Source organism: Allobosea sp. 01N443 (genome assembly GCF_056399325.1).
In genome coordinates this window covers 1-45,086 of sequence record NZ_JBFTRC010000046.1, presented here as the reverse complement: position 1 = coordinate 45,086, position 45,086 = coordinate 1, and the positions used below count along the sequence as shown (strand labels likewise).

Annotated in this window: 31 protein-coding genes and 1 pseudogene; 13 read left to right on the top strand and 19 right to left on the bottom strand. The window is 64.1% G+C overall.

What is annotated here, in order from left to right:
• The 10 genes from AC1DRP_RS14155 to AC1DRP_RS14110 form a co-directional block, all read right to left on the bottom strand.
• Positions 1-1,550 (bottom strand): TniQ family protein (locus AC1DRP_RS14155; RefSeq protein WP_476768776.1); only part of this gene is annotated, 1,550 nt, incomplete at its 3' end.
• Positions 1,550-2,551: an ATP-binding protein gene (locus AC1DRP_RS14150; protein ID WP_476768775.1), complete on the bottom strand. Its 1,002-nt coding sequence runs from the start codon at positions 2,549-2,551 to the stop codon at positions 1,550-1,552. The genes AC1DRP_RS14155 and AC1DRP_RS14150, both read right to left, overlap by 1 nt.
• A gap of 85 nt (positions 2,552-2,636) precedes the next feature.
• Positions 2,637-4,766 carry a Mu transposase C-terminal domain-containing protein gene (locus AC1DRP_RS14145; protein ID WP_476768779.1) on the bottom strand — a complete coding sequence of 710 codons (2,130 nt, stop codon included), beginning with the start codon at positions 4,764-4,766 and terminating at the stop codon, positions 2,637-2,639.
• On the bottom strand, positions 4,766-5,323 hold the full coding sequence (locus AC1DRP_RS14140; protein WP_476768774.1) for a TnsA endonuclease N-terminal domain-containing protein: 558 nt from the start codon (positions 5,321-5,323) through the stop codon (positions 4,766-4,768). Before AC1DRP_RS14140 ends, AC1DRP_RS14145 begins: the two co-directional genes overlap by 1 nt.
• Before the next feature lie 981 nt (positions 5,324-6,304).
• Positions 6,305-6,664, bottom strand: a complete 360-nt coding sequence (locus AC1DRP_RS14135) for an antitoxin Xre/MbcA/ParS toxin-binding domain-containing protein (RefSeq protein WP_476768773.1) — start codon at positions 6,662-6,664, stop codon at positions 6,305-6,307.
• 415 nt (positions 6,665-7,079) lie between these two features.
• Positions 7,080-7,412, bottom strand: coding sequence for a DUF6634 family protein (locus AC1DRP_RS14130; protein ID WP_476768772.1), 333 nt, complete (start codon positions 7,410-7,412; stop codon positions 7,080-7,082).
• 83 nt (positions 7,413-7,495) lie between these two features.
• Positions 7,496-7,711 carry a hypothetical protein gene (locus tag AC1DRP_RS14125; RefSeq protein ID WP_476768771.1) on the bottom strand — a complete coding sequence of 72 codons (216 nt, stop codon included), beginning with the start codon at positions 7,709-7,711 and terminating at the stop codon, positions 7,496-7,498.
• On the bottom strand, positions 7,708-9,816 hold the full coding sequence (locus AC1DRP_RS14120) for an AAA family ATPase (RefSeq protein ID WP_476768770.1): 2,109 nt from the start codon (positions 9,814-9,816) through the stop codon (positions 7,708-7,710). Before AC1DRP_RS14120 ends, AC1DRP_RS14125 begins: the two co-directional genes overlap by 4 nt.
• A gap of 594 nt (positions 9,817-10,410) precedes the next feature.
• Positions 10,411-10,899: a hypothetical protein gene (locus AC1DRP_RS14115; protein WP_476768769.1), complete on the bottom strand. Its 489-nt coding sequence runs from the start codon at positions 10,897-10,899 to the stop codon at positions 10,411-10,413.
• Between the two features lie 157 nt (positions 10,900-11,056).
• Positions 11,057-12,367 (bottom strand): hypothetical protein, encoded by a 1,311-nt coding sequence (locus AC1DRP_RS14110; protein ID WP_476768768.1) that lies wholly within the window; start codon positions 12,365-12,367, stop codon positions 11,057-11,059.
• Positions 12,368-12,869: 502 nt separating this feature from the next.
• Between AC1DRP_RS14110 and AC1DRP_RS14105 the strand changes: the two genes are divergently transcribed.
• The 8 genes from AC1DRP_RS14105 to AC1DRP_RS14070 all read left to right on the top strand — a co-directional run bounded on the left by AC1DRP_RS14105 (position 12,870) and on the right by AC1DRP_RS14070 (position 28,647).
• Positions 12,870-13,973, top strand: a complete 1,104-nt coding sequence (locus AC1DRP_RS14105; protein ID WP_476768767.1) for a DNA cytosine methyltransferase — start codon at positions 12,870-12,872, stop codon at positions 13,971-13,973.
• A 1-nt stretch (position 13,974) separates the two neighbouring features.
• Positions 13,975-16,614 (top strand): hypothetical protein, encoded by a 2,640-nt coding sequence (locus AC1DRP_RS14100; RefSeq protein ID WP_476768766.1) that lies wholly within the window; start codon positions 13,975-13,977, stop codon positions 16,612-16,614.
• Positions 16,615-16,991: 377 nt separating this feature from the next.
• The gene (locus tag AC1DRP_RS14095; RefSeq protein WP_476768765.1) at positions 16,992-18,665 is read left to right on the top strand and encodes a hypothetical protein; all 1,674 of its coding nucleotides are present in this window, start codon (positions 16,992-16,994) and stop codon (positions 18,663-18,665) included.
• Positions 18,662-24,535 carry a DEAD/DEAH box helicase gene (locus tag AC1DRP_RS14090; protein WP_476768764.1) on the top strand — a complete coding sequence of 1,958 codons (5,874 nt, stop codon included), beginning with the start codon at positions 18,662-18,664 and terminating at the stop codon, positions 24,533-24,535. The genes AC1DRP_RS14095 and AC1DRP_RS14090 overlap by 4 nt, the downstream gene beginning before the upstream one ends.
• 17 nt (positions 24,536-24,552) lie before the next feature.
• Positions 24,553-24,660 (top strand): hypothetical protein, encoded by a 108-nt coding sequence (locus AC1DRP_RS14085; RefSeq protein ID WP_476768763.1) that lies wholly within the window; start codon positions 24,553-24,555, stop codon positions 24,658-24,660.
• Between the two features lie 95 nt (positions 24,661-24,755).
• A complete protein-coding gene (gene istA / locus AC1DRP_RS14080; RefSeq protein ID WP_476768762.1) occupies positions 24,756-26,255 on the top strand; it encodes an IS21 family transposase in 1,500 nt (499 codons plus the stop codon).
• A gap of 20 nt (positions 26,256-26,275) precedes the next feature.
• Complete coding sequence (gene istB, locus AC1DRP_RS14075; protein ID WP_476768778.1) at positions 26,276-27,118, top strand: IS21-like element helper ATPase IstB; 843 nt, start codon at positions 26,276-26,278, stop codon at positions 27,116-27,118.
• 134 nt (positions 27,119-27,252) lie between these two features.
• Entirely contained in the window at positions 27,253-28,647 is a 1,395-nt protein-coding gene (locus tag AC1DRP_RS14070) for a caspase family protein (RefSeq protein ID WP_476768777.1), read from the top strand.
• A 1-nt stretch (position 28,648) separates the two neighbouring features.
• Here the strand turns inward: AC1DRP_RS14070 and AC1DRP_RS14065 are convergent, their stop codons facing one another.
• Complete coding sequence (locus AC1DRP_RS14065; RefSeq protein ID WP_476768761.1) at positions 28,649-29,056, bottom strand: hypothetical protein; 408 nt, start codon at positions 29,054-29,056, stop codon at positions 28,649-28,651.
• Positions 29,057-29,230: 174 nt separating this feature from the next.
• Positions 29,231-32,689 carry an adenosylcobalamin-dependent ribonucleoside-diphosphate reductase gene (locus AC1DRP_RS14060; RefSeq protein ID WP_476768760.1) on the bottom strand — a complete coding sequence of 1,153 codons (3,459 nt, stop codon included), beginning with the start codon at positions 32,687-32,689 and terminating at the stop codon, positions 29,231-29,233.
• A 732-nt stretch (positions 32,690-33,421) separates the two neighbouring features.
• Between AC1DRP_RS14060 and AC1DRP_RS14055 the strand changes: the two genes are divergently transcribed.
• Positions 33,422-33,832, top strand: coding sequence for an NADH:ubiquinone oxidoreductase subunit NDUFA12 (locus AC1DRP_RS14055; protein ID WP_476768759.1), 411 nt, complete (start codon positions 33,422-33,424; stop codon positions 33,830-33,832).
• Between the two features lie 187 nt (positions 33,833-34,019).
• On the opposite strand, the pseudogene AC1DRP_RS14050 reads toward AC1DRP_RS14055, so the two are convergent.
• A pseudogene (locus tag AC1DRP_RS14050) lies at positions 34,020-34,670 on the bottom strand (alpha/beta fold hydrolase); the annotation flags it as partial.
• Positions 34,671-35,003: 333 nt separating this feature from the next.
• On the opposite strand from AC1DRP_RS14050, the gene AC1DRP_RS14045 reads away from it, so the two are divergent.
• Both AC1DRP_RS14045 and AC1DRP_RS14040 read left to right on the top strand, forming a co-directional pair.
• Positions 35,004-35,579: a CGNR zinc finger domain-containing protein gene (locus AC1DRP_RS14045; RefSeq protein ID WP_476768758.1), complete on the top strand. Its 576-nt coding sequence runs from the start codon at positions 35,004-35,006 to the stop codon at positions 35,577-35,579.
• 174 nt (positions 35,580-35,753) lie between these two features.
• Positions 35,754-36,338, top strand: a complete 585-nt coding sequence (locus AC1DRP_RS14040) for a DUF2155 domain-containing protein (protein WP_441505596.1) — start codon at positions 35,754-35,756, stop codon at positions 36,336-36,338.
• A 129-nt stretch (positions 36,339-36,467) separates the two neighbouring features.
• Here AC1DRP_RS14040 and aat read toward each other — a convergent pair whose 3' ends face one another.
• The 5 genes from aat to AC1DRP_RS14015 form a co-directional block, all read right to left on the bottom strand.
• The gene (gene aat / locus AC1DRP_RS14035; protein WP_441489986.1) at positions 36,468-37,142 is read right to left on the bottom strand and encodes a leucyl/phenylalanyl-tRNA--protein transferase; all 675 of its coding nucleotides are present in this window, start codon (positions 37,140-37,142) and stop codon (positions 36,468-36,470) included.
• Positions 37,143-37,311: 169 nt separating this feature from the next.
• Positions 37,312-38,673, bottom strand: a complete 1,362-nt coding sequence (accC, locus tag AC1DRP_RS14030; protein WP_441489987.1) for an acetyl-CoA carboxylase biotin carboxylase subunit — start codon at positions 38,671-38,673, stop codon at positions 37,312-37,314.
• Positions 38,674-38,702: 29 nt separating this feature from the next.
• Positions 38,703-39,161 (bottom strand): acetyl-CoA carboxylase biotin carboxyl carrier protein, encoded by a 459-nt coding sequence (gene accB / locus AC1DRP_RS14025; RefSeq protein WP_441489988.1) that lies wholly within the window; start codon positions 39,159-39,161, stop codon positions 38,703-38,705.
• 82 nt (positions 39,162-39,243) lie between these two features.
• Positions 39,244-39,702: a type II 3-dehydroquinate dehydratase gene (gene aroQ / locus AC1DRP_RS14020; RefSeq protein WP_113512750.1), complete on the bottom strand. Its 459-nt coding sequence runs from the start codon at positions 39,700-39,702 to the stop codon at positions 39,244-39,246.
• Between the two features lie 124 nt (positions 39,703-39,826).
• Entirely contained in the window at positions 39,827-40,699 is an 873-nt protein-coding gene (locus tag AC1DRP_RS14015) for a DsbA family protein (protein ID WP_441505386.1), read from the bottom strand.
• A 294-nt stretch (positions 40,700-40,993) separates the two neighbouring features.
• Between AC1DRP_RS14015 and AC1DRP_RS14010 the strand changes: the two genes are divergently transcribed.
• Together AC1DRP_RS14010 and AC1DRP_RS14005 are read left to right on the top strand one after the other, a co-directional pair.
• The gene (locus AC1DRP_RS14010) at positions 40,994-42,184 is read left to right on the top strand and encodes a pyridoxal phosphate-dependent aminotransferase (RefSeq protein ID WP_441489990.1); all 1,191 of its coding nucleotides are present in this window, start codon (positions 40,994-40,996) and stop codon (positions 42,182-42,184) included.
• A gap of 90 nt (positions 42,185-42,274) precedes the next feature.
• Positions 42,275-44,542, top strand: a complete 2,268-nt coding sequence (locus AC1DRP_RS14005; protein WP_476768757.1) for a mechanosensitive ion channel family protein — start codon at positions 42,275-42,277, stop codon at positions 44,540-44,542.
• Positions 44,543-44,546: 4 nt separating this feature from the next.
• Here AC1DRP_RS14005 and AC1DRP_RS14000 read toward each other — a convergent pair whose 3' ends face one another.
• Positions 44,547-44,912 carry a hypothetical protein gene (locus AC1DRP_RS14000; protein ID WP_476768756.1) on the bottom strand — a complete coding sequence of 122 codons (366 nt, stop codon included), beginning with the start codon at positions 44,910-44,912 and terminating at the stop codon, positions 44,547-44,549.
• Between the last annotated feature and the right edge of the window lie 174 nt (positions 44,913-45,086).

Here is a 45,086-nt window from a genome sequence, read left to right as displayed (position 1 = left end):
GTCCGTAAGGATCCTTGGACGATCATCAGTGTCAGCATGTCGCCGTGGTCACCGCGAACAAGTCGCCGGATCTCCACCACGTTGACCAGCATGGCCATGTAGCCGGTCTCGCCGCTGATCTGGCCAACCCAATCCAGCTTGCCGTCCAAGATCGCGCGCACGATCTCCATCGCGCTGCAGTTGGCGCGCTTTGCTGCCTCGGGGATCCGATAGATCGGATCGTCGTGCCCTGCCATGACCTGCGCCTTTGCAGATAGCGCTGCAAGGAACCCGTCGAGTTCCCGTGAATCGTAAGCGTAAACTTTGAGCACCTCTTGCCCGGATGAAACGAAAGGCGTGATGAGTTCAGCCTGCGCCAAGAGCCTGGTATGGACCCGCCCGGCATTCAGGTAGTCTTGGGCGTCGCGTTCGCTGATTGAGTGCTTGGCTTTTAGCAGGAATTCCTCGGCCTGCGCTGCGGAGAAGAGTACGCGGTCATCCGTCAACTCGCGATGGTCGGGCGGAATCGTGCCGAAGGCGGCGAGAAGGCGGCGCAGCCGCTTCGGATGGAGGCCGGTTTCCAGCGCCGCAGTCCTGATGGAATGCTGCCGCCGATACTCCACGATCTGGCGACCRTACATTCGATCGTCCGGTCCGACCGGCGCCGTCTCGCGAACGAAGTCAATCAGGACTTCCCGAACAGGATCGTAGTCCTCCTCGTCCATACCGGCCAGCCAAGTGTGAAGTCTCCCGAACCATGCCTGCGGGCCGCTGCCATCGCTGTTGGATTCGGGATATGTGGACCGCATACGCTCCAGAAACGCACGGATGCCGAGGTGGCCGCCGCTCGCGATCTCGTAGCCTGCAGCTCCTGCCTCTCGCCATTGATCGTCAGTCAGGGCCTTTATCGCGGCCTTGCGCCCGAAGACCTCGACAGCTCCGATCATCTCGCAGGTCCGTGCCGCCGCATACCAGGGCAACGCGCCCAACCAGGTATGGTCCTGCTGCCCTTCAAGGCGATCGATGAGGTGTCGCTCAAGAGGAGACGGCCGCACCTCCTGAGCCTCGGCCGCCAAACGCGGGATCTTCACCAGAGAGGGGGCGACGCAGCGCGCGAAGTCGTGCAGCGGGGCCGGGGGATCCTCGTGACCGATTTCCACGAGCATCACCCCATGATGCCGGCAAGCCCGAATAGGATCGAGGAGCCAGTGGACGCGACCGCTGGCCATCCAGGGTCTGGCCTCGTATGCAAGGTCCTCAGCGATGCACCGCGGGCAAACCAGCACCCTGGCGCGCCTCAAGCTCGCCTTCTGCATCTTCTGGCTGCGGTGGTTGAAGCCGGAGCCGATCCTGGTGATTGTCGCATTCTGGAGCGGCTCGATCGGGCAACCAACCAACTCAGCGACAAGCTGAACCGCTTCCGGCTTGCCATCGACGATGGCCTGGAATGGTGCGCCCATGTCGAGGGCGAAGCTGCGGACGGACAGGGCGTTGTGGCGAACCGCCAGTCTGGAGATCAGGCTGGCGGGGGTCTCGTCCGGGCGCGGCGGTACGGTGGGAAAGATGCRCATCAGCGCTTCCCCTTCTTCGACTTGCGGCCAGCCGACTTCGGCTTCGGATCGTCGGCGAAGACGGGGTCGGGCGGCATCCGATCGAGCAAGACCAAGCTGGCATCGATGTCGGGCCAATCCGGCGCGACGAACGGGTTCATCCGATCCCCGCACCCGGTCCGGTCTGCGAATGCATTCGCGAAGTGGTGCATCGCGAGCTCGTCCTTGGCCGACATGAGACAATCCTCGATCGCCTCGTGGATCAGTTCCACCGCGATGCCGTAGCGATTGAGCGCGGCGTGGGCGAGCCGAGGCCCAATCGTTTTCGCGAGGCCCACGGGCGTCGCGATCGCTGCGGCGGAGCAGCAGCGGGACAGCGCTTCGGCGATGAGCATGTTGTCGCTCGGCATCGACAAAGTCGGCAGCTGGATGAAACGCCCCCGGCGCCGTACCTCATCGATTTCGCGCATGGCCGGGACGAGGCTGGGCAGGCCGCTAAGGACGAGGCCGATCGGCCAGTCGTCCGAGACCATGATCGACTTCATCGCCTTACGGATCGTATCGATCTCCAGGACGTTCGCGTTGTCCGTGAGATTATGCAGTTCATCGAGGTGCAGGAGCAGGATACCTGCCGTCTTCAGCGCCTCATGGACGCGCGCCCAAAGCAAATGCTCGCGGAGATCCCGCGCCAGCGGGTACCCAAGGCCGTGGAGTATCGTCATGCCGAGCGACTTGAGCGTGCACGGCGCCGGAACCGTGACGCTGACCAAAGGGCAACCAGAATCAGGCTGCCCGTAGCCCTTCAAGGCCGGGTGGGTTCGGAACAGCCGATCGATGGAAGCGGTCTTGCCCGTCCCGGCTTCGCCAACCACGACAATGGCACGAGCTTCCCTACGTGGCGAGTTGACGTCGGTCTGAGTAAGCGCGCGCTTGCTGACCATCGTGCGGATCAGGGCGTCCAAGCTCTTGCGAAGGCGGTCGTCCAAGTCGGTCTCGACGTACTCGGCACGAACCTGCGCCATCGTGTTGACGACGCGCAGCTCGGACGGGGGAAGGCATTCGCGAAGCTTTTCGACCGCGGAGGTGAAGGGGGTGTCGCTCACGAGGTCAGTTCCTCGACTTGATGATGCGGGAGGGAGCGGACCGCGGCTGCGGCGGCTCCGAGCTCGACTTGCCGCGGGGGATGGCCTTTTCCATCACATCTGCGGATGCCGAGGCTGCTGCAGCCGCCGTATCCTCCTGAGAGGGGAAGCCGAGACCGATCTGCAATTCGAGGGCGTCGAGTTCGCTCTGGCTCGGGCGCGTTGCGAGGATGCCGGCGCGGAGCTGAGCCTTGCGGGCCATTTCCCAAGCATCGCGAACGGCTGCAGCCACGACGGCATCGGTCAGCTTTGCCTCGGCGGCGTAGCGGCGCCTGAGGTCCCTGGACGCGGCCAGCCAGATGGAGGCGGGCACATCATCGAGGCCCGGGCGCATGCACGGAACCGCGACCCAACCCGCTCCGAGGCGCACGGACACGTGGCCCATGTCCGATGGATCGAGCTTCACCTCGATGGCGGCATCGCCGTGCCGCCGCCGGTGGGCCTGAAGCTCAAGGCAATTGTAGAACAAGCCTAGGCACCGGATGCCTCTGGGGGACGCGGTGCGCTTCAGATCCGTGCCGAAGATGGCGCGACGGACATGACGATCGGGGGGCGGGATGATCCCGAACTTGGCGACGAGGCGTGACCAGGCGTTAGCCGGCGTCTCGCCGCCGAGACCTGCGTGGGGCGAGTTGTGGTAGACGTCCACGACCCACCGTACCAAGACGTCGCAAAGCTCCTCGACGGTCAGGCTTGCCCTTTCCTCGGGCTGGTAGTCACCCTTGGCGTCAACGGAGCCGAACGTCCGCCCGGTGAAGGGGGCCAACGCCTGATCCTGCATCGTGCGGAATGTCCGTTCTATGGTTCCGCGCAGCCAGGGCACCCCGGCCGGAGGAGCGTCCGGATCGCAACCAAGGTCAATGACCACTCGTCGGAAGGATCCCGCCATGAAGGCGGCGCCCTGATCGTGGACGATGGACTCTGGGCTGCCGTGGTGTTCCCAAGCGGACCCCGCGCCGACGGCGTCCGCATACCGCCGCTTCGGCGTGACAACCATCTCCAGAGTCTCAATCGCCAGTTCGGCGCTGACGCCTGCGGCGACCTTCATTCCGAGGATGACGCGGGTGGCGGCGTCGATCGCCACGCAAGCCCAATACCGCTTCTTCTTGAGTTCGTCCTGCTGCTCCGCCGACAGCACCTCCAAAATCCCCGCATCTTGAATGATCGTCATCAGGTCGATGCGCCACTCGTCCATCTCGACGCGCTGCAAGGGGCGCTCAATATCGGAGCCATTTGCCACCATCTGGAAGCGCTTCATCGCGGCCGGCAGGCCGTATCGCCCAGCGTAGACGTCGAGCGCCGGCAAGGCCCTGATCTCGATGCCCAGCCGCTCATAGGACGGTGCCTTCAGAGCCGGGAGGCCATGCGCGACACGCTCGCGATTGATCGCATCCAGAGCGGCCAGAAGTCGGCGGTAGACAGCGCGGATCGTCGGTCGGTTCTCCGAAGCATACTGGAGCGCGAATTCAGCAAGCAGTCGCCGGATTGCCGGATCGAGCCGGACGGTGATCCGGTCACCGCTGCGCCGGCACCGAGAGCGCAGCGCCGTGGCGCGCAGTCCTGCGTTCTCGAAAGCCTTCACCCAGTTCCTCAGGGTACGAGGGCTGATCGAGAGCGCCGCCCTTTTCTTTCCCGGGCGGACAGGGATGAAATCGCCATCGTCGTTTCGCTTGCCCTCTGCCTTGTGGAGATGGTCGACGTAGGCCTTGTCGATTTCTTGGATGGCCAGCTTCATCGAGGCGTCGGACCTCGTGGCCTTCTTCTCGGCCTCCATCTTGAGGAACGCCACCGCATAGAAGCGGCGCCCCAGAACCATTTCGCGCTCGTCGATTGGAATATCCGCGACGATATCCGCATCGCTTTCCGAGCGAGCAGCGATTGCGGCGAGATCGAACGCGTCGCGATCGAACCGGAACCTCGCGGTCTGAGACAGCAGGTGCAGTCGCTCATGGCTGAAGTCCTCGATCACGCCGGGATCGTCGACGCGGGCGAGCACGTACCCCTGGGGCAAGCGCTGGCGCATGCGGTACTCAATGCCGTCGATGCCGAGACGGTCGTTGGGGCCGATGCGGAACATGGGGACATGCACGTTCATCACGCGACCTCCCCATCGTTTGCGGCCGTGACCTGCGTCGCGTAGCCGATGCGCGACTGGCCAACGACCAAGATCACCCCGTTGGCGATCAATCGAGTGACAGAACGAAAGGCATCCCCTCCGCGGCCGCTCTCGCGGACGAGCGTGCCGATCGTGGTGACCGGGGTCGCCTTGGCCAGTTTCAACACCGCAGCGTCGAGGCCCTGATCAGGCGCTCTACGGGCGTGATGCAGGAGCGCCGAGTTATGGACCAAGTCGCGCGGCAGGTCGGCATCCGTGATCAGCAGGACGCCGTCTGCGAAACCGCGCGGGAGTTGGTTCGCGATCGAAGCGAGGACATCGGCGAGACGGTGGCGCTCGGCACGGGCCTTCGGCTTGACCGCCACGGCCAGCTTGCGGCCATCCTTCAGGGTGACGAGGAAATCGAAGGTATGGCGGTGCCTCTGGCCGGCGGCGTCAAACCATACGACCGACGGCGGCTGCTCGCTCAGGTCGGCGACCTTGGGATGCGTCAGGAGGAAATGCGCGGCTTTCTTTTCGAGGCCGCTCTCGCACATGATTTCCCGCGGCTCTGCACCGCCTACGACGGACGGTCGGCAAGCGCCGCGGCTTTTCCCGTGCACATTGCGGGACGTGACTGAGGGACCTGGAGGGCACCAGATCGGAGCGGGGGAAGCGGGGAGGTTCTGCACTTGTTGGGTTCCAGTCGGTAGACGTGCGACCGCAATCCCGATCCGTGCAGTAAAAGACTACTTGCGTAACATTACGCAAAATGCTTCCACTTACGAGCGCCGGGCTTGGTCTTGCACTGAGTTGGGTTGCGATCCGCTTCCAAGGTTTCCTAGGCCTCGGATGGAAGCGGAAGATGGATGGGCATTCCGGTCGTTGATCGGAGTGCCCTTTATTTTCCACTTAATGGCCATGAAGCATCGGCTACGCGATGTATTCATGCGTATTCTCTATCCGTCGGAAATGGCCTTGAAGCGCCTTTGCRCTACAGTGAAATTGTATTCGTTGTTACGATCTCCGCTGCTGATTTCCATCTCTGCGCGTCGCGGCAAATCTTCGCCGTTTCCGCCCGAACAGCTATGATCGAATCTGCTTGGATCGTCGATTCAGCGACCTTGTTGGGCGTGCTGCGACCGGGCCAATCATCCGTGGATTGGAAGCTGTTGAAAACTTGCTGGCGCTTGACATGTGGGGTTGACGAACGACTGGCCCAGCCACGGAATGGGATGATCAGAACTGCTTCATCTTCCGCAAGGGCCTCGAGGATCAGAAGAATTTCGATCTGAACGGCCGCTTAGCCGTTCAATGCATGCACGAGGGGCGCGGGTTAGAAAAAAGAGCCAGGGGCGAAAATTTTTCTTCCCCGCTATCCACCATTTCGGTGTTGCAGGCAGTCTTTTGGTCGATTCTCGTCGCAGCGCGCTCGTTCAACGCCTTTCGCGTGATTGGTCGTGGCATCGTTAGGTATCCCGCCCGCACACATCAGCGGCCGCGCAGCACGTCGTGCAACGATGTTTCGAATCGGAACGTCAGAGATCCGACGAGCCTAGAAACGTGCGTTCGAGGTAGGCGCGAATTTCGGCTAACGACGCGACATCGCCTCTGGTCATTATGTCCACTGGCTGAAGACCGCCGAGAGCCGAATTCGGTCGCTTTACCCACGCGTAGCCGCGAGCCGGTTCCGTGAACAGCAGGCGAAGGTTCTTGTGAATTCCGATCAGCAGTGAGAGCCGGACCTCCAATTCGTGATCGAAGGGGCCGTATTTAGTAGCACTCTTCCAGCGCGCGAACGTTTCTGGATCGAGATTTCCGAGGATCTGACGCKATTTTTCGTCTGAGAGCTTCCACTTCTGGAAAAGTCTGACAACGGCAGCGGCTGCCGCTTCCAATTCCGTGATCGTGAAATCTGTCTCGGCGGAAGCTGCTGAGGTCGCGCTAGCCCCGCGAGATGCCGCTGAACGCTTCCTAACTGACCTGTCCCGCCGACCGCTGCCCTTCAGCCTCTGTCGCGCCCGCTTCATCAACCGGGGGCCCGCGTTCGGGACGAGAAGGACGTGAAATCAGCGTGCCGCGGCACGCGCCTGATTTGCGTGGTTAGATCGTCGACGACTGTCGCGATCGGATAGGGACCGTGCGTTTGGACTGGCTCCGTCTCGACAAAACCGATCGGAGGACTATTGCCGGCCAACTCATCAGAGAGCGGCCTGAGAAGAACGATTACGATACTGAGCGAGAGGGGGCGGCGCAGCTTTTGCGCTGCGCGGACCAAGTGAAACGTCTCGCAGTCGGGAACGCCAATACAGCTCATGGGCCGCCGGCTTCCAGTTCTGGCGACGGCGCGTCAGTGGGCGGCGATGCGCACTTCCCAAGGCGATACCAGCGCGAAAGTGTGCGAGCGATGGTGCGATCCTGACTAATCCAGATTAGCGGGCTCGTTGTAATGAACCGATCTCCAAGGATCGGATGCCCGATCGATCGGCCCCAGAACACCGTTTGACCGGTTAGAGGTTCTCCAGCGATCATCCAATCCTCGAGGATCACGGCGTCACGGAGATCCGACTGCGAAGGCCTCCACCCCTCTTCGAGCCGCCGCAGATCGTCAGCGGCCGCCCTAATCTTCTGCACCAGTTCCTGCATGGACCGCTCTCCCATATGGCGTGAGCAAGCAGCCGGTCTCGTTCGCCGGCTGCGAAGGCATTGCAGTAATGTCGGGAGTTCTGTCAGCGCTGGAGCGTGGCGGTCGCCCCGGCGGGACTCCTCAGTCGCTCGAAGTCGGCGCGCCGTTGGATAACGGATGCGAGAGCGCAGATTGCGTCCACGGGATCTACGCTCAGGGCGGCAGCAAGATCGTGCGTCGCCATGAGGAGCCGGGTTTCGACCTCGGGCAAAGTTTCGGCCGTCCGATCCTTCTGGAGCACGTCGTCGAGATAGATCATGCGCACCTCCCAAACTCGTCTTGAGCCTCGCTGAGTTCGACCGTCCCGACCTCGACAATCGATTTGATGTCGTCGCCGGATAGGTAGCCCTGGGCATTCAGCGCATTGGCAAGCGCGATCAATCTGCCCCGCTTTCGATCCAGGAGGAGCCGAGCTTTGTCCTCGGCCTCGTTCAAGTGCTCGTTGACCGCCTTATGCAGCTCAGGGTGCTGGGCAAGATTCCTGATCTCGGCGAGGTAAGCGCTGCCCGAGATGCCCAACCCGCACTGGGTCTCGACGAGCATCGCGAAACCGGTGGCTCGCGCCAGATCGGAGGAGATGCTCATTCCGGCACCTGCACTCGCATCCCCGAGAATGAGGCGCTCGGCAGCTCGGCCGGCCATGAGCACGATCATCTCACTTTGAAAGCGATCAAACGTGGCCGAACCTGTCAGATTGCTTTCGAACTCAAAGAACCCACCCCGGGAATGGAGGGAAATCCCGCAGACCGCCCCTGCCTCCAGCTCGTGGGCGGCCAAAGCATGGCCACTCTCATGCACCGAGATGCGCCAACGTGCCTCCGACGAGAGGGGCGGCGCGGTTGCGGCGATGGCCGACAACAGCTCTTCGAGCGTGAGATCACGCCTGGCTCGCCGAGCGGTGCCTTTGGCGCGACGAACGAGCGCCTCGACATCGGCGCCGGTGGCGCCACGCGAAGCCAACGCTAGCGGTGTGAGATCGGTGGATGGTGGAAGTGCAGCGCCGATGTAGTATCGGAAGATTTCTACCAGCGCCGTGGTATCCGGTCGATTGATCTGTATCTCTCGATCAAGCCGTCCAGCCCGCTTTATCGCGGCATCAATCCTATCGGGATGGTTCGTAGCGGCGATAACGACGACGCCAGGGCGTTCCTCGATGCCCGCGAGCTGTTCGAGCAGCAGGTTGACGATTTGCGTCCAGTACTCGACGTAATCGCCCTGGAGCTTCGATCGGTCAGAAATGCCGTCCAGCTCGTCGATGAACAAGATGCTCGGCGCCTGCCTGCGCGCTTGCGAGAACGCATCGCGGATAGCCTGCAATGTGCCCGAAAGAAAAGGCGCAGCATTCCACTGAGCCACCGATGTCGAGACGAGCGGAACCCGCGCGGATTTGGCCAAAGCGCGCGCAAATTGGGTTTTGCCCACCCCGGGAGGTCCCGACAGGAGAAGGCCCTTGTGATCAAGGTCAGCCCAGCTGAGTTTCCCTGCGCGATACTCGCTCAGATCGTCGGCCAGCTGCAGGCCCCACTCTTGGGCCGCTCCGTATCCCGCTAGCTCACTGAGAGAAGGTCCCTGGATCAGGTACTCACCTTTCTTCCTAACGACATCTTCGATCGCAGCGAGGCATGCGTCGCCGGCTCGTCCGAAGCGGAATGCCAAAGGGAGATCATCGACATCGAGCAGCCGGATGAGGTCCGGGTCCATGGCGCGTGACGTTGCACGTCCCGTCACCACCTCGATGACCAAGGCGAGGGCGGTTTGATCCAGCGTGGGAAGCACAAGACGAAACTCTGCCGTCCGCATAAGCGCCTGTGGCAGCTGCCGAGTCGGGTCGGGTGCGATACCCATCACCGGAATCCGGCGCTGGAGCGCCGCTGCGACCTCCTTATTGCCCTTCTCGGGGCGATCCTCTCTCGCCGAACCATCACGGGCCACGAGGACAGCGCGGGTCTGCGAGCCGATAATTGAGCCGGCCTCCATCACACGCGAGTGCGACGGCAGCACGCAGCTCTGCACGACTTCCTTGGCCATTTCGACGAGGTTCGGGCTATGAGTAGTCAGCACGACGATGGGAGCGTCCCGGCGGATGCGACGCGCCAGGCCAGAGACGCCCTCAATTGCCCGGGCGATCAGAACCGCGACAGCCGCCAGATCGGGCCTGAGGATCGAGACACCACCACCGTCGAAGCTATCCTCGAGGTCGTCGATCAGGCGCTCTAAAGCCTCATCAGTGTAGTCGGCGCGGAGCATAGGCTGGATTTTTGCTCCCGCCTCGCGGGCAAGGATTTCGATGTAAGCCCGCGCTAGCAGGTCCTTTCGGGCTGGAATGGAGTGGCGGTCAGCTACAGACGATTTTCCACGCGGCATGAATCCTCCCGTGCGATGTTGGCCAGAGAAGTCGATTGGAACGTGAGTGCCGACGGGGCAGCCGCTGAGCAGCCGTACGCCCGCTCAGTCGATCAGGGTTGGTTCGCCAGCCTCAACAGTCGCTCAGGCTCGCAAGAGAGCTCATCGAACTCTTCGTCTAGCAGCGCCGAGCTATCGTCGCCGCCGAAGAGGCCGGCGGCGCAATATAAGCTCTTCGCCCAGGGGCGGGCCCTAGAATGCGCCCCTCCGAGCGCGAAGCCGTCCGCCGCGGCAAAACTGCGAGATCCTCGGTAGGCCGAACCCAAGCGCTTCTGGTCAACCATGAATGGCTCCGCGATGTGGTCGAAGACAACAGTCCTGGCACCTGGGAGGTGGAAGGGGCTGCTTGGTCGATTGGATGAGCGATGGCGGTAACCGGCCAGCAGTCGCGAGGCCGCATATGGACATCGGCAATCGCTGCCGCTGGTCGCCATCAGCGCGGATGATGCCATCAATTCGCGCTGAACAGAAAGTAATATACCCTAGGTATAAAAAATTCGATACAATTTGAGTGAAATATGGTTAACGCGATGCCGCCTCGTGGCGGTCGAACAATCAGCGACGTCCGTCACTCCGGGACGTGTAGACCACGACGCCAACGAGGTCCTCGCCGTGCACAAACTGCGCACCGGCCTGTTCGAGGGCTCGCCTGATTCTCAAATTTAATGCAGTTTTTGGCGCGGCGTAGCCATTTTCGAAGTCGTTGATCGTCTTTTTAGACACCTGCGCCTGCTCTCGCAGCCAAGACTGCGTCACATTCAGCAAATCCCGGGCGGCTTGAGAGAGAAAACCTGGGAGCACGCGATCCGGTGGCATCGGCATGAAACCTGTGGCGCTTACAGGAGAAGGAGGGCCGTCTCCAAAGTGGAAGATCTTCATACCGCTGGTAGAATTCCATTTTCTGATTGCGTCAGATTTCCTGGCGTTGGGGCTGACGTGCTCGTCAGCGCGGGCGCCGGGCTTCTCGCTCCGCACTTCCTTCAGATCCGCACGGTGCGAAGTCGGATGCTGCGACTCATTAGTGACGGCTGGCTTGACCGGCATAGGGGCGCCTACACGACCATTGGTGGCCGGTTAAATGGACTGACGCCTCGGATTGTAGGATTGCACAATCAGTTCTTGCAAACGGCAAAAATGCCGACATTCAAGGTGCCTTTGCCCAGCGGTTATCACGCTGAGCCCCAACGCTTGGCAATAGCGCTCATGCTCGGGGGTACTTGGATTGATATCTTTCTTGAGGAGCTAGCCATTCCGAGAGAAATCGAAGGGGATCTTGCTCCCCAAGCATTGATCTGGCCAACGCTAGGCGGGCTTCAATATCGGGCCGCCGCTCGTCATCGATCTTTGCTAGGCGCGTTTCGGCTTCCTGAAAGAAACGTTCGACTGCGGTAGCGGCCGCCCACTTCTCCATGATCTCAGCGAGTTGCCCTTTGCTGTCCGCCAGCGCTCTCTCGACCGCCTTGCGATCCTCTTCGCGGAGGTATCGTTCATGCGCCTCTGCCCACTCCCTGCGCCGTCGGGCGGCCGCCTTCTCCTCAGCCACGATCAACGCGCTGAGCTCCGCTTCGGAGCCTTGAAGCCGTGCGACTATCGAGGGTACGAGCGACTTGAGGTCTGCGGCTTGCGTGTCCTGCCAGTTCGCTGACCAGTCGATGTTCGCGAGAGGGCAGTAAGCGACGAACCGAAAGCGGCCGCAGGGTAGGTCTTGCTCCGTGGTCCAGGAGTGCGTGAGTTGCCAGGGCCGGGCGGAGCGGACCAACTTGCTGTCTTCGCGCACATAGGAGCCGTCGAGGTACCGCATTGTCACGCGCTCGGTCATCTCGGTTAGCACGAGACCGACGGGGATCGAGCCGATGTAGGTGACCGTGGGACGGCGCGGCGACCAGATGCTGCCCGTCTGATAGCGCCCATACTTGCGGTCTTTGCGCGGAACCTCCTGCTCGTCGACGTGTATGCGCCGCATCTCCTGGTCTGCGGGCGCAAACATGACGCGATGCCCTCTCTGGTCGAGGGCGTTGTAAATCTCGTTGGCGATGTCGAGTGCGACAGGCAAGTGGTCGGCCGAAGCTACGATATCGGGCAGGAGATACTTGTAGGGCCGCAGGAACTCGTTCTTCTCGTCGGTGCGCGACTTCCGGAAGGACTCGTCGACGCCGATCAGCATGGGATGGCGCGTCGGCCTTCGAGCGCGATCGGCCGCTTTCCGGTCCAAACGGCGGTACACGCGCTTCGGTGGAGGTGCTGAGAGCGGTGTGCCTCTATCCCAACGGACTTGGTCTCCGGGCAATGCTGCGGGCAGGTCGGGACGGGGGGCTTCCTTACCCACCGCCTTCTTCTGCCAGTATCCAGCGGGTGGTCTTGGCACGTTGAGCGCCTCGCAGATGCGTGCGAGTTGGTAGCTTTTCATGCCGAGCTCGTCGGCCAAATGGTTGAGCGGGGTGGTCCAGACGCGCTCGTACAGTTCTTCGCGTGTCATGCCAGAGGGGGCAGATGGCGTGGTTTCCGTGTCCATTTTCTTTCTAGTCGCCGCATTCAACTGAGCCTCGCAATTTCGGCGAAGCGGAGGCTCAAGTGAAGTCCGGATCTCCAAGAGGGGGCTAAGTGTTCGAGATATAGATGCTCAATGTCATGGACGACGCCGGCCGAGAGGACGAACAGCTTCTCCTGACGTCCGCTCAAAGCCTGAGCGGACAGTCTCGGATTGACCGGACATCCATTTTCTGAATCGTTCTCTGTACCGTCGTGGAGTTAGTGGAGACGAGGAGAGAGGGGACAAGCGTCTCGATGGACACGCGGCATTATCGTGAGGTCTAGAAGCGGCCGACATTCTCACTTTGCCTCACCCGACCAGTCAGCGGATCCTTTGAACGAGCGGAAATTGCCTACCAGTTCGCAGAACCGCTTCGAACCGTTGCGGAAGCGAGCTGCCCCCTACGAAAATACAGTTCCTAATCCAGAACTTTCGTAGGCTCTCAGTCTTTCGTTTGCGTGTCCCCATGGCATCATGCGCGCAATTGGAAGATCAGGATTCGCGCGTGCCACGTCTAACTAAGAAGCCAGCCAAGCCAGAGCCCGCCGCTTCGACGAGCGTCGTGGCTGTCGATCTGTTCTGCGGCGCAGGCGGACTTACCCACGGAATGGAGCGCGCGGGCATCGACGTACGACTCGGCGTCGATCTCGATCCCACTTGCGAGTATCCCTACACGGCCAACAATGGGGCAGCATTCCTGTCCAAGTCGGTATCGGCGGTGACCGGGGACGAGATCCGCGTGGCCTTCGGCGACGCGCGTTTCCGGCTGCTAGCCGGTTGCGCGCCCTGCCAGCCCTTCTCGACCTACAGCCAGGCCCGCAAGCCGTCCGAGGACAGCCGCTGGAACTTGCTGGCCGAGTTTGGTCGCCTGGTCGTCGAGGCTGACGCCAACATCGTAACGATGGAAAACGTCCCTCAGGTCGAGCGCGAGACCATCTTCCAGGATTTCGTCCGGTCGCTTGAGGAAAGCGGCTTCACGGTCTCCTATCAAGTGGTGGAATGCGTCCGCTATGGCGTTCCGCAGGCTCGCCGCCGCATGGTGCTGCTGGCGTCCAAGCTCGGCCCTATCGAGCTGCTCGAAGCCGAGGAGAAGGCGAGCGCGACCGTTCGGGACGTCATCGGTCACCTGCCGCGCATCGAGGCCGGCGAGAGYTGGCCCGACGATCCCCTTCACTGCGCCGCCGATCTGGCACCGATCAACCTCAAGCGCATTCGCGCATCGAAGCCCGGTGGAACCTGGCGCGACTGGCCGACCGACCTGGTGGCGAAGTGCCACGACAAGGATACCGGCAAGACCTATCCCGGCGTCTATGGGCGTATGCCCTGGGACGAGCCTGCTCCGACGATCACGACCCAGTATTACGGCTTCGGCAGCGGACGCTTTGGCCACCCGGTCCAAGATCGGGCGATCTCCCTGCGCGAAGGAGCGATCCTTCAGTCCTTCCCGCCGGAATACCGGTTTGTGAAACCCGGCGAGCCGATCGCGCGGAAAACGATCGGGAGGCTGATCGGGAACGCGGTTCCGGTCAAGCTCGGCGAGGCGATCGGAAGAAGCGTCCTGCGACACGTGCAGGGTCATCCAGCCTGACATGACCCTGCCGAACATGACGCCGTTTTGGAGGTGGGAGGAGGCGCTGACGCGCCACTATCTCCGTTCCGACGGCGGGTTCGGTTCCGCGCCGCTCTCCTTCCTCGATGTGTCGGGCGTCGAGCTTGCGCGCGCGATAGGCAAAGGGCCGAGCGAGGCAGCCGGTGCGCTCGCCGCGTTCCTGACGATCTTCCGGCGGCAGGCCTTGGTCGATGCCTTGACTTACGGCTACTCGCCCTCACCCCCGGAAGGCCTGCGCGTTCCCGGCTTCTTCAACTTCCTGATCTTGTCCTGCCATGTCGCGTCAGCGGCGCCGGACGTCGCTTCCTCAGGGGATTACCGCCACCGCCTGCAGGAAATCCTCAAGATGGACCATGGCATCCAGACCCTCACGGGGCTCCGGAAGTTGTGGGAACGGCTTCCACAATGGATCGACGCCAAACGCAGCACTGGCCAAGGATACCGAAACGTTATCCTGCCGAGCTTCGGGACGATGAGACAGATCGGGTATTCCGTCCGTATCGCGTTTCCGTCCCGTCACGACCTGGGCAAGATGGAACGGCTGTTCGGTCATTTCGCCGAGCAGACCACTCCAAGGGCGAGCGCGCTTATATCCATCGTTGTGCCCGAGCTACATCGTCATAACTGGTCAGCCGGCTTTCTTCATGCGTTCAGGGATTTTCACGCCAGGCGTCAGCTCGGGGAGCGCCTGCTCGCGGATCATCCCTTTTGGGTCGGCATCATGGGCTTGCGGAAGGCGCCACCTGGTCCGGACCTCGATGCGACGTTCGAGATAGACCTGACGACAGACTCCGACGGCCAGCACGCCTACTCGGTTCGGACGGATATCGGACGCGTGATCCAGAGGCTGGCCGGACAGGTCGAGCTCTCCTCCGACCAGGACGCCGTCAGCATCGCTGCGGCGCGCAGCGAAATCCTGGATCTTCTCGCGAGCCCGCCTCCTTCCGTCCCGCCTTCGCTGATGCGCAGTTTCGCTGAAGGTGTCTTGCCGTTCTCGGAGATCGAGTGGGGTCTCTGGCGAGCCGCGCGCGTTCCCACCGGATCGAACGTCCGTCTGCTTGTGCGGGACGATCACCTCCGCAAGCACGATCTGCCCCGCGCCGGGAACGATGGCTGGCGTCTACTGGACGGGATTACGCATGCGGAAGCGATCCGCGTCATCCATCGGCTGACGGGCCGACTGCCGGACCCCGCGTCAGAACTGGCCAAGGTTCGAGTGGCCGGCGGCATCAGGATGGACAAGGCCTATTTGGGCCGCCCCGGCTTCCTCCCCATCATCGAGGCGGCCGAGGGTTGCGCCGCCACGCCTACCGCATTCGACGGATCGCAAGGCTCCCTCACGGCGTCGATCGACGGCCGCCTCGTTCGCTTGTCCGCCGATGGCCCAATCGAGGGAGCCTGGAGGATCGCCGTAGCGGAAGGCGGCGTGATTCAGGCCGAGCCGAACCTGGTGTTCGAGCCCAACGCGAGGGAGTTTCCGGTCATCGAGCCAGACGAACTGGCGAACGGTTGGCGTCCGGACGAGCCAAGCCTGGCGGCGTGCGCGCCGTTGGCCGTCGAGCTCGCCGACCCGCACTCGGTCGGGAGCGTGACCGATGCCGCCTTCTCGGACCTGCTTGAGGTGGTGTTCGCCAAAGGGAGGCAGGGGTGGTCCGAACAGGATATCGTGGGGCTGATCGCTCCCCGGCTGCCGACGCCCTACGCGGTCTGGGACGTGCTTCAATTGCTGGCCGACAGCGGTTGGACGGAACCACGGGTCTCGCGCCATTGGCGAGCCCGACGCTGGTTCCTGCGACCACCGCGGCTGCTGTCGTATCCGAAGGGCGGCGCGATACTGCTCGATGGGGCCGTTCCCGAACTCACGCGCCGTCGCTTCGAGCGCACGGCCACGGCAATGGGCGGGACAGTGGAGTGGCGCAGGTCGGCAGGCGGCTGGGCCATTCCTTCCGGCATCGCCATGGGTATGCAGCCCGAACCCTTCGCGGAAGCGATGCAGATGGACCTGCGACGAGCCGAGGCCGAGGTCCCCTTACAGGGATCGGCGATCCAGTTTCGACCGACCCTCTATAGCGAGAACCATCGAATCGTCGCGGCTTCCTGGAACTGGTCGTCCGGGCGCTTCTCGAAAGGCGATCGAGCCGATGCCGGGGCGGTCAGACTCGAAAGGCTAACGACCCTCAAGCCAAACGCCGCCGACGTCTATCGCGTAACGAGTGGCAACGACGTCAAACACCTGCTCGATGGGCGATCGGCCGCGATACTGATGGCCCATCGCCTGGCGGGAAAGCCGGCATTTTGCTTCATCGCCGACCAGGGCCTCGTCGAGCGTCTCTCGCTTGCAGGCGCGCTTCCCATCCAGATCACTCGTTACCTCATGCTTCGGAACGGGTGCGGACCCGCGTTGGATTTCGAGAACGTCGGCGCCCGCCGCTACGTGACCCGCTGCAGGCGGGAGGATGCCACCATACTGTCCGGTTGGCTGGGTGCGACCTTGGATCTGCCCACACCGACCAGCGACAGCCGACAGGACCTTTTGCGATCGTTGGTCCTTGGCCGAGCGAGAGGGACCGCTAGGTCCAGGACCATGACCATGAAACGGGGAGAGGTCGAGCGATGCTGAGGCACGAGACCGACCTGGACGGCAATCAGATCTTCATCGGGCAAAAGACCTTCGGAAATTCGGCTGGCGCCTGGCTGCAACCTGTTGCTGTCGCGCGGCCGGAAGGCTGGCTTGAGGTTGATCCGGTGGACTTTCCGCATGAGGGACGCGTATTCAGCCTCGATCCCAGGATCACCCGGAAATCGAACGGCTACGTCGCCCTGTTCACGGTCACGCCGAACGCCAAGGCCGGAGCCCGCGACGACTACAGCACGGATCGCGTCGACGAGGCGATCGAGATCGCCCATCTGCTTGAGACCGCGTCCGCTGACGAGCGCCGGGACCTGATCATGAGATCGGGCGTCGACAGGGGCTCTCAGGAGGATTCCTCCCTGATCGTGCCGCTTGACGCGAACCGCGTCGCGTTTCCGCGAATGCAGCGATCGGGCCCGACGACCTGGGTGCTCTCCCATCTGGAGCATGCGGACCGGGTTCCCGCCTATGCCAGGCCAGCCGGCGATTTCGACTGGGTGGCGATAGAGGGCCGTCGGTTCCTATTGCCCGGCCAGGTGCCGCGCGATGTCGTGGGCTACGTGAACTGGGAGACCGACCTCGCGTTCCTGCAAGCCCTCGTCAAGCGCATAAACAAGATTGCGCGCCTTCGCCCAGGCACCGAAGATTTCGTCATCAACTCCGGCTTGTCGAGCAGGCTACACACCCTGTTACGTGACGGGGAGATCATCGGCGAGGCTGCGGGCGCCAACGATGCCGCGCGCGATCGATTGGGGGAGTTCCTCACCAAGCTCGATCGCGAGACGGGCGCGGCCACGGCGATCGCAGAGGCGTTGTTCGCGGACCAGACGATCAAGAATGGGCTGACGAAGCTCTCGGAGGAAGAGGCGGGAGCGATCCGGCTTCGCGAGATCGAGCGCATTCGCCCGGAGATCGTCACCGAAGTCGAGGCGGGCATCGCGGATCGCCTTCTGGAGCTGGAAGCCCTCTCGGCCGAGATCGCCGATGCGACGACCGCGCTCGCCGCGAAGTCCGAGGAACTCCAGCGCGTGGAGGGCCTCGTGGAGGCCAGTGTCGCAGGTTTGAGCGCCGGGCTCGGCGACATCATGAGGGATATCCGCGAGACCGGCCGGACATTGTCGCAGATCATGGAGGTGACGGGCGCCGTCCCACCACCGGCCGTGCCCGGCCCGGCTCCCATGGGGATCGAAGACGCCCCTTGGTCCAATCCTCGACGGGGCGAGGTAAGCGCAATCGCCATCGAGGACCTGCCCGAGATCGCTCGAAAGGCGGCCGCATCGAGCGGCCTCGATGAGAAATTCATCCGCCGTTTGGACATCTTCGCGCGCGCCGGCGAGATTCCCGTCGTCGTCGGCAACTCCGCCGAGCTGCTGCTCGACTGCTATGCGAGCGTCGTGGCCGCTGGGGCTCTGATCAGGATGCCGCTGGACCCTTCGATCCTCGGGCCCGAGGATCTGTGGCGACGCGCGGGCTCGGGCGGCGCCACGCCGTTGGCGCTGGCCTGGCAAGCCGCGATCGCGGACGGCTCCAAGATTCAGATCGTCTGCCTGGACGACGTCGATCGCGCTTCGCTTTCGGAATGGTTCGCGCGCTTCAAGAGGCTGTATCGGTCCAACCGGCCCGACAACCTCCTCTTGGTCGCGACGCTGTCCCCCGGGAGCGCGGAAATGCCGCTTGATCCTACAGAGCGGGGTCTTCATCCGATGATCGTCGCCAACGTGAAGTCCGACGCCTTGGCGGCAGTCGTATCGGGTGGAGGGATCGAGGCCGCCGACCTTCGATACCTATCAGGACCGACGCGGTCGGCCCTGACGCCGACTGACCGCCGGTCGTTGCTTGCGAAGATCGCGGGAAGCGGGATCGAAGGCGGCGATGCGGCCAATAGACTGCTCGCGATCCATTCGTCGGCCTTGGTTTGGCTTGAACCCGGCAAGGCCTGCGACTTCGCCGTTAGCGCGCTGCTGCCATCGAAGTCCGATCCCGCCGTCGGTCGCAGCGAGGCGGTCGCCGAAATCCACGCCGAGAGGAAGACGTCATGATAGATCCGATCGGCGGTTTCGAACGCCTGCGCAACTTCTTTCTGACCTATCTCGATACTGCCTATCGCATCCGCCACGAGGACCTTGCCGAAACCCGTCGCGTCCTGCTCCGGGATCCCGGCACGCTCGCGGCCGAGCCTTACCTCGAACCCGTCCCCCGATACCTGACGTGCGATTACCGCGTGGAGAAACTGCTGGAGGAGTGGGCGGACAATCCGATCAGCCACCTTCCGCCGGCCTCCCGTGCCGCCTTCGTGGAGATCGTGCTGTCGGGCCTGTTCCCCGGTGAGGACGTAGCGGATGGTCCGATCGCCCGGCGAAGCCCCGAGACCTTCAAGCCTTACGTTCACCAGATGAAGATGCTCGCCCGAGGCACGCGGGCAGGGCAGCCGGGCATCGTCACGTCGGGCACCGGATCGGGCAAAACAGAGTCGTTCATGCTGCCGGTTCTGGCCGCCTTGGCGAACGAGGCCAAGAAGTGGACGGCCCCCGACGCGTCTTATCTCAACGGACGCTGGTGGCATCAGAGCCCCGGGAAATTCGTTCCCAAGAGGAGCGGAGAGCCCAAGTCCCGTCGCGCCGCCATGCGGGCGTTGATCCTCTATCCGATGAACGCGCTGGTCGAAGACCAGATGACGCGCCTTCGCCGCACGCTCGATTCCCCGCAGGCGCGCCTTGCCATGGACCGTCACCTTGACGGAAACCGTATCTTCTTCGGACGCTATACCGGCGCGACACCCGTGACAGGGTTCCTCGACCATCCTCGCCGCGCGGACGAGACCCAGCAGAAGAAGCGGCGCGAGCGTAAGATCGCCGAACTCGCCGAGAGCCTGAAGGAGTTCGAGGACGGGCATCGCTATGCCTGCATGCATGACGAGGAAACCGGAGGGGAGCCCGAGCTCACCCGCTATCTCTTCCCGGCGACCGACGGGGCCGAAATGCTTACCCGCTGGGACATGCAGTCCCACCCGCCCGACATACTGGTCACCAACTCCTCGATGTTGGGAACGATGCTAGCGCGCGAGGTCGAGGCGCCGATCTTCAAGCAGACGCGCGATTGGCTGGAAACGGACCCCGACGCCTACTTCTACCTGGTGTTGGACGAGCTCCATTTGATCCGGGGCTCGGCCGGCACGGAGACCGCCGGTTTAATCCGGGCCCTAATCCATCGCCTCGGCCTGCACGAGCCGGACCGCCGTCACAAGCTTCGGATACTCGCATCGAGCGCGTCGCTTCCCGTCGTCGGCGAGCAGGGAGATCGCAGCCTCAAGTATCTCGACAGCTTCTTCGGGCCGTTCGGGACGAGCCGCACGGCCGCCGATGCCGGCTTCGAGGACCGTGGCCGCTGGTCCGAGTGCATCGTTCCCGGTGAACAGGTGTTTCCCGCCAAGCCCGCCGCCGACAACCTCGACCCGGTGCCTTTCCAGGAACTCGTCGACGTTCTTGCCGCCGAGGGCGAACTCGTCCGCTCGGTGGACGACACCCCAGAGGTCCGCCATGCGTTAGCGTCGTGTCACCGTGCCTTGATGAACGGCGGCGGCAATAACCCGTTCGAGGGGCTGTTGAAGGAAGCCATCGAGGCCGCAGCCGGCGCTCTCGTCTGGGCGTGCAGGTCCTCGGGCGAAGGCGACAAGCTGACCGTTCGAGCCCATTCGGTCGCGGCGATCGCGGAACGGCTTTTCGGCGGCGCGGGCGAAGGCGAGCGCAAGGCGGTGCGGGGGCTGGCCGTTCTCCGCGGCATCGGCGACATCGCGAAGAAAAAGTTCGGGGTCCAGATCTCCGACACGACCCCCAGCTTCCGCATCCACCAATTCGTCCGCAGCATCGAGGGACTGTTCGCGACACCCATCCGCGAGGGCGAGACCGACAGCATCACGTATGGCGGCGTCACCGTCGATCGCGGGCTGACCTACACGACGACCGGCGATCGCCACCAACGCAAGTTCGAGCTCATCTACTGCGAGGCCTGCGGCGAAGTCTTCGTTGGCGGCATGCGGGGCGTCCAGGCCAACGGATCGTCCGACATCGAGCTACTTCCCTCCGCGCCGGACCTGGGCGCGCTGCCGGAAGCGGGTGGCGTGGGGCACTACGAGGAGCTCAGTTACAACGACTTCGCGATGTTCTGGCCCTCCACGCGGAAGCCTGCTGGCGCGGGGGACTCCGAGGAGTGGATCGAGAGCACGCTCGACACGAACACGGGCGTACTGAGGAAAGGTCTGCCGGGCTCGGCCGATCCGACCTTGATACCGGGCAGACTCTTTTACTGCGCTACTCCGCACCGGTCCCACAAGCGCAATCCCGACAGCGTCGGTACGGCGGGACCCGACTGCTGCCCGGCATGCAGCGTCAGCTACGCCCCCCGGCAGAGGCCCCGCTTCTCGCCGATCAGAAGCTTCCGGACCGGCTTCAACAAGACCTCGCAGCTGCTAGCGACCGAGATGTTCGAGGTGCTGCACGCGAGCGGCTCGCTGGCCAAGGCGGTGGCCTTCTCCGACAGTCGGCAGGACGCGGCAAACGCGGCCATGGAGATCGAGCGCGCCCACTACCAGGATCTGCGCCGGCTGATGATCATGGAGATCGCGAACAGGGTTGCGAACTCGACGGACAACGCCGAGGAAATCGATCGCCTCGAAGCCGAGATGGCCGACCTCACCGCCAAGAAGCAATGGGCGTTGGTGCCTGCCCTGGCGGCAAAGATCGAGGCCATGACCAACGCGTCGGGCAAGGACCGCATTCCGCTTTCGACGATCGTAGAGCAGCCGATCGCGCTCGCGGGCAAATCCCCCAGCCCCATGCTTCAGGAAATGCTGAAGCTCGGCATCCACCCGACCGACGACGTCGGCGTCAAGCGGTTCAAGAGGTTCGATTGGCCCGATCTCTTCGAGCGCGAAGGCGATCGGCTCGTGTGGAAGACTACCGGGGTCGAAAGCCAGGAGATGCAGGAGGTCCGCAACGACGTCATCGCCAAGCAGGATCCCCACGTCGACGAAGTCCTGTTCTCGCGAACCTACTTCGCGCTGGAGGAAACCGGGCTCGGCTATCCGACCCTATTCACCGATCACGTGCCGTCCGACGCGGACCGGCTGGATGCGTGGTTGCGCACCTTCGGCGACGCCTATCGCGTCTCGTCGAACAAATACCTCGCAGACGACGCGACGCCCTGGATCGACAGCGTCCCGAAAGGCAACCGCGTCTACGCCCTGGCTAAGGCCGTCCGGGAGGCCGACCCGGATCTGGAGGTCCAATCCRTCCTTGCATCGCTGAGGGCGCTCAAGCATCCCGACGGCAAGATCGATGCCCAGTTGTTGGGCGTCCGGATGATGAAGGCCGAAGATCCCTACTGGCGTTGCGAGCGCTGCTCGCGCGTTCACCTCCACCGCGGCGTCGGCTACTGCACGCGCTGCCGCAATCCGCTCGATGCGGCCAAGACCGGCGAGGCCCGGGACCTTTGGGCCAAGAACTTCCTCGCGGAGCGGATCACTCGCGGTCGCAAGGAGAACGTTTCCGGCTTCAGGCTGCGTTGCGAGGAGCTGACCGGACAGACCGGTAGCCCGGCGGATCGCCTGCGGCGCTTCAAGGGTATCTTCGTCGCGGATCAGTCCAAGGTCGACCGTGAACTGCAGAAGGCTTCCTCCGAGATCGACCTGCTGTCCGTCACGACGACGATGGAGGTCGGCATCGACATCGGCGCCTTGCAGGCGGTCTACCAGGCGAATATGCCGCCGCAACGGTTCAACTACCAGCAGCGTGTGGGTCGCGCCGGCCGAAGGGGGCAATCCTATTCCCTCGTCGTGACCCTGTGCCGCAGCAGGAGCCACGACCTGCATTACTTCCGGTCCCCTCAGGCGATCACGGGCGACCTTCCGCCGCCGCCGTTCCTCGCCGTCGACCACCTCGACATCCCGCTGCGCCTGGTCCGCAAGGTATGGCTGGCCGCGGCGTTTGAGTTGCTCAAGCCACAGTTCGGCGCCGAGTATCCAGGCGACGATCCCGGCGCCAACGACGTGCATGGCGAGTTCGTGCCGGCGGCGCTGTTTTACGAGGAGGACTCGGGCTGGCCCGACTTGTTGGCAGCGGCATTGGAGCGCTCGATCGCGACGCGCGACGAATTCGCCTCCGTCATCGGAAAAGGCATCGACGGACGGGCCGTCGAGCTTGTCGCCCGGTCTTCCGTGGCCGCCACGATGGGTCAAGTCATGGAGCACCGGGTATCGGGGCAGTATTTCGATGCTGGTCTGGCCCAGTTCCTGGCCGAGAAGGGCCTCTTCCCGATGTACGGGATGCCAACGCGGGTCCGGAACCTCTATCTGGGGCTGCGAGCGGACGGCAAGAAGAAGGTCGCCTGGGATGCGGTCGATCGCGATCTCGATGTCGCGATATTCGAGTTCTCGCCCGGTCAGACCCTGACCAGGGACAAGCAGAAGCACAAGGCCATCGGGTTCACCGGAGGATTGATGCGCCCCACCATCGTGGGCGGTTTCTCTCTACCGGTCACGCCGGCGAACGCCTGGTGGGACTCCTCGCACCATGTCTCGGCTTGCCCGATGTGCCGCGGCCGGACGCTTCATGACGAGCGGCCCCTGGAGACGTTCCAGTGCGTCGATTGCGGCGCGGACGTCACGCCGGACGACGCACGCCCGTATTACGTTCCGTCAGGCTTCAGAACGTCGTTTCGAGCCGAGGAGAACAACGACGACCGCGACGTCGTGCCGGTGCGGCGAGTCGTGGCGGCCGAGATCCGGGATGTCCAGGTCGAAGCGGTGCCCGGGACCAACTTTTCCCTCCACGCGGGCTCGGGTGCCTCCATCCTTCGGATGAACGACGGCCCCCAAGCCGAGGGGGACGCGGAGCCCGAGGGTTACGCCGTTCGCACGGCTCATCAGAAGGCGGTCAACGTGCCGCGCGGAGTGTGGGTCAAGAACCGCCCTAGGCTCGAAAACCAGTTCGTGACGGAGGAGGCATCCTCCAGCCGGTTCGACTGGGAGCTCGTCGACGGCACCGAGATGGAGGGCATCCGGCTCCTGTCCAGCAAGCCGACCGAGGCCCTGTATCTTGGCCTCAGGACCATCCCGGCCGGGCTCCGGCTGGGAGCCCTTGGCAGGACGCCCTACCAGGCTCCCATCCGCGCCGCCGCCGTCAGCGCCACCCAGCTGCTGCTCCAGAGGGCGTCGCTGGAGCTGGATATCGACCCCGACGAGTTCGAGGCCCTGGAGCCGCGCCTGCGCAACGGCCTGCCCATGCTCCAGATCGCCGACAACCTGGTCAATGGCGCCGGCTTCTGCCGACGACTGGCCGAACGTGAGGCCGATGGTGTTCCGACTATCGCGCGCCTTATCCGCTCGATGCTCGATGACCCGGACGATGCAATCGTGCGCACCTTCCGCGAGAGCGGGCATCGGAGGGACTGCGCGCAGGCCTGCTACCGATGCATGCAGCGATACGGCAACCGGCAATATCACGGCCTTCTGGACTGGCGGTTGGGGCTGGGGTTCCTTCGAGCTCTCGTCGAGCCGGGCTATCGATCCGGGCTTGATGGCGCCTGGGATCGCGATATCGAGCTTGCGGACTGGCCCAGGCTGGCTCGGTCCGTCCGAGACGAGCTTTGCCACCTCAACGCGATCAAGCGGACACCGGTCGATCTAGGCGATCGCGGCATTCCCGGCATCCGCGAGCGCACCGATGGCGGCGACCGCTTCTACATGATGGTCCACCCCTTCTGGCGCGTCGGCAACGGCACGCTCGGAACCGAGCCGTTCAAGAGCGCGTTCGCCCAAGTCGGAGGCGCCGACCTCTTCTTCGTCGATGTCTTCGACGCCAGCCGGCGCCCGGTATCCTCGTTGGAGACCGCGCGTAACAGGGATGTCGGCTGACGACAGGGGATCTGGGTATGGACCGGGTCGATGCGACGAAACGATCCGCGATCATGCGCAGCGTGCGCTCGAAGGACACCAAGCCCGAAATGGCGCTGCGGTCGGCGCTGTGTGCAGGGCGGTGACAAAACCATCCAATGAAGCGCCCTCGCTTGTGGTGGCGCGGGCGGCGTAAAAGCCAACCAGTTGGATAGGCTGATCCCTTTTGGGGTTGGCGGGGATGTTCGCGGTGGAGGTCTACGCGGCGGTTCGTGATTTTGTTTTCAATCAGGGGAAGAGCCGCCGTGAGGCGGCGCGTGTTTTTGGTCTGAGCCGCGAGACGATCGCGAAGATGTGCCGGTTCTCGCTGCCGCCGGGGTACACGCGCACGARGCCGGCGGAGAAGCCGAAGCTTGGTCCGCTGTTGYCTGTGATCGATGCGATCCTGGACGCGGACCGGAGTGCGCCGGTGAAGCAGCGTCATACGGCCAAGCGGATCTTCGAGCGCCTGCGCGACGAGCATGGCTTTGCCGGCGGCTACACGGTGGTGAAGGACTACGTGCGGATCGGCCGGGCCCGTGSGCGCGAGACCTTCGTGCCGTTGGCGCATCCACCGGGTCACGCCCAGGTGGATTTTGGCGAAGCGATCGGGGTGATCGGCGGGGTTCGCCAGAAGATCCATTTCTTCTGCATGGACCTGCCGCAGTCGGACGCCTGCTTCGTGAAGGCCTATCCGCGGGAGACGACGGAAGCGTTCCTGGACGGGCATGTCTCGGCCTTCGGCTTCTTCGACGGGGTGCCGCTGTCGATCCTGTACGACAACACGCGCATCGCGGTGGCGAAGATCTGCGGCGACGGCCGGCGCGAGCGCACGCGTGCCTTCACCGAGTTGGTGAGCCATTACCTGTTCCGGGATCGCTTCGGCCGCCCGGGCAAGGGCAACGACAAGGGTAAGGTCGAGGGCCTGGTGAAGTTCGCCCGCTCGAACTTCATGACACCGATCCCGGTGGCAGCCAGCTTCGAGGCGTTGAACGCCGGCCTGGCGGAACGCTGCCGTGCCCGGCAGGGCGAGCGGGCCGGACGSCATGCCGGGACGATCGGGAACCGGCTCATCGCCGATCTGGCGGCGTTGCGTCCCTTGCCGGCCGTGCCGCTGGAACCGTGCGAGAAGCGCAGCGCGCGGGTCTCGTCGACCTCACTCGTTCGCTACCGTTCCAACGACTACTCCGTGCCGACCCGCTACGGCTTCCAGGACGTCGTGGTGAAGGGCTTCGTCGACGCGGTCGTGATCCTGTGCGGCGGAGCCGAGATTGCCCGTCACCCGCGCTGCTATGGCGAAGGCGCCTTCGTCTCCAACCCGTTGCATTATCTCGCGCTGATCGAGACCAAGCCCAATGCGCTCGRCCAGGCGGCGGCGTTGCAGGGATGGGATCTGCCCGAGGTCTTCCAGCACCTGCGCCATCTGCTGGAAGCTCGCATGGGCAATCGCGGCAAGCGCGAGTTCATCCAGGTCCTGCGGCTGCTGGAGGCGATGTCGCTCGAGGTCGTGACCTTCGCGGTGACCGAGGCGATCCGGCTCGGCGCCATCGGCTTCGACGCGGTCAAGCTGATCGCGCTGGCTCAGATCGAGCGCAGGCCGGCCCGTCTCGATCTGTCTGCCTATCCTCACCTGCCCAGGACGATGGTCAGGACGACCTCGGCCGCCGACTATGCCGTGCTCCTGCCGGAGGAAGCGGCATGACCGGCAACACCAGCCACGCGATGCCGACGGGAACGACCAGCGGCACGCCGCAAGTCCTGCTGGCCCATCACCTCAAGCAGCTGAAGCTACCGACAGTGCTGCGCGAGTACGACAAGGTCGCCCGTGAATGCGCGCGTGATGGCGTCGATCATGCCCGCTATCTGCTGCGCCTGATCGAGCTCGAACTGATCGACCGCGAACGCCGCACGGTCGAGCGCCGGATCCGGGCGGCGCGGTTCCCGGCCGTGAAGAGCTTCGACACTTTCGACTTCACCGCCATCCCCGGCCTCAACAAAATGCTCGTCCTGGAACTGGCACGCTGTGGCTATCTCCTGCGCCGCGARAACATCATCGCGCTCGGCAATAGCGGCACCGGCAAGACCCATGTCGCGCTGGCACTTGGCCTGGCGGCTTGCCAGAAGGGCTTCTCCGTCAGCTTCACAACCGCGGCTTCTCTGGTCAATCAACTCCTGGAAGCCCGCGACGAGAAGCGCCTGCTCAAGCTGCAGCGCGAGTTGCAGGCGGTGAAGCTGCTCATCGTCGACGAACTTGGCTACGTGCCGCTCTCGCCGACCGGCGCCGAGCTCTTGTTCGAGACCTTCTCGCAGCGCTACGAGCGCGGCTCGACCATCGTCACCTCGAACCTGCCCTTCGAGGACTGGACCTCGGTTCTGGGATCGGAGCGTCTCACCGGCGCGCTGCTCGACCGGCTCACCCACCACGTCAGCATCCTGGCCATGAACGGCGACAGCTATCGGCTGAAACAATCCGCCGGCCGCCGGCGCGCCAACGCCGCGGCGGAGCAAAACCAGGCCACGGCCGAACACGTCGATCCCGACACCGGCGAGATCATGGAGAGCTGATCAGAAACGAAAGCGACGATAAGCCAAGGGCCCCGATCGGGGCCCTTGGCTTATCGTCTCACATCGCCAGCGCTGGCCTGGTTTTGCTCCGCCCAAGTGGCCTGGAATCCGGCCGCCGTTGACAGGTCGCGCGTCTGCACCTCGACGTCCCAGCTTCGAACGTCGAGGTCTGGCTCGACCACGAGGCGATCAAGTCCCGCGTCGAGAACGAGATCCCATACCTCATCCGCAACCTGTCGGAGGAGGATCGCTTCTACTTCTTCTACGCGGGTCACGGCCTCTGGGCGAACGGGGCCAACCGACTCACGTCATGGGAAACGCACCCGTCGAACCTGGCGGGAACCACGATCGACGTCGAGGCGACCTTGTTGGGGCCCCTGCGCGAAAGCGCTTGCCGGCACAGCCTAATCTTCGTCGATGCCTGCGCGGCCACCTTCGACGATCCCGGCCTGGTCGGCCGGGACGTGCTGTCGAATATGAAGCGGGAGGAGTTCGAGGACTTCGTCGAGAGCGCGGCACATGCCGCCGCCTTCTTCTCATGCTCCCCGAGACAGAAGTCCTATCCGTCTGCGGCGCTCGGGCATGGGATCTGGACGCATCATCTCCTGGAGGCCTTGAGAGGCAAGGAGGCGGGCGCGGCCGATCGTGGCTTCGTGACCGGGCAATCGCTACAGAATTTCCTGGCCGTGTCGGTGAGGGAATTCATCCGCAAGCACATGCAGATCGCCGCGCATCAGACCCCATATGCCCAGATCGGGGCATCGGGAACGTTCGCAATCCGCGAGATGCCAAGACCAGCGGTGGCTTCGACCGTCTCAGCTCCGATTACGATCGACTACGCTCGGGGTTACTTCAGGACGGTCGAGACCATGCCGTTCAGAGCGTTGCCAGGCTTCAGCAAGGCGAAAGGTCACTGGGTTCCGGACGATGTCAACGACTACGCTAACGGCTTCGCTCAGCGAGGGCTGAGCGAAGCCGTCGAGGAGGAACTCGACGGCATTTATCAGAAATCGAAGGACATTCTCCGCTTGAAGCGCCGGGACATCGACCGCGAAGCCTCGATGGAAGGGGGCGGCGGCTCCATCGACACCGACTTCTTTCGGTTTTCGATCGAAACCGGTCAAAGCCAAGACGATCCCGCGCAGGCAGAAATCGTCCGCGAACTGGTCTTGCGCGTGTCTCCCGCGAATCTGCCGGATGACTTCGAAGACATATTCCCCACCTCCGTAACGGAATTCGTGGCACCGCTCTCGGTGGTGGGGAAATATGAGGCCCTCGTCGACTACCTTGAGGACCTCGCGGACGAGATCGATGCGAAATGCATCGAAGATCCGCGAACCGAGATCGCGCAACTTCACTTGCAGGATCGCACCGTCCTCGTGTTCGATCTGCAGGCGAAAACGCTGAGTGCCACGCCCCCCAACGCCGAAGGGTGCCAGACGATCCTGCGGAAGTTGAGCAGCGGCTCGCTGACCGCATTGACAGGGCCGGCTCCGATCGCGATCGAAGCCCGCCCTCGCTCACCCTAGGTCACGCGCCGGCGCGCTCAGGGAACCGCGGCACCGGCGAGAAGCCGACCCAGCCCCTGGCCGCGATTCCGAGCGTTGCACGGGTGCGTCGCTCGGCCCTGCGGCCGTGGGTCGGGTGGACCTTGGCCGGCGGCGGAGCGATCGGCTCGGCCGGCTGGAACGGGCCGGCGGGGGTCGGCAGCGCCGGCGCCTTCTGGATGGGCTCGACGGCCCCCTCGATCGGGTCCTCGAAGACGAAGGCAAGCTGGCCGTCGTCGAACGGGACCGGCGGCTCAGGCTTGGGCGGCTGTCGCGCAGGCGCGCCGTCCAGCACGATCAGGCCCTTAGGCGTCGGCGGCGTCGTCCTGCCCCTCCAGGGTCCAGTGCGCGTTGCGGGGGCGTCCTGAAAGTTTTCATGCGGTGGTGCCACTGCCACCTCGAACCATCTGATGAAGTGATATCGATCAGTCTGCCGTTGATTCACGATTTGTTTGGATTGGCGGAGGGAGGCGGCATCATTGCCGCCTCCCAGATTTTGCGGAAGTCGAAGCTCAAAAACGGGGAACTTCGCCTCTCATTTCAAGCAGTATCAGTACTCTGCGTGCTACGAGCAGCCAGTTGTACTACCGCAGGTGTTGCACTTCAGGCAGGTGCCGTTGCGGACCAGCGTGAAGTTGCCGCATTCGCCGCAGGAATCGCCGACATAGCCCTTCATGATCGCTTCGGCGCGACGCTCCGAGGCTGTCGGCTGGCCGGCGGGAGCCGCGAAGCCGAGCTTGGCCAATTCAGCTTCGCCCACGGCCTCTTCTTCGGCGTCCGGCTTCAGCGCGGTCGCGCCTGCGGTGGCGAAGGAGGTGACGTTGCTGCTGCTGCGGGCGACGGTCTCGTGGACGATTCCGCCCTGGATGGCGAGCAGGTTGATCGGCTTGCCACGGCGGAAGCCAGTCGAGGCCAGCGGGGTCGAGGTGATCGCACCCACCGCGTCCGGCGCCTTGTCCTGGCCGACACCGCCACCGATCACGTCATGGCCGATCTCGCTCGGGTCGACATGGGCAAGGTCGTTGCGCGAGAGATAGCTGATCGCCAGCTCGCGGAAGACGTAGTCGAGGATCGAGGTGGCGTTCTTGATCGACTGGTTGCCCTGCACGAAGCCCGAGGGCTCGAAGCGCGTGAAGGTGAAGGCCTCGACATATTCCTCCAGCGGCACGCCGTATTGCAGGCCGAGCGAGACCGCGATCGCAAAGTTGTTCATCATCGCCCGGAAGGCCGCGCCCTCCTTGTGCATGTCGATGAAGATCTCGCCGAGGCGTCCGTCCGAGTATTCGCCGGTGTGCAGGTAGACCTTGTGCCCGCCGACGACGGCTTTCTGGATATAGCCGGTGCGACGGTCCGGCATCTTCTCGCGTTCGCGCTTGCGTTCGATCCGTTCGACGATGCGCTCGACGATCTTCTCGGCGACATGGGTGGCGCGTGCCGCCATCGGCTGCTGGTGCAGCAACTCGACGGCGTCGTCGGCGTCGTCATCCTCGTCCGAGATCAGGGCCGAGTTCAGCGGCTGCGACAGCTTCGAACCGTCGCGGTAGAGGGCGTTCGCCTTCAGGGCCAGCTTCCAGGAGAGCAGATAGGCGCTCTTGCAGTCCTCGACGGTGGCGTCGTTCGGCATGTTGATCGTCTTCGAGATCGCGCCCGAGATGAAGGGCTGCGCCGCCGCCATCATGCGGATGTGGCTCTCGACGGATAGATAGCGCTTGCCGATGCGTCCGCACGGGTTCGCACAGTCGAAGACGTTGTAATGCTCAAGCTTGAGATGCGGCGCGCCTTCCAGTGTCATCGCTCCGCAGACATGAACATTGGCGGCCTCGATCTCGGCCTTCGAGAAGCCGAGGAAGGGCAGGAGTTCGAACGACATGTCGTTCAGCTTCTCGGCCGGGACCTTGAGCTCATTGACGAGGAAGTCCTCGCCCAGCGTCCACTTGTTGAAGACGAACTTGATGTCGAAAGCGGCCTTCAGGTCCTTCTCGACCGCGTCGATCTTGGCCTGGGGGAAGCCCTTGGCCCGGAGCGAGCCGTGATTGATGCCAGGAGCCTGGGCTAGCGAGCCATGGCCGACGGCATAGGCCTCGATCTCGGCGATCTCGGCCTCGCGGTAGCCGAGCGAGCGCAGCGCGTCGGGAACGGCGCGGTTGATGATCTTGAAGTAGCCGCCGCCGGCCAGCTTCTTGAACTTCACCAGCGCGAAATCGGGCTCGATGCCAGTGGTGTCGCAATCCATGACGAGGCCGATCGTGCCGGTCGGCGCGATCACCGTCGTCTGGGCGTTGCGGTAGCCATACATCTTGCCGAGCGAGAGGGCCTCGTCCCAGACGGCGCGGGCGCGTTCCGACATAGTGGTGCTGGAGCCGCCGAGGCGGGCGAGCGTGCCATGGTCGAGCGGCACCGGCGTAACCTGCAGGCCCTCATAGCCCGAGGCCTGCCCATGAGCGGCGGTGCGGTGGTTGCGAATGACGCGCAGCATGTGGCTGGCGTTCTTCTTGTATCCGGGGAAGGGGCCAAGCTCGCCCGCCATTTCGGCCGAGGTCGCATAGGAGACGCCGGTCATGATCGCGGTGAGGGCGCCGGCAAGCGCGCGGCCTTCCTCGGAATCATAGCCGAGGCCCATGGTCATCAGCAGGCCGCCGATATTGGCATAGCCGAGGCCGAGCGTGCGGAACTCATAGGACAGCTCGGCGATCTCGCGGCTCGGGAACTGCGCCATCGTCACTGAGATCTCGAGCACGACGGTCCAGAGCCGGCAGAGATGCTCATAGGCGGCGACGTCGAAGCTCTTGGTCTCGCGGTCGTAGAACTGCAGCAGGTTGGCGGAGGCCAGATTGCAGGCGGTATCGTCGAGGAACATGTACTCCGAGCACGGATTCGAGGCGCGGATGCGTCCCGAGGCCGGGCAGGTGTGCCAGTCGTTCATCGTGGTGTTGAAGTGCAGGCCGGGATCGGCGCTCGCCCAGGCGGCATAGCCGAGCTTGACCTCGCGCTTCAGGGCCGGGTTCTTCTCGGGATCGAAGCAGGAATCGCCGTCGCCTTCGCAATTCACGCAGGCCTTCATCACGGCCTTCATGTGCTTCTGGACGATCTTCGAGCCGGTGACGAGCGCAGCGACCTTCTGCTCCTCGCGGACCTTCCAGTCGATATAGGTCTCGATATCGGGATGATCGACATCGACCACGACCATCTTGGCGGCACGGCGCGTCGTTCCGCCCGACTTGATGGCCCCGGCTGCGCGATCACCGATCTTGAGGAAGGACATCAGCCCGGAGGAACGGCCACCGCCGGCGAGCTTCTCGCCTTCGCCGCGCAGCATCGAGAAGTTCGAGCCGGTGCCGGAGCCGTATTTGAACAGGCGCGCCTCGCGGACCCAGAGGTCCATGATGCCGCCTTCGTTGACGAGATCGTCGGCCACGCCCTGGATGAAGCAGGCATGCGGCTGCGGATGCTCGTAGCTCGACTTCGACTTCACCAGCTTGCCGGTCTTGAAGTCGACGTAGAAATGGCCCTGGCCGGGGCCATCGATGCCATAGGCCCAGTGCAGGCCGGTATTGAACCATTGCGGCGAGTTCGGCGCGACGCGCTGGGTGGCGAGCATGAAGCGCAGCTCGTCATGGAAGGCGGCGGCATCCTCTTCCGAGGAGAAATAGCCGCCCTTCCAGCCCCAATAGGTCCAGCAGCCGGCGAGGCGGTCAAAGACCTGCTTGGAGGAAATCTCGGAGACGTAGCGCTCGCTCTCGGGGAGTTCGGCAAGCTTGGCCTCGTCGGGAACCGAGCGCCAGAGGAAGGAGGGAACCTCGTTCTCCTCAACGCGCTTCAGCGCTGCGGGCACCCCCGCCTTGCGGAAGTACTTCTGCGCGAGCACATCGCTCGCCACCTGGGACCAGGCGTCGGGAACCTCGATGCCTTCGAGGCGGAAGACGATCGAGCCGTCAGGGTTGCGGATCTCGCTGACAGCCGAACGGAAGGGAATCGCGGCGTAGGGCGACTGTCCGGTGGTGGTGTAGCGGCGCTCGATGCGCATGATCTTGGTCCCCAATGCATGCCGCGGGCGAAAATGCCCCGCGCGGCCGGTTGATCACCGGCTCCTGATGTCAGCCCAACTCGGTTTGATGCCCCTGGATTCCGCGGCGGTGTTTCCCGCCGTCGGCACTCCGGACGCCACCAGACAGACCGCACGCCACCGTTCGCCGCTGCCAGGGATGGCATGCCACGCGGTGATCACCTCGACCCGTCCGGGAACTCTCTCGCGGGTGTCGAAGGCGTCTCCGCCAGCCGTCACGCGACTGACAAAAACTAGTCCGACTGGGGTGGTCCGTCAAGGATTAGTGCGCCGCAAACCCTGTGGACACGACATCTTGTGTGTATCTGTGTGTTCTGGGGATAAGTTTCAAGCTGCCAGCTAAGCACCCGGAATCACGGCGGAATCGGTGCGCTTGAGCGAAGGGTGGACGATCCCGCGGGCGGCGGAAAGCATAAAATTCGCGGCAGTCATGGTTGACCATAGGTGAATGGGCCAGCCGCGCCTGACCATCGCAAKCGCCATCTACACAGCCTGCGCCAAGTGTCTGGAGACAGGAGATCTTCGCGTTTCGAACCGTGCCTGGGACGTGTTCGCAAGGTGGCCGAATCATGGCGGCCTGCATTCCGGAAACGCGCGCTTCCGACGAATCTGCCGTGAATCCTCCTGCGGGCTGGACAGGGCGGGATGCTCTCGCCATAAGTCGCGCGACGCGGACCACGGCGGACGAGAGCCATGAAGCAAACGCTGCTGCAGATCTTTACCTGGTGGAACGGCCAGACCATTGGCACGCGCTTCCACACCTGGCGCTTCGGCGAGAAGGTCGGCCAGGACGAATTCGGCAATACCTATTACCGCACCAAGGCTGGGGTGAAGGACAAGGCGCTGGGCCTACAGCGGCGCTGGGTGGTCTATAACGGCCTGGCCGAAGCTTCGACCATTCCGGCTGGCTGGAATGGCTGGTTGCATCACACCGTCGATATCGCTCCCTCCGAGGAGAGCTATCAGCCGCGCGACTGGCAGAAGCCGCACCAGCAGAATTGGACGGGAACGGCCATGGCCTATCGTCCTCAGGGCTCGACCCTGGCTGAAGGCGAGCGCCCGCCCGCGACGGGCGACTACGAGGCCTGGACGCCCGGGCGCTGAAGCCTGCACGATCTGTTTGAGAAAGGGGCCGCCGGCGAATGAACGCCGGCGGCCCCTTTCGATTCAACGGAGTGCCCGTTTCGCGTCWGTCGGCCTTCGGCAATCGCTGCATGAAGGCATCGACGCGTTCCGCGATCTCGCCGGAATGGGTCTCGAGCGCGAAATGGCCGGCATCGAACAGATGCACCTCTGCGGCCGGCAACTGCTCCTTCAGATAGTCGACGCCCGCCAGCATGAAGAACGGATCGTTCTTGCCCCAGACAATCAGCGCGGGAGGCTGGTGTCGGGCGAGATAGGCCTGCCAGGCCGGGTAGGCGGCAAAATTGCTCTGATAGTTGTGGAGGAGCCGCAACTGGATGTCCTGATTGCCTGGGCGGTCCAGCCCGGCCTGATCATGGCGCCAGGCATCCGGCGAGAGCCGCTCCAATCTGGTCGCGCCATGCGTGTACTGGAACTTCGTGCCGTCGGCACCGAGCAGATTGCGGAAGGGCTTTTCGGTCTCGGGCGTCCAGTTTTGCCAGAACGGCTCCATGTCACGGCGGGCCTCCGCGCTCCAGGCGCCTTCATTGGCGACGGCATTCTGAACGATCAGCGCGCGAATGCGCTCGGGATGTTTGAGCGCGAGGCGAAAGCCGATCGGGCCGCCGTAGTCCTGGATATAGAGCGCATAGCGGGTGAGGCCGACCTGCTCCGTGAAGCCCTCGATCACCTCAGCCAACCTGTCGAAGGAGTAGGCGAATTCGCTCGGCGCGGGCGCCGAGCTGTGACCGAAGCCGGGATAGTCAGGCGCAACGACGCGGTAGCCCTTGGCGAGCAGCGGCAGCAGGTCGCGGAACATATGCGATGAAGACGGAAAGCCGTGCAACAGCAGGATGGCGGGAGCATCCCGAGGTCCGGCCTCCCGATAGAAAATGTCGAGGCCCTGTATCGTGGCGGTGCCGTAGCGGACCGCGACCGACGGGGAGAGGACGGGCGCAATGGGCTGTGCGGTGGACATGAGTGGGGCTCCAAACATGAGAAACGTGGCGAGCGCGGCAGAACTGACGGGAGTTCGCATTTCGAGATTGTAACCTGTCAATCTGTCATTTAACGGTGTCATTTGACGCGTAACCTGTCAATGCCTAAATTAGAGGTTACTAATGGCGTTCGCCTGCGCCAGCCGGAGTGGCCCATGTCTGCGAGCCCGACCAATGATGATTTCCGGGACGGCTTTCCCTTCATGGGCGGCCGGCCCTGGCTCGATCTGCTCAACACCACGCCGCTGACCGAGACTGGACCGCGGGATCTGCTCGGCGAGCCGCACTCCATGGCGGCGTGGCTTGCCGCGGCTGGGCTGGGGGAGGCGGAGACGCCTGAAACCGGGTTTGAGCTCAAGAGCTTGCGGGAAACCCTTCGCCCGACCTTTGACCTGTTGCGGCAGGGCAAGCCGCTGCCGGAAGGGTCTATCGATGTGATCAACCGCCTGCTCGTGCCGGCGGCCGAGCGTTATCAGTTGCAAAGGGGTGACGAGGGCTACGCGCTAATCTCCGTGGCCGATCGGGGCGTCGGAGCGGCGTCGAGGATCTCGCTGGATTTCGCCCGCTTCGTCTGCGACCACGAGCCGGCTCGGCTCAAGCACTGCGCCAACCATGACTGCGTGATGGTGTTCTACGATCGAGGGCGAAACAACACGCGGCGCTGGTGCACGATGAGCACCTGCGGCAACCGCGACAAGGTCGCCCGCTTCCGGGCGCGCAAGAGCCAATGATGCGGTGCCGCCGCAGGCATCACTGTGGCCCCGCTGCCCTTTTTCCGCTGCGATTGCCGTGTTAAGCCGCAGCCCCCGTCTTCTGGCGGGAGGGGAGATTCGTAGCAGAAGATGCGGTCCGTCAGCAGATTGTCGAAGGTCGCGGCCCTGGCCGCTCCAGCTCTCGCGGCCCTGATGGCCGCCCAGCCTGCGAAGGCCGACCGCATCCGCAATCCGACGGCGGTTTTTGCGGGTCTCGACAAGATCACCGGTCGGATCATCTCCTTCGAGGTGGCGATCGACGAGACCGTTCAGTTCGGTGCGCTGCAACTGACGCCGCGCGTTTGCTGGACCCGCCCGCCGACGGAGAACCCGCAGACCACCTCCTTCGTCGAGGTGGACGAGGTGACCTTCTCGAACGAGTACCGGCGCATCTTCACGGGCTGGATGTATGCCGCGAGCCCTGGTCTGCATGGCGTCGAACACGCGATCTATGATGTCTGGCTCACCGACTGCAAGGGCGGTACCGAGCTCGTGGTCGATCCGAAGGATCCGGAAGCGCCGCCGCCACCGGAAGAGCGCAGGCCGCGCACGCCGCCACGCGACGTCAACCAACTGCCGCCGGGCACCCAACTGCCTCCTGGCACCCAGCTCCCCCCCGGACAGCGCATGGATGTGGCTCCGCCGCGTGGTGTGCCGGTTGAGCCGCGTCAGGCGCCGAGCCAGCGCTTCTTCCCGACCAATCCTGTTCCTGGACGTGATCCCGCCGGCAATAACTGAGGCAGGGGCAAGAGCATGCTGCGAAAAAGTGGCAACGGTTTTTCGCATAAAGCATGCTCTAAACTATAAGAGTTGATCACGCTGCATTTGGACAATTTCGTTCAAACGCAGCGTGATCAAGGGCTGAACTCAGATGAGCTCAGTCAGGGCCTCGCGACCGCCGATGTCCTGGCCTTTTGGCCAGCTCCACCATTCCGCGTCATGGGCGATCGCGGCTTCGAGCAGCATGCGATAGGCCTCGCGTGGCACTTCCTGTGTGCCGAACTGGGCAAGGTGCGTGGTCTGGAACTGGGCATCGAGCAGGCGGTAACCGCCGCGCTTCAGCCGGGCCACCAGATGGACGAGCGCGACCTTCGAGGCGTCAGTCGCCCGATGAAACATGCTCTCGCCGAAGAAGGCTGCGCCAAGGGACAGGCCGTAGAGCCCGCCAACCAACTTTCCATCGCGCCAGCATTCGACGCTGTGCGCGTGCCCGAGTTCGTGAAGTGCGCCAAACAGCTCCCTGATCCGCGTATTGATCCAGGTATCGGGCCGGTCCGGGCGCGCTTCGGCGCAGGCCGCGATGACGTCTTCGAAGGCGGTGTCGACCCGGATCTCGAAGGGATCGGCGCGGAGCTTACGGGCAAGGCGTGAAGGCAGATGGAAGTTCGCGAGCGGGATCACGCCCCTGACCTCGGGCTCGACCCAGAACAGGTTTGGATCGTCGGCGCTCTCCGCCATCGGGAAGATGCCGGCTGCATAAGCGCGCAGCAGGATCTCCGGCGTGATCACGGGCGAGCGTACTGGCGCTGAACGAGCCTTCATGTGCAGATGGGAGCGTGAGCGCGGCGCCAAGTCAAACGCGAAAGCTGCGCTCTTTCGTCATGGCCGGTCCCATCGCGACCGTCCCCGTCACTGTGGCGGGGCTGGCGATCGAGACATCGCAGGATGTCGATGCCCGCCATTGGGCGGGCATGACAGGCCGTGACCGGCGCTATTGTCCCTCGGGCCCCATGCCGCCCGCGGCCAGGAACTTTTCGAGCCAGTGGATATTGTAGTCGCCGTTCAGGATGTCGGGATTGCGCACGAGCGTGCGGAACAGCGGCAGGGTCGTGTCAACACCGTCGACGACGAACTCGTCGAGCGAGCGGCGCAGCCGCATCAGGCATTCCGCCCGGTTGCGACCATGGACAATCAGCTTGCCGACCAGAGAGTCGTAATGGGGCGGGATCGAGTAGCCCTGGTAGGCCGCAGAATCGACGCGGACGCCAAGCCCGCCCGGCGTATGGAACGAGGCGATCTTGCCCGGGGAGGGGCGGAAATTCGCCGGATGCTCGGCATTGACGCGACACTCGATGGCGTGGCCCTCGATGATGATGTCGCTCTGCTTGAGCGAGAGCGGCGCGCCGGCGGCGATGCGGATCTGCTCGTTCACCAGATCAATCCCGGTGATCATCTCGGTGACCGGATGCTCGACCTGGATGCGGGTGTTCATTTCGATGAAATAGAACTCGCCATCCTCGTAGAGGAACTCGATCGTGCCGGCGCCGAGATAGCCGAGATCGGCCATCGCCTTGGCGCAGATCGAGCCGATCCGGTCTCGCTCGCCGGCATTGAGCGCGGGCGAGGGGCCTTCTTCCCAGACCTTCTGGTGGCGGCGCTGCAGCGAGCAGTCGCGCTCGCCGAGATGGATGGCATGGCCGCGGCCGTCGCCAAGGATCTGGATTTCAATGTGGCGCGGCTTCTCGAGATATTTCTCGATATAGACAGCGTCATCGCCAAAGGCGGCTTTGGCCTCGGTTCGCGCCGTCTGGAGCGCCACGACGAGATCATCCTCGCTGCGCGCCACCTTCATGCCGCGCCCACCGCCGCCGGCCGCGGCCTTGATGATCACGGGAAAGCCGATATCGCGCGCGATGCGCAGGGCTTCCGCATCCTCGCTGACGCCGCCCTCCGAGCCGGGGACGCAGGGAATGCCGAGGCGCTTGGCCGTGCGCTTGGCTTCGATCTTGTCGCCCATCACCCGGATATGCTCGGCCTTGGGACCGATGAAGGCGATGTTGTGCCGCTCGAGAATCTCGGCGAAGCGGGCGTTCTCCGACAGGAAGCCGTAGCCGGGATGGACCGCATCGGCGCCTGTGATCTCGCAGGCCGCGATCAGGGCCGGAATGTTGAGATAGCTCTCGCGGGCGCTCGGGGGGCCGATGCAGACGCTCTCGTCGGCGAGGCGCACATGCATGGCATTGGCATCCGCGGTCGAATGGACCGCGACGGTCGCAATGCCGAGCTCCTTGGCCGCGCGCAGGACGCGCAGCGCGATCTCTCCGCGGTTGGCGATCAGGATCTTGTCGAACATCTTCGGCTCGTCCGCGCCCGCTGCCCCGCTCACTCGATCACCAGAAGCGGCTCGCCGTATTCGACCGGCTGCCCGTCCTCGACCATGATCGCCGTGACCTTGCCGGCGCGCGGCGCGACGATGTCGTTGAAGGTCTTCATCGCCTCGACGAGAAGGACCCGCTCACCCGCCTTTACCTCCTGGCCGATCTCGACGAAGGGCTTCGCTTCAGGCGAGGGGCGGCGATAGGCGGTGCCGACCATCGGGGAGGGCACGGTGCCGGGGTGGGCGGCTGCCGACTTGACCTCGACCGGCGCGGTCGCGACCGGTGCATGGGCCATGGCCGGGGCATGCGAGGCGACGGGCACCTGCACGGTTGCGGAGATGGTGCGGGCCACACGGACGCGCAGATCACCCTTCTCGACCTCGATCTCGGACAGGTCGGTCTCGTTGAGGAGCTGCGCGAGTTCGCGCACCAGTTCGGGATCGATCGGGCTCTTGGTCGCCATGGCGGGTTTCACCGTCTTCGTCGTCTTGGTTGAGAGGATGGGCAGCCGCGAGGCGCCACCCTGCTGGATTGAGCCGGCCCGTTCAGGCCGCCGTCTTTTCCGCGCGCTTCTGGAGAAGCGGCACGATCGCGTCGAAAGCAAGGTCGTAGCTGGCGACGCCGAAGCCGCAGATCACGCCAACGCAGACCGGTGCCATGTAGGAATGGTGCCGGAATTCCTCGCGGGCGTGCACGTTGGAGACATGGACCTCGATGGCGAGGGCCTCGGTGCCCTTGATCGCATCGCGCAGCGCGACGGAGGTGTGGGTGTAGGCGCCGGCATTGATGATGATGCCGGCTCCCGCCAGCCCTGCCTGCTGCACGCGGGTGACGAGCTCACCTTCGAAATTGGTCTGGCTGAAGGTCAGCTCGACCCCGGCAGCGGCGGCCCTCGCCTTAAGGCGTTCCTCGACGCCGGCGAGCGTCACCGAACCGTAGGTTCCGGGCTCGCGGGTGCCGAGCAGATTCAGATTGGGTCCGTTCAGGACGTGGACGGCGACCATGGCTCGCGTTGATTCCTCAAGCCGCGAAGCTGCGGCGTCGGCGTCGTCTTAACCGGAACGGCGGGACAGGGGAAGCCTGTGACGCCGGCCTGCGATGAGAGCCACCACAGGCCGGCCGGTTTCATCAGCCGCTGCAGGTGGCCTTGCCGCATTTGCGGACGGCTTCGATCTTCTCCTTCAGCGCCGCGGCGCCAACGGCGCCGAAGACAACTTCGTCACCGATGATGAAGGCCGGAGTGCCGGTCAGGCCGAGCCGATCGCCGAGTGCGACAGTGGACTCGATCGCGGCGCGGGTTGCAGGCGCGTCCATGTCCTTGCGGGCGCGCTCGACATCGGCGCCGGCGTCCTTGGCGATCTCCAGCGCCTTGGCGCCGTTGATCCGGCCCTTGGTCGCCATCAGCTTGTTGTGGAAATCCCAGTACTTCTGGCCCTGCAGCTGGTTCTTCACGGCGATGGCGACACGGCTCGCCTCGACCGAATCGGGGCCGAGGATCGGGAAATCCTTGATCACGACGCGCAGCTTCGGGTCGTCCTTGGCGAGGGTGCGGACATCGTCGAGCGCCCTTTTGCAGAAGCCGCAATTGTAATCCATGAACTCGATCAGGGTGACATCACCCTGCGGATTGGCGGCGATGATCGATGTCGCGGGATCGACGAGGTTCGCCTTTTCGCTGGCGACGGCGCTGCGCTGTGCCTCGGCCTGAGCGACCTGATTGCGGCGCTCGAGTTCGACGAGCGCTTCCTGGATCAGTTCAGGGTTCTTCAGCAGCGTCTCGCGAATGAGATCGGTGACGGCCTTGCGCTGTTCGGGTGACAGGGGCTGTCCCTGCGCCTGAACCGGAGCGGCGGCCAGGGTTACGGCGAGGCCGAGCCCGCCCAAGACCAGACCCGCGCGCCTGATTCCGGCGAAGGCCGGGCGGAGCAGGGTGAACAGAGCCATGTCGTCATCCTTTCGGGCTCGCCGGCCCTTGGCCACGGCAAGCGTTGAACCGGTCATCTTGCGCCCCTTCTCCGCTCTCGCGCGGGCAGCGTCAATTCACAGCTTTGCCAGCGGTTGCGGCGGGAGCATGACCTGACCTGTGCGCAGCGTCGCTCAACACCATTGCGAATGCGATGGTCGGTCACCTCCTGTCGCCGAGTTGGAGACGGGGCAGGCGCAAGCCGGCCTCTCGAAGGAGGCCCCCCGGTCGTCGTCTGTGCCACAAACGGCTTCCCACGCTCCCTCCTGATGCTCTAGGGCACTGCTTCAAGTGGCGGGCGGGGCTCCGCCGGTTCCCGACGCGAGATCTGCATGACAACCGATGTTCACCGCCTAGCGACGCCGCCCGCGCTCTCCGCTCGTGCGGCCGAGGTCGCACCCTTCATCGTCATGGACGTGATGAACCAGGCCGCAGCGATCGAGCGGGCCGGTGGTTCGGTCGTGCATATGGAGGTCGGGCAGCCTTCGGCGCCGACACCGGCCAGCATCCGCGCTGCAGCGGCGCGCGCGCTCGAGCATGGTCGCATCGGCTATACGCAGGCGCTCGGCACCGACTCTCTCAGGGCGCGTATCGCGCGCCACTATCAGGACGCCTATGGCGTCAGCATACCGGCCGAGCGTGTCATCGTGACCACCGGTTCGTCGGGTGGCTTCATTCTCGCATTCCTCGCCTGTTTCCAGCCGGGCGCACGCGTCGCGATCACGGCGCCGGGCTATCCGGCCTATCGCAACATCCTGACCGCGTTGGGGCTGGAACCGGTCGCGATCGAGGTCGGTCCGGAGACCCGCTACGCGCTGACCCCGGACCTGATTGCGAAAGCTCACGCCGAGCGCCCGCTCGCGGGCGTCCTGACCATGAGCCCGGCCAATCCGACCGGCGTGGTGATGGCACCAGACGCGATCGCTGCCGTCGCCGCTGAATGCCGCCGCCTTGGGTTGTGGTACATTTCCGACGAAATCTATCACGGCTTGACCTATGAGACGCCCGCGACGACGGCGCTGAGCGCCGATCAGGACGCGATCATCGTCAATTCGTTCTCGAAATATTACTGCATGACGGGCTGGCGCGTCGGTTGGCTCGTGGTGCCGCAGCGCATGGTGCGCACGATCGAGCGGTTGCAGCAGAATTTCTCGATCTCGGTGCCGTATCTCAGCCAGGTGGCGGGTGAGGCGGCCTTCGATGCGAATGCCGAGTGCGAGGCAATCAAGGCCGGCTATGCCGCCAACCGAGCCTATTTGCTGAAGGCTTTGCCTGAAATCGGCCTGGGCGATTTCCTGCCTGTCGACGGGGCCTTCTACATCTATCTCGACATCGGACGATATTCGAACGATTCCATGGCCTTCTGCCGCGATGTGCTCGAACAGGCTCATGTTGCGATCACCCCCGGCCTCGATTTCGACGGGGGGCGTGGCGCACGCACGGTGCGACTTTCCTTCGCCGGTTCGCTGGCTGAATGCGAGGACGCGGTCTCGCGCTTGGGCATGTGGCTGAAACGGCGCTGAGAGCCTGTAACGATGCCAGCGCGGAATGCTTGCCAAACGGATGTATTCCCGTCCAAGTCATAGGAGAGCAGACAAGGGGAACCGGTTTTGATGCGAGCTTTCTTTGCGTCTTCGCGCGGTCATGCCCTCCCGGCGGCGCTGGTCCTCCTTGCCTTTCTGCTCATCGGATCGGGATCCGCAGCGTTCGCCCAGGCGTCCGGTGACAACAGCGTGACCCTGATCCTGCGCGGGGACGAGGCGCCCGACGCGCTGCGCAAGACCATCACGACGCTGGAGGCGGGGGGGCGCAAGGYCATTCTCCGCATGGCTGGCCCCGGCGAGGCCGTCGCAACTGCACCGGCGGCAGCGGCCACACCTGTCAAGCCCGCGCCTGCGGAAACGCGCGTTGCGGTTGCCGAAACGCGGCTGGAGGAGGTTGCCAACCATTTCGTCGAAGGGTTCGACTATGGCAACGCCTCGATCCCGTCCGCGACGCGCATACCGAGCGACTGGGCTCGCGCCTGGGCCGCAAATCAGAATGGCGCCACGGGAATGTCGGCGGGGGCCCGCGTCCTGCTCGTCCTGTTTGCCGCCACGGCTTTCGCCGTCATCCTCTGGAAAATGACGCGCGGCTTGATCGCCAAGCGCCTGGTGCCGCGGGACGACACGCTCTTCGAACGGTTCGTTGCCTCCTCGATCGGCCTTTTGCACGATTTCGCCGCGCTCGTGGCCCTATGGCTCGCCGGGCGAACCCTGGTGCGGTGGCTTCTGCCGCAGCTCGATTTCGCGCAACACATCGCCACGGCCGAACTTTACGGACTGGGGATGTTGTGGTCGTTCGCGATGGCCGGGAGGTTCCTGCTTTCCCCGGGGAACCCGGCGCGGCGCATCCTGCCTCTGCCGCGCGCCGAACGGCATTTCGGGCTGATCATGATCTATGCCTTCTTCGGGCATATCGTTCTGGTCGTGAACGCGCTCGGCGAAGGCTCGGCGTCGGATCCTGCCTCGATTGCCGGATGGTTCGCGGTGTCCTCGCTCCTGCTGACGGCCTACAAGGTCTGGTGGTTCTGGTACGCACGGCATGACCTTGTCAGCCTGGCGCAGCCCGGCCCCTCGGCAAGCGGCTTGCGCCGCTTGGTTGCTGCGGCGACGCCCTGGCTCTTGATGGCGAGCGCCGTGTTGATCTGGGCCGTGGGCCGCAGCGCCGCTGTCATGCCTGATGGCGCGCACTGGGGCGTCAAGGCGGGGACCACGCAGTTCATCGTCGTGCTTGCTCCGATCGTGGCGTCGGGGCTTGGGGCGCTGATCCGCTCGTGGCTGAACTGTCGCACCGTGGAGCGCGAGCAGACCCCACTCTCGAGTGCGATGGGCAGGACCTTGCAATCGAGCGTGGTGGGCTTCGTCTGGCTCTGCGCCCTCTATTTGCTGGTCCGGCTCTGGAGCGGTTTCGTCATGGACGCCGATGCGCCCGATACCGTGTCGTTCGGTCAACGCCTCCTCAGTGTCGCCTCCCTGGCCTTCATGGGATGGATCGCGCTGACCTTCCTGCGTGCCTTCTTCGATGCCTATACGCCGCGTGCCGTGCATGCAGGGCCGACAGACGAGGAAGCTCCCCCCGACGACCATGTCCCGTCCAGGCTCGGCACGGTGCTCCCGGTGCTGCGCGGTGTCGTGCTCGGGGCCGTGATCGGCCTGACCAGCCTTGTCGTGCTATCACGGCTGGGTGTCGATATCGGGCCCCTCTTGGCCGGCTTCGGCATCCTGGGCCTCGCCGTGTCCTTCGGTTCGCAAGCGCTCGTGCGCGATATCGTCTCCGGCTTCTTCTTCATGGTCGAGGATGCCTTCCGCGTCGGCGAATACGTCGATACGGGGCGGCTCAAGGGCACGGTCGAGAAGATTTCGCTACGCTCGGTACAACTGCGCCATCAGAGCGGACAGATCCATACAGTGCCCTTCGGCCAGATCCCGTCCCTGACCAATGCCAGCCGCGACTGGGCAACGGTGAAGTTCAACGTCCGGCTCGACCGCTCCGCCGATATCGAGAAGGCGCGCAAGACAATCAAGAAGATCGGCCTCGCGTTGCTGGAGGACCCGGAATTCGGACCTCACTTCATCGCGCAGCTCAAGATGCAGGGTGTGGCCGAGATTGCCGACACTGCGATCGTCATCCGGCTGAAATTCACCGCCAAGCCGGCTCAGGCCGGTGCGCTCCAGCGTGAGGCGCTGAAGCGGATGTATCAGGCGCTCAACGATGCCGGCGTAGCCTTTGCCTCGAACGCCGTGACCGTCAGGGGCGGTGAAGGGCAGGCCTCTGCCGGGGCCGCCGCATCGATCACGACCATCCAGCCGCCGACGCCGCTGGCGCCTTCGGCCGGGTAGGGTCTCAACGGCTGGCTTCGAGGATGAAGAAGAAGCCGAAGCCAATGGCTGTCAGCAGGAGGCCAAGCCCGAGTCCGAGGCGGGCGGCAGAAATCTGGGCGACGAGTTGGGTGCGAAAGCCCGCTCGCTCTGCCTCATGCTCACGGCCATGCTTGTGGAATTGGCTGGCATAGAGATCCGGCGTCATCTGGTGGCCGACGGGCCGGTTTTCCTCGAGCTCGAAGCGGATCGCCACGAAGGCGATGAAGAGGCCGAGCAAGCCGACGCCGAACCAGCCGATCGCCTGCAAAGCCAGCCAGGCGAGACCAAGCAGCGCCGCGACGCAGACGACGACGAGCGCCAGTCGCTCAAAATTTCTCGGCGGCGGCATCGACGGTCACCCCCTTAACGAAGAAGGCCGCTGCGAGTGATCGCAGCGGCCTGAAGTCTTACTTGCGTCCGGCGAGCTTGTTCCACCAGCCGCCGCGCTTTGGCCGGTCCGGATCCGGCGGGGTCAGGACGACCGCGACGGGTTCCTCGACGACACGCGGTGCAGGTTCGGGAG

What these genes read in the sequence shown, in the direction of transcription:
- AC1DRP_RS14060 (WP_476768760.1), bottom strand. Translation starts at nt 32,689, where the DNA reads ATGCGCATCGAGCGCCGCTACACCACCACCGGACAGTCGCCCTACGCC.
- AC1DRP_RS14015 (WP_441505386.1), bottom strand. Translation starts at nt 40,699, where the DNA reads ATGACCGGTTCAACGCTTGCCGTGGCCAAGGGCCGGCGAGCCCGAAAG.
- AC1DRP_RS14085 (WP_476768763.1), top strand. Translation starts at nt 24,553, where the DNA reads ATGGACCGGGTCGATGCGACGAAACGATCCGCGATCATGCGCAGCGTG.
- AC1DRP_RS14145 (WP_476768779.1), bottom strand. Translation starts at nt 4,766, where the DNA reads ATGAACGTGCATGTCCCCATGTTCCGCATCGGCCCCAACGACCGTCTC.
- accB (WP_441489988.1), bottom strand. Translation starts at nt 39,161, where the DNA reads ATGGCGACCAAGAGCCCGATCGATCCCGAACTGGTGCGCGAACTCGCG.
- AC1DRP_RS14100 (WP_476768766.1), top strand. Translation starts at nt 13,975, where the DNA reads ATGACCCTGCCGAACATGACGCCGTTTTGGAGGTGGGAGGAGGCGCTG.
- AC1DRP_RS14125 (WP_476768771.1), bottom strand. Translation starts at nt 7,711, where the DNA reads ATGATCTATCTCGACGACGTGCTCCAGAAGGATCGGACGGCCGAAACT.
- AC1DRP_RS14110 (WP_476768768.1), bottom strand. Translation starts at nt 12,367, where the DNA reads ATGGACACGGAAACCACGCCATCTGCCCCCTCTGGCATGACACGCGAA.
- AC1DRP_RS14040 (WP_441505596.1), top strand. Translation starts at nt 35,754, where the DNA reads ATGGCCGCCCAGCCTGCGAAGGCCGACCGCATCCGCAATCCGACGGCG.
- AC1DRP_RS14150 (WP_476768775.1), bottom strand. Translation starts at nt 2,551, where the DNA reads ATGGCGCAGGTTCGTGCCGAGTACGTCGAGACCGACTTGGACGACCGC.
- AC1DRP_RS14115 (WP_476768769.1), bottom strand. Translation starts at nt 10,899, where the DNA reads ATGCCGGTCAAGCCAGCCGTCACTAATGAGTCGCAGCATCCGACTTCG.
- AC1DRP_RS14055 (WP_476768759.1), top strand. Translation starts at nt 33,422, where the DNA reads ATGAAGCAAACGCTGCTGCAGATCTTTACCTGGTGGAACGGCCAGACC.
- AC1DRP_RS14000 (WP_476768756.1), bottom strand. Translation starts at nt 44,912, where the DNA reads ATGCCGCCGCCGAGAAATTTTGAGCGACTGGCGCTCGTCGTCGTCTGC.
- aroQ (WP_113512750.1), bottom strand. Translation starts at nt 39,702, where the DNA reads ATGGTCGCCGTCCACGTCCTGAACGGACCCAATCTGAATCTGCTCGGC.
- AC1DRP_RS14130 (WP_476768772.1), bottom strand. Translation starts at nt 7,412, where the DNA reads ATGCAGGAACTGGTGCAGAAGATTAGGGCGGCCGCTGACGATCTGCGG.
- AC1DRP_RS14045 (WP_476768758.1), top strand. Translation starts at nt 35,004, where the DNA reads ATGTCTGCGAGCCCGACCAATGATGATTTCCGGGACGGCTTTCCCTTC.
- aat (WP_441489986.1), bottom strand. Translation starts at nt 37,142, where the DNA reads ATGAAGGCTCGTTCAGCGCCAGTACGCTCGCCCGTGATCACGCCGGAG.
- AC1DRP_RS14140 (WP_476768774.1), bottom strand. Translation starts at nt 5,323, where the DNA reads ATGTGCGAGAGCGGCCTCGAAAAGAAAGCCGCGCATTTCCTCCTGACG.
- accC (WP_441489987.1), bottom strand. Translation starts at nt 38,673, where the DNA reads ATGTTCGACAAGATCCTGATCGCCAACCGCGGAGAGATCGCGCTGCGC.
- AC1DRP_RS14010 (WP_441489990.1), top strand. Translation starts at nt 40,994, where the DNA reads ATGACAACCGATGTTCACCGCCTAGCGACGCCGCCCGCGCTCTCCGCT.
- AC1DRP_RS14120 (WP_476768770.1), bottom strand. Translation starts at nt 9,816, where the DNA reads ATGCCGCGTGGAAAATCGTCTGTAGCTGACCGCCACTCCATTCCAGCC.